The sequence below is a fragment of the Pseudomonas sp. 2024-210 genome (assembly GCF_045062345.1).
Taxonomy (GTDB): Bacteria; Pseudomonadota; Gammaproteobacteria; order Pseudomonadales; family Pseudomonadaceae; genus Aquipseudomonas.
In genome coordinates, this window is the sequence record NZ_JBJGEJ010000017.1 from 1 (window position 1) to 57,671 (window position 57,671).

General features: G+C 57.9%; 44 protein-coding genes (1 of these 44 running past the window's edge). 19 read left to right on the plus strand and 25 right to left on the minus strand.

Going from position 1 to position 57,671, the window contains the following annotated elements; translation table 11 throughout:
• Nucleotides 1–285: 285 nt before the first annotated feature.
• The 7 genes from ACI7MX_RS19285 to cbiE form a co-directional block, all read right to left on the minus strand.
• Nucleotides 286–2,364, minus strand: coding sequence for a TonB-dependent copper receptor (locus ACI7MX_RS19285; protein WP_405590679.1), 2,079 nt, complete (start codon nt 2,362–2,364; stop codon nt 286–288).
• An 88-nt stretch (nt 2,365–2,452) separates the two neighbouring features.
• The gene (locus ACI7MX_RS19290) at nt 2,453–2,854 is read right to left on the minus strand and encodes a DUF2946 domain-containing protein (protein WP_314490155.1); all 402 of its coding nucleotides are present in this window, start codon (nt 2,852–2,854) and stop codon (nt 2,453–2,455) included.
• A 20-nt stretch (nt 2,855–2,874) separates the two neighbouring features.
• A complete protein-coding gene (locus ACI7MX_RS19295; RefSeq protein ID WP_405590683.1) occupies nt 2,875–3,369 on the minus strand; it encodes a copper chaperone PCu(A)C in 495 nt (164 codons plus the stop codon).
• 49 nt (nt 3,370–3,418) lie between these two features.
• Entirely contained in the window at nt 3,419–3,820 is a 402-nt protein-coding gene (locus ACI7MX_RS19300; protein WP_405590686.1) for a DUF2946 domain-containing protein, read from the minus strand.
• A gap of 122 nt (nt 3,821–3,942) precedes the next feature.
• Nucleotides 3,943–4,662 carry a cobalt-precorrin-6A reductase gene (locus tag ACI7MX_RS19305; RefSeq protein WP_405590689.1) on the minus strand — a complete coding sequence of 240 codons (720 nt, stop codon included), beginning with the start codon at nt 4,660–4,662 and terminating at the stop codon, nt 3,943–3,945.
• Complete coding sequence (locus tag ACI7MX_RS19310) at nt 4,659–5,756, minus strand: cobalt-precorrin-5B (C(1))-methyltransferase (protein WP_405590692.1); 1,098 nt, start codon at nt 5,754–5,756, stop codon at nt 4,659–4,661. Before ACI7MX_RS19310 ends, ACI7MX_RS19305 begins: the two co-directional genes overlap by 4 nt.
• A complete protein-coding gene (gene cbiE, locus ACI7MX_RS19315; protein ID WP_405590695.1) occupies nt 5,749–6,960 on the minus strand; it encodes a precorrin-6y C5,15-methyltransferase (decarboxylating) subunit CbiE in 1,212 nt (403 codons plus the stop codon). Before cbiE ends, ACI7MX_RS19310 begins: the two co-directional genes overlap by 8 nt.
• A 193-nt stretch (nt 6,961–7,153) precedes the next feature.
• Between cbiE and ACI7MX_RS19320 the strand changes: the two genes are divergently transcribed.
• The 8 genes from ACI7MX_RS19320 to ACI7MX_RS19355 all read left to right on the plus strand — a co-directional run bounded on the left by ACI7MX_RS19320 (nt 7,154) and on the right by ACI7MX_RS19355 (nt 19,569).
• The gene (locus ACI7MX_RS19320; protein WP_405590698.1) at nt 7,154–12,409 is read left to right on the plus strand and encodes a dermonecrotic toxin domain-containing protein; all 5,256 of its coding nucleotides are present in this window, start codon (nt 7,154–7,156) and stop codon (nt 12,407–12,409) included.
• Between the two features lie 227 nt (nt 12,410–12,636).
• Nucleotides 12,637–13,947, plus strand: coding sequence for a precorrin-3B synthase (gene cobG, locus ACI7MX_RS19325; RefSeq protein ID WP_405590859.1), 1,311 nt, complete (start codon nt 12,637–12,639; stop codon nt 13,945–13,947).
• Entirely contained in the window at nt 13,940–14,566 is a 627-nt protein-coding gene (locus ACI7MX_RS19330; RefSeq protein WP_314490143.1) for a precorrin-8X methylmutase, read from the plus strand. The genes cobG and ACI7MX_RS19330 overlap by 8 nt, the downstream gene beginning before the upstream one ends.
• On the plus strand, nt 14,563–15,297 hold the full coding sequence (locus ACI7MX_RS19335) for a precorrin-2 C(20)-methyltransferase (protein ID WP_314490141.1): 735 nt from the start codon (nt 14,563–14,565) through the stop codon (nt 15,295–15,297). Before ACI7MX_RS19330 ends, ACI7MX_RS19335 begins: the two co-directional genes overlap by 4 nt.
• Nucleotides 15,294–16,970, plus strand: a complete 1,677-nt coding sequence (cobJ, locus tag ACI7MX_RS19340; protein ID WP_405590702.1) for a precorrin-3B C(17)-methyltransferase — start codon at nt 15,294–15,296, stop codon at nt 16,968–16,970. The genes ACI7MX_RS19335 and cobJ overlap by 4 nt, the downstream gene beginning before the upstream one ends.
• A 410-nt stretch (nt 16,971–17,380) precedes the next feature.
• The gene (locus tag ACI7MX_RS19345) at nt 17,381–18,175 is read left to right on the plus strand and encodes a hypothetical protein (protein WP_405590705.1); all 795 of its coding nucleotides are present in this window, start codon (nt 17,381–17,383) and stop codon (nt 18,173–18,175) included.
• A gap of 24 nt (nt 18,176–18,199) precedes the next feature.
• Entirely contained in the window at nt 18,200–18,931 is a 732-nt protein-coding gene (locus ACI7MX_RS19350; protein ID WP_314490135.1) for a hypothetical protein, read from the plus strand.
• Between the two features lie 26 nt (nt 18,932–18,957).
• The gene (locus ACI7MX_RS19355) at nt 18,958–19,569 is read left to right on the plus strand and encodes a hypothetical protein (protein ID WP_405590708.1); all 612 of its coding nucleotides are present in this window, start codon (nt 18,958–18,960) and stop codon (nt 19,567–19,569) included.
• Nucleotides 19,570–19,663: 94 nt separating this feature from the next.
• Here ACI7MX_RS19355 and ACI7MX_RS19360 read toward each other — a convergent pair whose 3' ends face one another.
• The 14 genes from ACI7MX_RS19360 to ACI7MX_RS19425 all read right to left on the minus strand — a co-directional run bounded on the left by ACI7MX_RS19360 (nt 19,664) and on the right by ACI7MX_RS19425 (nt 35,815).
• A complete protein-coding gene (locus ACI7MX_RS19360; protein WP_314490131.1) occupies nt 19,664–20,260 on the minus strand; it encodes a MarC family protein in 597 nt (198 codons plus the stop codon).
• Nucleotides 20,261–20,337: 77 nt separating this feature from the next.
• The gene (locus tag ACI7MX_RS19365) at nt 20,338–23,124 is read right to left on the minus strand and encodes a response regulator (protein ID WP_405590711.1); all 2,787 of its coding nucleotides are present in this window, start codon (nt 23,122–23,124) and stop codon (nt 20,338–20,340) included.
• A gap of 99 nt (nt 23,125–23,223) precedes the next feature.
• Complete coding sequence (gene purD, locus ACI7MX_RS19370; RefSeq protein WP_405590714.1) at nt 23,224–24,522, minus strand: phosphoribosylamine--glycine ligase; 1,299 nt, start codon at nt 24,520–24,522, stop codon at nt 23,224–23,226.
• A gap of 177 nt (nt 24,523–24,699) precedes the next feature.
• Nucleotides 24,700–26,307 (minus strand): bifunctional phosphoribosylaminoimidazolecarboxamide formyltransferase/IMP cyclohydrolase, encoded by a 1,608-nt coding sequence (gene purH, locus ACI7MX_RS19375; RefSeq protein WP_405590717.1) that lies wholly within the window; start codon nt 26,305–26,307, stop codon nt 24,700–24,702.
• A gap of 81 nt (nt 26,308–26,388) precedes the next feature.
• Nucleotides 26,389–26,709 carry a DNA-binding transcriptional regulator Fis gene (gene fis / locus ACI7MX_RS19380; protein WP_003439210.1) on the minus strand — a complete coding sequence of 107 codons (321 nt, stop codon included), beginning with the start codon at nt 26,707–26,709 and terminating at the stop codon, nt 26,389–26,391.
• Entirely contained in the window at nt 26,706–27,719 is a 1,014-nt protein-coding gene (gene dusB / locus ACI7MX_RS19385) for a tRNA dihydrouridine synthase DusB (protein WP_405590722.1), read from the minus strand. The genes fis and dusB overlap by 4 nt, the downstream gene beginning before the upstream one ends.
• Before the next feature lie 195 nt (nt 27,720–27,914).
• On the minus strand, nt 27,915–29,144 hold the full coding sequence (locus ACI7MX_RS19390; protein ID WP_405590725.1) for a DUF3426 domain-containing protein: 1,230 nt from the start codon (nt 29,142–29,144) through the stop codon (nt 27,915–27,917).
• 30 nt (nt 29,145–29,174) lie between these two features.
• Nucleotides 29,175–30,053 carry a 50S ribosomal protein L11 methyltransferase gene (prmA, locus tag ACI7MX_RS19395; protein WP_314493052.1) on the minus strand — a complete coding sequence of 293 codons (879 nt, stop codon included), beginning with the start codon at nt 30,051–30,053 and terminating at the stop codon, nt 29,175–29,177.
• A 278-nt stretch (nt 30,054–30,331) separates the two neighbouring features.
• The gene (accC, locus tag ACI7MX_RS19400) at nt 30,332–31,690 is read right to left on the minus strand and encodes an acetyl-CoA carboxylase biotin carboxylase subunit (RefSeq protein ID WP_405590729.1); all 1,359 of its coding nucleotides are present in this window, start codon (nt 31,688–31,690) and stop codon (nt 30,332–30,334) included.
• A gap of 17 nt (nt 31,691–31,707) precedes the next feature.
• Nucleotides 31,708–32,169 (minus strand): acetyl-CoA carboxylase biotin carboxyl carrier protein, encoded by a 462-nt coding sequence (gene accB / locus ACI7MX_RS19405; protein ID WP_405590732.1) that lies wholly within the window; start codon nt 32,167–32,169, stop codon nt 31,708–31,710.
• Nucleotides 32,170–32,194: 25 nt separating this feature from the next.
• Entirely contained in the window at nt 32,195–32,650 is a 456-nt protein-coding gene (gene aroQ / locus ACI7MX_RS19410) for a type II 3-dehydroquinate dehydratase (protein WP_048360251.1), read from the minus strand.
• Nucleotides 32,651–32,780: 130 nt separating this feature from the next.
• Nucleotides 32,781–34,559, minus strand: coding sequence for a protein-disulfide reductase DsbD (locus ACI7MX_RS19415; RefSeq protein WP_405590736.1), 1,779 nt, complete (start codon nt 34,557–34,559; stop codon nt 32,781–32,783).
• Between the two features lie 82 nt (nt 34,560–34,641).
• Complete coding sequence (locus ACI7MX_RS19420; protein WP_405590739.1) at nt 34,642–35,175, minus strand: hypothetical protein; 534 nt, start codon at nt 35,173–35,175, stop codon at nt 34,642–34,644.
• A gap of 106 nt (nt 35,176–35,281) precedes the next feature.
• Nucleotides 35,282–35,815 (minus strand): hypothetical protein, encoded by a 534-nt coding sequence (locus ACI7MX_RS19425; RefSeq protein WP_314492626.1) that lies wholly within the window; start codon nt 35,813–35,815, stop codon nt 35,282–35,284.
• Nucleotides 35,816–35,894: 79 nt separating this feature from the next.
• On the opposite strand from ACI7MX_RS19425, the gene ACI7MX_RS19430 reads away from it, so the two are divergent.
• The 5 genes from ACI7MX_RS19430 (at nt 35,895) to speA (ending at nt 40,906) form a co-directional block, all read left to right on the plus strand.
• Nucleotides 35,895–36,032, plus strand: a complete 138-nt coding sequence (locus ACI7MX_RS19430) for a hypothetical protein (RefSeq protein WP_405590742.1) — start codon at nt 35,895–35,897, stop codon at nt 36,030–36,032.
• Nucleotides 36,033–36,482: 450 nt separating this feature from the next.
• Nucleotides 36,483–37,550 carry a DUF2333 family protein gene (locus ACI7MX_RS19435; RefSeq protein WP_314492628.1) on the plus strand — a complete coding sequence of 356 codons (1,068 nt, stop codon included), beginning with the start codon at nt 36,483–36,485 and terminating at the stop codon, nt 37,548–37,550.
• Between the two features lie 3 nt (nt 37,551–37,553).
• Nucleotides 37,554–38,144, plus strand: a complete 591-nt coding sequence (locus ACI7MX_RS19440; RefSeq protein WP_405590745.1) for an NUDIX hydrolase — start codon at nt 37,554–37,556, stop codon at nt 38,142–38,144.
• A gap of 263 nt (nt 38,145–38,407) precedes the next feature.
• Nucleotides 38,408–38,779: a translation initiation factor Sui1 gene (locus ACI7MX_RS19445; RefSeq protein ID WP_122784989.1), complete on the plus strand. Its 372-nt coding sequence runs from the start codon at nt 38,408–38,410 to the stop codon at nt 38,777–38,779.
• A 213-nt stretch (nt 38,780–38,992) separates the two neighbouring features.
• On the plus strand, nt 38,993–40,906 hold the full coding sequence (gene speA, locus ACI7MX_RS19450) for an arginine decarboxylase (RefSeq protein ID WP_405590748.1): 1,914 nt from the start codon (nt 38,993–38,995) through the stop codon (nt 40,904–40,906).
• A 205-nt stretch (nt 40,907–41,111) separates the two neighbouring features.
• Here speA and ACI7MX_RS19455 read toward each other — a convergent pair whose 3' ends face one another.
• Entirely contained in the window at nt 41,112–42,458 is a 1,347-nt protein-coding gene (locus ACI7MX_RS19455) for an MATE family efflux transporter (protein WP_405590751.1), read from the minus strand.
• Nucleotides 42,459–42,668: 210 nt separating this feature from the next.
• Between ACI7MX_RS19455 and ACI7MX_RS19460 the strand changes: the two genes are divergently transcribed.
• Nucleotides 42,669–47,546, plus strand: coding sequence for an alpha-2-macroglobulin family protein (locus tag ACI7MX_RS19460; RefSeq protein WP_405590754.1), 4,878 nt, complete (start codon nt 42,669–42,671; stop codon nt 47,544–47,546).
• Between the two features lie 166 nt (nt 47,547–47,712).
• Here the strand turns inward: ACI7MX_RS19460 and ACI7MX_RS19465 are convergent, their stop codons facing one another.
• The gene (locus tag ACI7MX_RS19465) at nt 47,713–48,006 is read right to left on the minus strand and encodes a hypothetical protein (RefSeq protein ID WP_122784985.1); all 294 of its coding nucleotides are present in this window, start codon (nt 48,004–48,006) and stop codon (nt 47,713–47,715) included.
• A gap of 92 nt (nt 48,007–48,098) precedes the next feature.
• On the opposite strand from ACI7MX_RS19465, the gene pbpC reads away from it, so the two are divergent.
• The 3 genes from pbpC (at nt 48,099) to ACI7MX_RS19480 (ending at nt 54,463) form a co-directional block, all read left to right on the plus strand.
• Nucleotides 48,099–50,435 carry a peptidoglycan glycosyltransferase PbpC gene (gene pbpC, locus ACI7MX_RS19470; protein ID WP_405590757.1) on the plus strand — a complete coding sequence of 779 codons (2,337 nt, stop codon included), beginning with the start codon at nt 48,099–48,101 and terminating at the stop codon, nt 50,433–50,435.
• A 283-nt stretch (nt 50,436–50,718) separates the two neighbouring features.
• Nucleotides 50,719–52,593, plus strand: coding sequence for a collagen-like triple helix repeat-containing protein (locus tag ACI7MX_RS19475; RefSeq protein ID WP_405590760.1), 1,875 nt, complete (start codon nt 50,719–50,721; stop codon nt 52,591–52,593).
• 187 nt (nt 52,594–52,780) lie between these two features.
• Entirely contained in the window at nt 52,781–54,463 is a 1,683-nt protein-coding gene (locus ACI7MX_RS19480; protein ID WP_405590763.1) for a ShlB/FhaC/HecB family hemolysin secretion/activation protein, read from the plus strand.
• A 391-nt stretch (nt 54,464–54,854) separates the two neighbouring features.
• Here the strand turns inward: ACI7MX_RS19480 and ACI7MX_RS19485 are convergent, their stop codons facing one another.
• Together ACI7MX_RS19485 and ACI7MX_RS19490 are read right to left on the minus strand one after the other, a co-directional pair.
• A complete protein-coding gene (locus ACI7MX_RS19485) occupies nt 54,855–55,265 on the minus strand; it encodes a response regulator (RefSeq protein ID WP_405590766.1) in 411 nt (136 codons plus the stop codon).
• A 13-nt stretch (nt 55,266–55,278) separates the two neighbouring features.
• On the minus strand, nt 55,279–55,503 hold the full coding sequence (locus tag ACI7MX_RS19490) for a Flp family type IVb pilin (protein ID WP_153381190.1): 225 nt from the start codon (nt 55,501–55,503) through the stop codon (nt 55,279–55,281).
• A gap of 333 nt (nt 55,504–55,836) precedes the next feature.
• Between ACI7MX_RS19490 and cpaB the strand changes: the two genes are divergently transcribed.
• Together cpaB and ACI7MX_RS19500 are read left to right on the plus strand one after the other, a co-directional pair.
• Nucleotides 55,837–56,775 carry a Flp pilus assembly protein CpaB gene (cpaB, locus tag ACI7MX_RS19495; protein WP_314490120.1) on the plus strand — a complete coding sequence of 313 codons (939 nt, stop codon included), beginning with the start codon at nt 55,837–55,839 and terminating at the stop codon, nt 56,773–56,775.
• A 26-nt stretch (nt 56,776–56,801) separates the two neighbouring features.
• Nucleotides 56,802–57,671, plus strand: partial view of a type II and III secretion system protein family protein gene (locus ACI7MX_RS19500; protein ID WP_314490119.1) — the 5' portion only. It continues 357 nt past the right edge of the window; 870 of the gene's 1,227 nt are visible here — the first part of the coding sequence; the start codon lies at nt 56,802–56,804; its stop codon lies off the right edge, out of view.

Below are 57,671 nucleotides of genomic sequence, written 5' to 3' on the forward strand. Positions count from 1 at the left end.
TCCTTCCCACAAAGGGAGAGGGGACTGACCGTGCGCGGTCTGAAGAACAGCGCCAATCAGCTCCTTCCCACAAAGGGAGAGGGGACTGACCGTGCGCGGTCTGAAGAACAGCGCCAATCAGCTCCTTTCCACAAAGGGAGAGGGGACTGACCGTGCGTGGTCTGAAGAACAGCGCCAATCAGCTCCTTCCCACAAAGGGAGAGGAGGCTGATCGGGCGCGGAAGACCATCGCCAATCAGCTCCCTCTCCCTCCGGGAGAGGGTTGGGGTGAGGGCAAGCGGTGGATCAGAAGCTCACATCAACCTTGGTCCATAACGTACGGCCCGGTTCGTTGATGGGCGTCGGGTCGTTGGCCGGGTAGCCGTAACCGGCGTTGCCCGCCATGTTCAAATGCTCGCTGTAATTCTTGTCCAGCAGGTTGTCCACTCCGGCACTGACCTTGAGGTTCTTGGTGATGCGGTAAGCCCCGTTTAACGAAAAAACGCCAAAACCTGCGCTCTTGTCGAAGTCCTTACCCACCACGTTGCCCGCGTTACGGTCGATCCGGTTCTGTTGCGCGACTACGCGCCACAGCGCGCCCGCACTCCAGTTGTCTTCGCTGTAGGTGAGGCCCAGGCGGGTGTCCAACGGGGGCATTTGCGGCAGTGCTTTACCGTCCGTGGTGTTCTTGCCCCACGCATAAGCCAGCGTTGTGTCTGCCTTCCAGTGGGAGGTCAGGGCGTAGGCCGCACCGAACTCACCGCCCATTATCCGCGCGTTGATGTTCTGCGCTTGAGAATAACCGGGGGCATAGTCGAACAATATGTAGTCATGGACTACGCCGATGTAGGCCGATGCCCAAGCTTCCAGGTCGCGGGTTTTGTATTGCAGGCCCATGTCCAGCTGGGTGGTTTTCTCAGGCTTGATTGCATCGAATGCATTGACCGAACCCGCAGGCCCCGACGTCGGTGAAAACAACTCCCAGTAATCCGGGAAACGCTCGGTATGACCCAAACCGGCATACACCGTGGTCGGGCTGTCGGCCATGTCGTGCTCGTATCGCACAAAGCCACTGGGCAGGGTGTCGGCACGGGTTTTGTCGAGGGTCGGGTTGGGTTTGCTCATCATCCCCGAGCCGATACGGGCGCGGTAATCCTTGGCCGCAGCACGGTCCAGTCGTGCCCCCGTGATCACGCGGTCACGGTCGGCGGCGTACCAGGTCAATTCGCCAAAGGCACCGTAATTGTGGAAGTCGGCGTCCTTGCTCCAGTTCTGCTCCTTGTACGTGTCGATGCCCATGCCTGAGCGTTTTCGGTGCTCATTGGTCTGGGCATCAATCCCGCTGATCAACTGGTAATCGGCCCAGCGCCAGGTGGCCTTGATGCGGGCACCCAGCGTGCGGCGATCTACGTTGCTGGCCATAGGCCCCGCCATCATGCCGGTGCCCGACGGGGTGCGCAGGGTGTAGTTGTCCATCACATGGTCAGCGTAGTTGTAGTAGACCTGCGCTTCGATCGTGTCGAGAACGTCGCCCATATTGGATTTTTCAAAGCGCAGGCCCAAGCTTTCACGCTTGTACTGGCTGCCATCCATGCCACGACCCGCTGAGCGCGCTTCGCCATCGCCCTTGCCCGCGGTAAGTTCCAGCAGGGTGTCAGCATCCGGCGTCCAGCCGAGTGCGACATCACCGTTCCATTTGTCATACCGCGACGGCACAGTGTGGCCGTGACCGTCCTTGTAGTCGTTGGAGTGGGCCGTGTTGCCAATCACCCGCACATAGCCCAACGGTCCTCCGGCGGCAGCATCGAGGGTCTTGTCAAAGCGGCCATTGGAGCCCGCCAGCAGACTGGCATTGACCCGGCTGCCCAACTCGCCAAAGTGCTCCGGTTCCCGCTCGAACAGGATGGTGCCGGCCGATGCTCCGGGGCCCCACAGCACGGTTTGCGGGCCTTTGATGACGGTGAGTTTGTCGTAGGTTTCCGGCGAAATATAAGACGTGGGAGCGTCCATACGGCCCGGGCAGGCGCCGAGCATCATGCCGCCATTGGTGAGGATATTGAGGCGCGAGCCAAACATGCCGCGCAACACCGGGTCGCCATTGGTGCCGCCATTACGGATCAGGGCGAAGCCGGGGATGGTCTTCAAGTAGTCACCGCCATCGCTTGCGGGCACCGGTTGGCGCGGGTCTTTGGGGTTAGTGACGATGGTCAGCGGGGAGCTGGGGGCAATGGCCGTAATGACGGTCGGGCTCAGTTCATTGGCATGGCCTGCGTGTTCTTCAGCCAGGGCAACCGGCGCCAGCAGCCCGCAGCAGAGGGCGCTCAAGGTAAAAGGCAGCACCGATTGCGCGCGAGGCAAACGGTGGGCAGCAGTAAAACGGGACATAAACATTCCACTTTTCAAGCGAATACAACTCGACCCTGCATCGGCAGATATCTGCCAATGGGTCAGAGAGCGTTAGTTGTGTCGGTGCTTAGTGCAATGCAGGAGGCGCCCGGGAACGCGCGCCGAGAAACACAGGTTGTCGGGCATGACCCAAGCGTGGATTGGCCGCCAGGTAGCGGCTCAGTTTGGGTGCAGTGTGCAGCGACAGGTTTGGGGTGCCGGGCAGGGCCGGGCAACTGAACAGCAACGTGCAATAGCCGCACTTTTCCCAAAGGGCATGATGTTCAGACGCTGGCTGTTGAGGCCCTGCATGCTCGTGATGCGCAGGCAGGGTCATGCCCATCGGCATGTCCATCTTCATGGACGCGTGATGGTTCATCGGCACCGCTTGGGAAATCAGCGGGCCGATAAAGATCATCAACATGGCAAACAGACCTAACCAACGGCCACGAAGGGCTGGCGGGGTGTGCCTGGCGCGATGGGAGCGCATCTGCGTCAAACGCTGTGCGGTCAGTGCGTGTGGGCGTGTTCCGAGGTGTTGGCGGGCGGTTGCTTCTGCACCTTAACCTCAACGCTTATGTCGCCTGCTTTTTCAAAGTGCAGGGTCATCGGGAAGCGTTCACCGTCTTTGAGCAGGCTGCGGTCTTTGAGGCCGACCAGCATCACGTGGTAGGCCATTGGGGCAAATGTGACGGCGGCGCCAGGTGCCAATTCAACGCTCGGTACCGGTTGCATCTTCATCAGGTCGCCCTGCATGACGTGCTGATGCAACTCGGCTTTTTCGGCAATGGGCGTATCGACGCCAAGCAGACGGTCTGCCGTGTTGCCGGTATTACGAATCACGAAATACGCAGCCACCGTTGGCGCGTTGGGCGGTAGCTCTTGAGACCACGGGTGGGCGATCTCCAGGTCGCCAGCCTTGTATTGATGAGCATTGGCGAAACAGGCAGGCATCAGCAAAGCCGCTACGAGAGCAGCGTGCTTGAACATCGAGAGGTTCAACATGGTCATTCTCCGGAACGATTCAAAGCGCAGAAAAGGTTGCGAGGAGGAATCAGACCAGAGGAGAAGCACGGGGATTGAGACTTGGCCATTGCTGGCGCGGGGTAGGGCGTTTGAGGTGATCAGGGATCTGGCTATGGCCATGCTCTATGGCCGCAAAATACAGCGTGGGCACATGTGCCGGCAACGCCACCACAGGCGCCGAGCCTGAACAGCACCAGCAGTGCTGCATGGTCGAGTGATGATCCTCTTGCGTGTCGCTGGCCTCGAAAGTCCCGAGCGACACGGCGACCATTTTGGTGCCCATTGATGTGCAGAAGCTGCTCATCAAAAATTGTTCGACGGGGCCTTCACGGGTTTGCGCCATCGAGCCGTTCATCATCGACATGGCGAGCATGTTGAACAGCACTGCAAAGCAGGCGATCCAGGCAAATGCAAACCGTTGTCGAGGCATGACGAATTCCGTGAGTGGAGCGATCAAGGGCGCTATTTAGCCTGAATGGTCGATGTAAGTAAAAAGCCCAAATGTGTGGCGAAATGTCGCGCAAGTATAGCGGGTGGTAGTGTCCAGCACGCCTATCGGCTGCTCAGTGCGTTGATCAACGCGTGTGGCGTATAAAACTCCCGGGCCACCTTGGGCAGCTCAGGACGTTTAAGCACCAGTACCGGAATGCCTCGCTCACGGGCCACTTGCAGTTTGGGTTCGGTGGCGCTGCTGCCGCTGTTTTTACTGATCAATACATCGATGTTGCGGTCTGCAAAGAGGCGGCGTTCGTCGTCAAGCACAAAGGGGCCACGGGCGCCTATCACCTCACAGCGGGCATTGCCGGGGTAGACGTCCAATGCGCGAAGGGTCCAGAACTGGCTCTCGGGAATCTCATGGACGTGTGCCAGCGGCTCCCGGCCCAGTGTAAACAGGGGGCGCTGAAAGGGTTTCAGGGCCTCGACCAGTTCAGCCCAGTCGGCCACTTCTCGCCAGTCATCGCCGGCTTGGGGCTGCCAGGCCGGACGGCGTAACGCCCAGCACGGGATAGCGCTGAGTTGCGCCGCCCGTTCGGCGTTCTGGCTGATTTGCGCGGCGTAGGGGTGGGTCGCGTCCACCAGCAGATCAATGCCTTGCTCCTGAATGTACTGCGCCAAACCTTCGGCCCCGCCATACCCGCCAACCCGCACTTCACAGTGCAGATCGGTCGGCACACGGCCCACCCCGGCCAGGCTGTACACATGCTCCGGGCCCAAGGTGCGGGCGATGGCCAGCGCTTCGGTGACGCCGCCGAGCAATAAAATCCGCTTCATTCAAACACTCCGGCATGGCCGACAATCCCGCCTTGGCGGTCGATGGCAAAGACTTCCACCTGCACTGAGGCGGGCACCACGCTGCGGGCGAAATCCAGCGCGTGTTGGCACACAGTATCGCCCAGTGCGATGCCTTGTGCACTGGCCATCGCCAAGGCCTGCTGGCTGGTGTTGGCCTGGCGGATGGCGTCTTGCAGCTCTGCACGTGCGCCAAGGGCGGCTGCCCATTCGGCCAATTGTGGCAAGTCGATGCTGGAATGGCGGCTGTGCAAATCCATATGGCCAGCGGCCAGTTTGCTGATTTTGCCGAAACCGCCACAGAGGCTTAACTTATCCACAGGCACTTTGCGCAGGTGCTTGAGCACTGCGCCGACGAAGTCGCCCATTTCGATCAGGGCAATTTCCGGCAGGTTGTAGACCCGGCGCATTGTGTCCTCACTGGCATTGCCGGTGCAGGCGGCGATATGCAAATACCCGTTGGTCTTGGCGACGTCGATGCCCTGATGGATCGAGGCGATATACGCCGCGCAGGAAAAAGGCCGAACGATGCCACTGGTGCCCAGAATCGACAGTCCGCCCAAAATACCCAGGCGCGGGTTCATGGTTTTCAAGGCCAGTGCTTCACCGTCCTGCACATTGACCGTGACCTCAAATCCCCCGGAGTAATGGTGTTCTTCGGCCAGTTGCAGCAAGTGTTGCGTGATCATTTTACGTGGCACCGGATTGATCGCCGGCTCGCCCACGGCCAGCACCAGCCCCGGCCGTGTGACTGTGCCCACGCCTTGGCCCGCGATAAAACCGATGCCGGGTTCCGGGCGCAACTGCACATGAGAAAAGAGCAATGCACCGTGGGTGACATCCGGGTCGTCGCCCGCGTCCTTGATTGTCCCGGCCTCGGCACCGGCTGCGTGCAGGCGGCAGAACTCCAGGCGCATCTGGACTGTTTTGCCTTTGGGCAGCGTGATTTCAACGGCGTCATGGCACACACCACTGAGTAGCAGGCGCGCCGCGGCCAGGCTGGTGGCCGTGGCGCAGCTGCCAGTGGTCAGGCCGCTGCGAAGGGGCGCGGGTTGTTCAGCGGTTTCTTCACGCATCGAGGGGCTTGGTCACGTCTAAAAGGGTAATCGGCAACGCCTGACGCCAGGTGTCGAACTCGCCCAACGGCTGAGCCTGAGCGATATGCACCCGCGTCAGCTCGCCGCCATGGCGCTCGCGCCAGCTCATCAGCAGCATTTCACTTTGCAGGGTCACAGCATTCGCCACCAGTCGCCCGCCAGGCTTGAGTTGTTGCCAGCACGTCTCGAGTACCCCTTCGCGGGTCACACCGCCGCCGATAAAAATCGCATCCGGACGTTCCAGTCCTTGCAAGGCTTCAGGCGCTTTACCGCGAATCAAGTGCAGGCCGGGTACGCCCAAGGCATCGCGATTGTGCTCGATCAGTTGCTGACGGCCAGGGTCCGCTTCAATGGCCAGCGTGCGGCAGCTAGGGAACGTGCGCATCCACTCGATACCGATTGAGCCCGAACCTGCGCCGACGTCCCACAACAGTTGGCCGGGCAAAGGGGCGAGGCGAGCGAGGGTGATGGCGCGCACATCACGCTTGGTCAATTGGCCGTCGTGGCGGAACGCACTGTCTGGCAGGCCGCCGATGCGCGACAAGGGGTGGGCCGTGGCGTCAGCGCGACAGTCGATGGCCACGAGGTTGAGGTCGGCTATTGAGAAGTCGTCCCAGTCGTTGGCGCTGGTATCGAGGCGCCGCTCGGCCGTACCCCCCAAATGTTCCAGCACCGTCATGCAGCTGGGGCCAAAGCCGCGCTCACGCAGCAGAGCCGCGATGCTGGCCGGGCTGCTGGCGTCATTGCTCAACACCAGCAGGCGTACGCCGTTGTGCATATGTGCATTGAGTGCTGCTATCGGCCGCGCCACCACAGACAGCGTGGTGACCTCCTGCAAGGCCCAGCCCAGTCGCGCAGCGGCCAAGGAAAAGGACGACGGGGAAGGTAAGACATGCATCTCATCTTGGGCCACGACGCGGGCCAAACTGGCGCCCACGCCGAACAGCATCGGGTCACCGCTGGCCAATACGCAGACCGGTTGGCCGCGTAACGCCAGAACGGGGGCCAGCGAAAAGGGGCTGGGCCAGGTCAGGCGGTCGGCGCGGATGCAGGGCGCCAACAGATCGAGCTGGCGCGGGCCGCCAAACACCGTCGTCGCGTTCAGTAGCGCCCGACGAGCGTTTTTACTCAAACCGCTGAAACCGTCTTCACCGATTCCTACAACTGTTAGCCAGGGCGACATGCCATTCCTCGTGCTGAACGTAAACTCATTCGCCCGCGCTGACAGGCAAAAACAGCGGGCATGATAGCGTGCTGCGAGTACCTGCGCAGGCCAGTCATAACTATGTAGCCCCTTAAACGGCAGACGGTGCAGTAGTTTCGTGGTCATTTGCCGGGACCCGACGCGGGGTCCTGTCTCACGTCAGGAACGACTTATGAACGCTATTGCACAGCCCTTTTATGCGGCGCAGTCCCAACGCGACACTTACCTGAGCCGTTTGTCGGCTGCTGAGTTATCAGGTGCCATTACTGTTCAGGAAACAGTCTGGTTAAAAACAGCGATTGGCGAAGACCCAGGGCAATCGGCCTACGCCTTGCTCGTATCGCGTCACGGGTCTCGCCCGATACTGTTGATCGGTGCTTTTATCCTTCGCAAACCCTCCGGGCCTCAGGCTTTTTTATTCACTGCTTGGGGGCGTTTTGAGCGTTTTGATGACGAAGAGGCTTTACGTCATTTCCTTGAACAGCAGCTGGATGACCCGTTCAGTCGTGTCGAATGGCTGCATTTTGTAGCCGTGACAGATCGCCCTGCGTTGGTTGTAGCCGGTGAACTTGTCTTGATGACTCAACGCTTTTCATCCTCGCCATTGATTGAAAGCAGTCGGCTCATCCATCACTTTCTGTTGCAAAGCCAAGAAGCAACGTTGGCCAGTATTTTGGCAGTGCCCACGCTGCGCTCTCGCCTTGATGCTCAATTGAAGATTGAACTTGCGCAGGCATTCGAGGGGCAAGCACTGGATGCGCACAACATACGGGTCCGCAGTTATAAGCCCGCAGCAAACGCACCTGAAGCGACTCATAACGTCACCAGCTTGAGTAGCCTTGCACTCGAATTTATCGTTAAAGGTCAGTTGCCTCCCGACTATCAGCATACGTTTTATGGCCCGTTCATTCGGCAGGAGCAAGACAATGACGAGGCGGTTCGAGACCGCTTCACCCGTGTGTTAAGTGCCGCAACAGGGCAGTTTCCCGCCCGGATGAATGAGGCTTTTGCGGATTTTTGGCGCAATGCACAACCGCCGGGTTTTAGCCCGCACGACTATTGTGTCGGGCGATTAAGCGACCTCTTTTTTCAGGCCATGGTGCAAGCCCGTTTTGAGGGCGATCTGTGCGCAGAACAGTTCACCCATCTACAGCGGCTGGTCTCTGCAACGAGCACCTCCAGTCAAGTGCAGGCCGTTCGACTGCAGGTGTTTGAGCCGGACGCGGGCGAGGTGCGGCTGTGCGCCTTGGTGTGCATTTATTTTCCGGGGCAGGACGCTGAGGTGTTTTTGTTTGGCGCCCCGATCGGGTTGAAAAAAATAATGTCCCGTGCGCATCTAAAAGACTATGTACTGACCGCATTAAGAGATCCCGCCACCTTTGAATTCATTGCACGCCATGCCGCTCTGGATCAGCGTGCGTTGTTGGCTGGCATGCCCGAACCACGGCTCAGCATTGAGGCTGTGCAAGGTGATATTTTTGATCAGTGTGTGCAGGACATACGCCTCAAACAGGCCCGCGACTTTGGTTACATGTATCAGCAATACCTGTCGCGCAGTGAGGTGCTGGCAGCGCTTGACCATGCACTCGATGTACGTGAGCTGATCGACCATGGTTTGCTGTCACTCAACAGTCGAGGGCGATGGGACAGTCGATTTGTGCCCGGCAGCAATGGCTTGCCCCTGAGTCTTGATACCCATGGCTTGAGCGACTTGTTGAGCTTGAAGTTACTCAGCGTTGAAGCGCAACGCGACGCCCTGTTGCTGCGATGGCCCACTCCTCGCAGCTATGCCCACAATCAATTGTCGAATGCTTTGAATCAAGACGGGCAGCGCTTTTTCAATGTGGCGCAGATGCGAGTACAGATTTTCAACACGGATGAGCGCTCCATCGACCGTGAGCCCACCCGCACATTGACGCTGGTCGATGCATTGCTGGAGCGGGTGACGACCTCCAAACCGCTGGCCTATAACCCGGCGTTGATTGAAACGGGGTTCAAATCTGCCCTCAGCGATGAGATAAAACCCCTCAAAACACTGGGCGGAACAAAGCTGCTGACGCTACTTGAGCAACTGGCAGTGGACTTCATTTCGGGTTTCAAACAGCACGTTTCGGTATTTTTTTTTGGCGAAGAATCGGTACGGCCCGATGAGTCGTTGGTCAATCACCTGACGACGCTCAGGCAGGTCATGCTACGCGCTGACATGCGTTTGCCTTTTCGCGGTAACCACCTTGATGCCAACGACAAAGCCGTCATCACCACGGTACTGACCTACCCGCAAAACAACCGACGCCCGGCCATCAATCACTTTATTCCAGACGTCTACGGCGTGTTCCTGGCGCTGAGCCCCTCATTGAGTGCCGTGAGGGTTAATCATTGTGTGTTGATGACGCAACGCGGCGGGCTTGAGTCGGCCAATGCCGGACGAGTGATTCTCTGGACACCCGTATCGGGTTTTGAAAGTTTCGTGTCACTCGACGACTGCACGGCACAGCTTGAAGCGCGACTCTTGAGCAGCGCCTTGCGCTGGGATTTGCTGGCCAATGTCAGTTGCGAGCATCAAGCCCTTGTGTCTGCCTATCTGGATGCCCGTCATGATTGGGCGGTGGCCGGGCAAAACCAATGGCTTTATTTTGATCGGTTCGAGCAGGATTTTGTCTACCAGTGCCAGACCGAGGCCATCAACACAGTGCTGCTTGACGTTGACTACGTCTGCGCGCAAGCGCGTGCCATCAACGTGTCTGCGGCAGGCTTTGAGAACAGCGTCCGTAGTGTGCTGGTGGAGCGGCATGCGGGAATCGACTTCGCACGCCAGCGAGAAAAATCGGACACCCAGCAGTTTGAGAACGCGTTGCCAGACTGGCTAAAAAGCGCCTCCCGGGCAGACCAGCTCACCTATGCCAATCTGTTGCAACGCTATCAAATGGCAGTACAGGACAAAGGTTCTTATCTGCACGGTATTGCGGACATTACCGACTATGCCCGGACTCAGCTGTTAGCTCGTCTAGCGACCGATTTTCCGCTGTATAAACTGCAGCCCGATGCGATTGAAGTGGTGATCGACACCTATGTGGCAGCCCCTGTGGCGTTAGGTAATACACCGTCGTTTTTACCGGCGGCCACGTCTCGTGAAGTTCAGACGCTCACACACTTTGCGTTGAACGGTTTTTACCGCCTGGAGGGGGGGGCGATATTTGTACGCCCAACGACTAACACGGCGCTACCGGTGGCACTGGACGCCCGTTATATACGGGCGCTGGTCAGAAAACTTGATATTGGTCGCAACTACCGGTTGCTTCTGACGACGCATCTGGCTCCGGGCAAAGAAGGCGTCGAGGCGCGTCAGCGGCAGTTTACCGAGCAGGTGACCCTGCAACTGCGGGAACAAGGGCTCAGAGAAAAGCTCGAAGGCTCTCTGACTGCGACGGCCTTTGGATATCTCGAACACCTCCTTGATCGACCGGATGGTTTGGCCCGCGACCCGGTCAATGGCGTTTCAATCATTATCCGGCCGTTGGAATTGGTCGCCGACGCTGGCCGCGATCCCGATCTGGCCACGGGCATTTATATCATCGGACCTGGGGAGCGCGAAGTGGGGCCGCAGCTGCTTTGGGTCATGTACAACGAACGTTTCTCGTTGAAGGAATACCCGAGCGAAGCTCAGTTGTTGGCAGACTTGTATACCAATGAAGCCTTGCAGGCGCTGGTATTGCAGCGACTGCCCGAGTTCGAACGTAAAACTTACGCTAACGGTGGCTTTGTCGAACCGCATTTGCCGCGTTACGTCGACTCCACGCTGCTGGACGTGTTTCAAACCCCTGTGCCGGTGGCATTAACCAGCCGCCCCATACGGGGAAACCTGTTTCTTGCGCTGTACAAAGACAACTATCAACTGTTGCTGGAGATGGCAGCGTTACAGTCGAAAACGACAGCAGAGTCCGACTGGGAGTCTTTCAAGTATTTACTGTCGTTGTTAGCTAACACCGCCATCATGTTTATGCCCGGAAAACTGAGCATACCGTTCGTGGTATGGCAGAGTCTGGGGCTGGTGAGCGAAGGGCTAACGGCTGCGAAAAAGGGCCATTGGGTAGAGTCGGTATGGCAGTTCTCAATGGCACTCTTGATACTGGCCACCCCCCATCAGGACAGGTATCGGGTAAATGAAAATGGGTTGGCAAGTACATCCTCTTCTGTCACCCATCCGCTAGCCGAGCTTCAGCTTCAAGAGCATCAAGGCGCATTGGCACCGTTTCAGGCCAATGATGTCTCGTTGGTGGATCTGGCTCATGATCCTGAAACCCGGATGTACAGCGATAGCCGCACGGGATTGAAATATGTGCAGTTGGGTGCGCAGGTGTTTCGGATTCAAGCGTGGCGCAATCGCTGGCGAATTTTTCTGGATGAACACCGTGACGGGCCATTGATCAGGCTTGACGACCGTCAGCAGTGGCAAGTGGATATTAACGAACCCCTTTTGGGCGGCGGCCCTGTTCACTCTGCCATCGGTTCTTATACAACGTTGGTGTCGAATAGCCTGACCTATGAAATCAAAGCCATTGGAATGAACAGCATTGAGCGACGTTTTCCGGAAAAAGCGCTGATGATCCGTGAGGCTCACGCATGGGCGACCGGCTACCTGGAACGAGCGACTCAGGCACTGCACGCACTCGATGAACCGGGCGCGAAGAGTCAGCAAAACCGGGAGCTGTTGAACACTTTTTTCAATGTTGAACAGCTAGACGCCGTCATGCGCAGCATGTTGAAAGCGCAGTTGGATGCGCTGCTGGCGCGGTTTCTGCACCCCGATTTATCACCCGTGACCTCAAGTAAATATGTGATATGCCGCTCTCGATTCAGCTCGCAGGCAGCGGCTTTTATCAATCGTTGGGATAGGGCAAAGCGCATTTATCTGACCGATATTTTTTTCAATACCCTGTTTGATCGTGACTACGCGGTCAGTCATCCTTACATGCACCCAACAAGTCCTGCTTTTCCAGTCAACCGGCAACTACGGGCCTCTTTTTTACTGCACGAAATGACCCATCAGGTATTGAAGTCCGAAGATATTCATTACCTGAACCCGGGCTTCCCGTATCTCGATTTAATGGACACACGTCAGCCTTTTGGCCGCTACCTTAAATTCCTGACAGAAACTGTTCAGCGATGCCATTCGCCCCGTGTACCCAGAGAAAACCTGTTTCAGGAGCTAGACCCGGATACGCTGCTTTGGGCTGACCTGCCCAGTGGTCCCGCCAAAGCCAAAGTGAAAGAAATTGCTGGCGTGAACACCCTTGAAGAGGCTCGAACAGTCTTTACCGATAACCCGGCCAAACGCGTTGAACTGATGCTGACCAATGCCGATACCCTGGTCATGCTGATATTGCAGTTGGGGCGTAACCAGCCGGTATTGCCGCAGTTGACTCCCTAGGGTCTGTTCCCGTTTCATTGCAGCCGCCCTGCGCTCTGCGCTGTGCTTGGCCAAATGTGACCCCGCGGCGGGGCTTGCAATGAAACGTTACCAGACCCTGGACGGTGTCATTCCGTCCGGCAAGCTTTTCATGCCGCTGCCCAAAGCAGGCATAATGCGCCACCTGCAATAGCTCATTGCCTGCCTTGGATCGACTTTTGACCTTGCCACCTGAAACGCCTGTCACGATGCCCGTGCGCCCCTCGGCTTGCCCGGGGTTACTGCGCATCGTGCAGGCCATGGACGGCGGGATATGTCGGGTCAAGCTGGCAGGTGGCTCAATGACAGCGGCACAGGCGCACGCGGTGGCGGACGCAGCGCTGCGTTATGGCAGCGGTGTGATCGAGGCGACCAACCGGAGTAACCTGCAAATTCGCGGCATCCAGGGCGCCGCTGCTGAGCATGCGGCAATGGTCGCGCCCTTGCTGGCTGCCGGACTTGGCCCGGCCAACGCAGCCAGTGACGATGTGCGTAACTTGATGCTCAGCCCCTCTGCCGGTATTGACTGCGACCAATTGGTCGATACGTGGCCGCTTGCCCGTGAGTTGCTTGCCAGCCTTGAAGGCACTCCGCGTTTTAGCGAGTTGTCGGCCAAGTTCGCGTTGCAACTGGATGGCGGGGAAGCGTTGGCAATGCTCGAGCATCATCACGATCTGTGGCTGTCTGCCATACAACATGATGGTCGATTGCTGTGGGCTTTTGGCCTCGCGGGGTCGCCAGCGCGCGGCCCGGCATTAGGGGCTGTGCCCATTGAGCAGGGGCATGAGCTGGCCCTGACGGTGGTGCTGCTGTTTCTCGACCTGGCGCGTCCCGAACACATTCGCATGCGCCATCTCCTCCAAACCGTGCCCGTTGAGACGTTTGTCGAACAGCTGGCACTGCGTCTGAGCGTATCGATTACGCCCGTCCCACGATGGCGTCGCCCTGCCAACCCACTGGCGCTGCCTATGGGAACCTATCCACAGCGTGAGGCGGGCCTGACCTCTGTCGTTGCAGTTGCCCCTTTGGGGCGGTTGAGCGCAGCGATGCTCAGGGGGCTTGCGCAGATCGCCTGCGATGACGGCGATGGCACCTTGCGTTTTACCCCGTGGCAAAGTGTGTTGTTGCCAAACATACGGGCTGAGAATGCGCCTGCGGTAACGCGCCACTTGCAGACCTTGGGTTGGCTCTGTGATGCCCAAGACCCGTTGGCACATTTGATCGCCTGCACGGGCTCCAGCGCCTGTGCCAAAGGCATGGCGGACACCAAACAGGATGCACGCCAGCTCGCGACCCTGTTGTCGCACCCCCTCGGTGTTCATCTGACCGGCTGCCCGCGTTCTTGCGCCGCAGCCCATGTGGCCCCGGTCACATTGCTGGCCGTAGCGCCCGGTCATTACGACCTTTATTCAAGCACCCCAGAACAGTCCGGTTTCGGCATTCTGCGTGAGCGCAACCTTACTATTGAAGCGGCGGGCGCCTGGCTTGAGGCCCGCCAACGGAGCAACACCGATGATTGATTACATCCGCGATGGTCAAGAGATCTATCGCAACTCGTTCGCCATTATTCGTGCCGAAGCGAACCTTCAGAGCATTCCGGCCGACCTTGAAAAACTTGCGGTGCGAGTGATTCACGCGTGCGGCATGGTGGACGCAATAGAAGACCTGCGCTTTTCGCCGGGCGCAGGCAAGGCAGGGCGTGATGCGCTGGCGGCAGGTGCTGCCATTTTGTGCGATGCGCGGATGGTGAGTGAAGGTGTCACCCGCACACGCTTGCCGGCTAATAACCCGGTGATCTGTACCTTGCGCGAGGAAGGCGTGCCGGCGTTGGCGCTGGAGAAGGGCAATACCCGCTCGGCAGTGGCACTTGAGCTGTGGCGTCCGTATCTGGAAGGCAGTGTCGTGGTGATTGGCAATGCGCCAACGGCCTTGTTCTACCTGCTGGAAATGATCGATGCCGGGGCGCCGAAGCCGGCCTTGATTCTGGGGTTCCCGGTGGGTTTTGTCGGGGCTGCCGAGTCCAAGGCGATGCTGGCGGCAGATAGCCGTGGTGTGCCGTTTGTGATCATGCAAGGCCGTCGTGGCGGCAGCGCCATGGCCGCGGCCGCCGTCAATGCCTTGGCCACGGAGATCGAATGATGACCCCGCCAGGACGTTTGATTGGCTTGGGCGTCGGCCCGGGCGACCCGGAACTGATTACCGTGAAAGCCTTGCGCCTGCTGCGAGAATCCCCCGTGGTGGCGTACTTCGTTGCCAAAGGCAAAAAAGGTAACGCTTTCGGCATCATCGAAGCGCATCTGCAAGACGCCCAACACTTGATGCCACTGGTGTATCCGGTGACCACAGAAGTGCTGCCCGAACCGCTGTCGTACGAACAAATCATTAGCGATTTTTACGATCAGGCGGCTGAGGAGGTGGCGACGCACCTGCTCGCCGGGCGCGATGTGGCAGTGATTTGTGAAGGTGATCCCTTCTTTTACGGCTCTTACATGTACCTGCATGACCGTCTGGCGCAGCGCTTTGAAGCGCAGGTAGTGCCCGGCGTGTGCTCTATGCTGGGCGGCGCTTCAGTGCTGGGTGTGCCCCTGGTCTACCGCAATCAGAGCCTGTCGGTACTTTCGGGGGTTTTGCCACACGATGAGCTCAAGCGCCGTCTGGCCGATGCGGACGCCGCCGTGATCATGAAATTGGGCCGCAACTTTCACAAAGTGCGTGAGGTGCTGACCGAGTTGGGTCTGGCCGAGCGCGCGCTGTATGTGGAACGTGCCACCATGAGCAATCAGAAAATCGTCCCGTTCAACGAGGTTGAACCCATGTCGTCGCCCTATTTCTCGCTGATTATCGTGCCCGGCGAACGGTGGCAAGGATGAGCCGTGCAGCGCTGGCCATTGTCATTCTGGGCAATGGCAGCCTGATCACCGCGCAGCGGATTCAACAGCGTTATCCCGACGCGTTGATCTATGGGCTTGAACACCGTGTTGAGGGAGCTGACAGAACGTACAGCGATTTTGGTGCCACGTTGCGTCAGTTGTATCAGCAAGACACGCCGATCATTGCTTTATGCGCGGCCGGCATTGTGATCCGGACACTGGCGCCTTTACTGCTGGAAAAGGGCGTCGAACCGCCCGTTCTGGCGGTGGCCGAGGACGCTAGCGCAGTGGTGCCGTTGCTCGGTGGCCTGGGCGGGGTCAATGACCTGGCTCGCGAAATTGGCGCAACACTGGGCGTTTCGCCAGCGATCACCACCAGCGGTGAGTTGCGTTTTGGCACCTGTTTGCTTAATCCTCCCAGCGGTTATGCCCTTGGCGACGTGGAAGTGGGCAAGCGTTTTGTTTCAGACCTGCTGGCCGGTGAGTCGGTCCGCATTGAAGGTGATGCTCCCTGGCTGGATCAGGCGCAGTTGCCTGAAAGCCCGCAGGCGCGTTTGACCATTCATGTCGGCCATGTGGCACGACAACCCGCTGCCCATGAGCTGATGATCTATCCGCGTTCGGTTGTGGTGAAGGTCACGCAAGCCGTCGGGGCACAGGTGATTCGTGAAGCCTTGCATCAAGCCACTCTGGCGGGGCAGTCGTTGGCGTGTGTTATTGCCGCCGAAACGCTGACGGCCAGCCCGCAGTTGCACGAAGCGGCGGGCGAGTTGGGTGTGCCATTACGTTTTGTTCGTACCGATGAACAGCCCGAGTGCCTCCAACCTCTGGTCTGGCAGGAGCAGAGCGAACACCTTGCAATCGGTATTGCGCCCGCGCCGGTAGACGTCTTACAGATTGGCCGCGCGCGTGGCCGTTTGGCCGTGATTGGGCTGGGGCCAGGAGCCGCCGAACTGATGGTGCCAGCAGTCAAGGCCGAACTGATCACCGCCAATGACATCCTCGGCTACGAGACCTATGTGCGAATGGCCGGGCCGTTTCGCGATGATCAGGTGATGCATTGCACGGACAACCGCGAAGAGATGCAGCGGGCGCGACATGCCTTCGAACTCGCCGCGCAGGGTCGCTCAGTGGTGGTCGTCTCGTCGGGCGATCCGGGGGTTTTCGCGATGGCGGCCGCCGTGCTCGAAGCCTTGCACGAATCCGACAACCCGCAATGGCACAGTGTCGATCTGCACATGCTGCCGGGCGTCTCAGCTTCGCTGGCGACGGCGGCCCAGGCAGGTGCGCCGTTGGGGCATGACTTTTGTGTCATGTCGCTTTCCGACAACCTGAAGCCCTGGAGCATCATCGAAAAACGCCTGGATCTGGCTGCAGCAGCGGATCTGGCGTTAGCGTTTTACAACCCGATCTCCCGCTCGCGCCCTTGGCAACTGGGGGTTGCTCTGGAAATCGTCGCGCGTCATCGCACGCCGTCTACGCCGGTGGTATTGGGTCGAGATATTGGTCGTCCAGGCCAGACACTGCGTATTACGACCCTCGGCGCATTGACACCGGACCAGGTCGATATGCGCACGATGGTATTGATTGGCTCATCGACGACGTGCACCTTCCCGCGTGCCGATGGCCGAGACTGGGTTTACACGCCGCGTTGGTACGGTGAAAAACCCTGATTGAAAGAAGGGCCCCGCAATGGGGCCTTTTGCTGCTCCTGTAGCCATTGTTCGCGGCATCCTTATTGGAACTTCGTCAGATAAATCTTCCCGGCATTTAGAAATGTAATTTTTTTAGTGGGGTTGCGGTGTAAAGTTTGCCGTGAATCCGCGTTCATGTCCTATATATACATTTGCTTTTATTTTAGATGCGGTATGAGCTTGCCAGTGCAGGATTGATAAGTAACCGTTTTTTTAAAAAGTACGAGTGCAGTGTTCGGTGATTAAATATTAACTGTAACTGTATGTGGTGGTCGTGTGTTCAAAAGAGCGGTGGAAGTTAGCGGTCTGATTATCTAGTGTTTCTGTAAGTCGCCCTCGGCGGGTGGCGGTGGATACTGATATTAATCCGTAAACTTTGGAGTTTTAATATGGCTGTTGAAATGACCGGCACTGACCTCAGTAATGAAGCAAGAATGGCGGCAATCGAAAGTCTGGAACTGTCCGATGTCTCCTCCAGTACGCAATGGCGGATTCAGCCGTTGAGAAGTACAGCTGACACGCTTATAAGCGGGACAGGTGAAAGCGCACTGGTAACCGGTAATAGCGTGCTTTCCTTTGTGGGTGGCCTGACCCCTCAGCAGAAGCAGGACGTGCAGGATTGCGTGTTATTTGCGCAAATGGCAACGGACAAGGCCTTTGCGGATAAAAAGCTTTACCGACAAGAGCGGTTTGACTTTCACAGTGACGTACTGGCTTTGTGTGGATGGATAACGACCAATGAGTCCTTGAAGAAGGTCACTGGGTTAAAACAGAAGTTCACCATGGATCAAGTGGCGCTGGATATTATTTCCGGTGTTATCGGGGTCAATAAAGCGTTGCTTGATATTGTCACAGTGGTCTTCAAGGCGTTGCAAAAAACCCCTAAAGCACTGGCCTTGTTTGAAAACGAGGCGGGGGGCAGCGAGAGTGGCGATTTCCAAATCTTGCCGTGTATTGGTACAGCAGATGGCGAAGTGTTAATGATCAAGTCGTCCTTTCACTTTACTTCGCCCAAACGCGTGACCAAGGTTCTCTTTTGGGAGTGGAGTCACAACAGTGTCGATTTATATGCAGGGGCCAGCAACACCACGCTCAACCAAAAAGTGTATGAAGACATTCGCCAGACCATCCGCGAAAAGTTGGCACTCACAACCAAGAAGCGTATCGAAAAAATCGAAATTTAATTCGGCCTTTCAAGGAACTCATGCATGGCTATTGCTCCTGGAACCATGAGTGTGAATGCCGGAATAATAATGACATCGATACCCGATGTGGCGATTTCGTTGCAGCGCCAAGAAGACGTTGTCAGTTCGTTGTTGTTGGCTCAATTAAGTGCCCGGTTCAAGTTTCCCTTAGCGTCTCAATACGCCGAGCGAGAGGGCGCTTATCAGTCCGTAATGGCAGATTTGTCATGGACGACACTCCATCAACCGTACAGCGAGCAGCAGGGGGCTCAGACGTTGGATGTCGTCAATGTGTTGATGAATGAAAGTGCCCGATTATTTGAATTCCGGATTGGCGTAGCGTTTTCAAATATGGCTTCAACTCTTCAGCTCACTTCACCCACAGACCAGGCCCGTAAGGTATGGCGTGAGCATGTTGTACGTCGTGTTCAGCCGGTGCAGGATTCAACACCCGATGGCTCGGGTGTTGATGAGTCGGTGGTGTGTATCAAGTTGGCGCTGATCGACTCAGGCCTGCGATTGCATACCTTGATGTTGCGCTTTGCAACGCACACAGAGCTGACAGAGGACTTCCTCAACCAGAGTGTGCTGACTGCGCCTGACAGCAGCGTAGAGGTGCAGGGTTACACCTATAGCCTCAATGAGCAGGTGTTCGGCCTACTGCGGGACACCCTAAACGACAAGCTCACGCTGAAACGGACTAACTTGGTCATGCCGTGGAGTTCGCCCTCTTCACCCTCGGTGTATGGGAATTAGATAACGTTTAAAGAGTGGAATATCACATGGACGTAATAAAAGTGGGGGCGACGCGGGTCTCATTTGAGGCAGGCCTTTTGCTCGAAGATAAACAAGACATCCAGGACTGTCTGCTCTATGCCGAGTTACTTGCCAATAGCGGGGGGGCTGAAGGATTCGCGTGGCTTACGCACTATCAAAGTACGTTGCTGACCCTTGGGTTTAACCTGCAATCTTATATTGTTGACCGGCCCCTACTGGTTCTCGATATTCGTCAGGTCGACGAATATGCCGTTGAAGTTTCAGGCGTGCAGAGCACTCAACGCCTCGCACAGTCACTGGGGGAAGTGTTTGATGCAATGCCCATCAGGCAGGACGCGCTGAGCTATCTTCGTCATCCTGTAGAGAGCGCGCAGACGCGTCACTATCAATGCGTGCCTTGTGAGACGACTCAAGAAGGGCAAATAATCGTGTTTGTTTGCGGTTTAGCACTGAGCTGCCAGAGGATGCGGTCTAGAGGACGCACTCACGACGTGTACTTGAACGCTAAAGGCGGAGCTTTTGTGTTTAGCAGCACGATCTATGCGAGGCATCGCGCGCAGGTACGCGAGGCGGTGCGTCAGGCGGCTGTACACATGGTCAGCGTTATCGACATTTAAATGGACAGTTTCAACAATGGCCCGCAAGGGCCATTGGTTTATGGCTAAAAGCCCTGCGCGCGCGGTGTGCCAACTCGACACAGCAAGGCGCGAGTCAAGGCACCATATACCCCCTGATCCCGGTAAAAATAATTTGTGCGGCCAGGGCGCAGACAAACAGGCCCATCAAGCGGCTGACAATTTGTAAGCCTTGCTCGCCCAGAATGCGCTCAATTCGGTTGGACAGGTAAAGCACCACACCCACCGTCAGGCTAGCGAGGGCAATGCTGACAATCGCTATCAGTTTGTCGTCCCAGTGTGGCTGGCTAATGCCCATCACCAGTAGTGCACCAATAGTCCCAGGGCCGACGGTCAGCGGGATCGTCAGCGGGACGATGGTGACATCTTGATTGACGTTGTCGGTTTGTACCGCCGATTTACCTTGAGCCATGCCCAGCGCTGAAATGAACAACACACTGCCAGCGCCAATGCGGAAGGCGTCTACGGTGATGCCAAATACGTTGAAAATGACGCGCCCGAACAGATAGAGCAAGACGCTGGAGACTAACGTTGCCAGCGCTACTTTCCATGCCAGATGCCGACGCTCTTTACGCGAGTAGCCTCTGGTCAGGCTGATAAAACATGAAAGCACGAAGAACGGGCTGTAAAGCACGAGCATCTTCAAGTACACACTGAACAACACATGGAGCATGGTTTGAGCTCACATTGAAGGAAGGCGACGAAAGTCTATCAGGCCAAACGCACTCTGTCGGCCTGATGACAGGCTCACTACAGTCCCCGGGAAGGCGAATCCTGGGGTTGACGCTTCGCGCGTTGGGCCACCCAATACTCGACCAGCTCACGCAGTTGCGACAGCTCTACCGGTTTGGACATGTGCCCATCCATGCCTGCCTGACGAGCGCGTTCCTTATGTTCGGCCAGAATGTGAGCCGTCAGCGCGACCACAGGGGTGCGCACCCGCTGATGGCTGACTTCCCAGGCACGCATTTGCTCAGTGGCCGAAAAACCATCCAGCACGGGCATTTCACAGTCCATCAAAACTAGATCATATCGTTGTGCTTTCATGGCCTTCAGGGCTTCTTCACCATTGCTGGCGGTATCGGGTTGCAGGTTTAACTTGCCCAACATGCCGCGAATGACCTTGGTGGAAATACTGTTGTCTTCGGCCACTAATATCCGGAAGTCATCAGGGACGGTAACAGGTGCGGCCGGGCTATTGGTTACGGTTTGTGCAGCCGAATTGCCCTTGTTGCGTTGAGTCAACTCATCGGCAAGGGTGGTCTTTAGCGTGTAACCCGCCACAGGCTTGGCCAGAATGCGTTTGATGCCGCAATTGCGCGCAATGATCTTGCTGGGTGCATTGCTGATACCTGTCAGCATGATCAGCAAGATATCGTGATTGAGGCTCGGGTCTTCCTTGATCTTGGCTGCCAGTTGCATACCGGTCATGCCAGGCATGTTCTGATCCAGCAGCACAATGTCAAAGTAATCCCGCAGGTGGGCTTTGGTGCGTAATAAGGCCAATGCCTCTTTGCCCGATGCGGCCGCGTTAACATTCAGACCCCATGCCGTGCATTGCTGTACCAGCACTTTACGGCAGGTGTCGTTGTCGTCTACCACCAGTACTCGGGCACCCTTGAGCGGACTGTCCAAATCAGAAGTCGGATGCTCCAGGTGCTGTGGGTCTAACGGCAACGTCAGCCACAGATTGGTGCCTTTGTTCTGCCCGGTCTTAATGCCGAATTCGCCTCCCATCAGCATGATTAGCTGACGGGCAATGACCAGCCCCAAGTGGCCGCCAAGACGAGTAGCGGCCAAGAAGTTCTTGCTGTGCAATTCAGCGTTCAACAGGGCTTCACGTTCCTGCTCATCAATCGGTTGGCCTGAGTCCTGTATCGAGATGCGCAGTCGAGGCGGCCCGGAGCGCTCCTCCAGAGCGACGACGATCAGAATTTCGCCATCCTCGGTCTTCTTCAGGGCGCTTTCGAGCAAACTGAGCAGGGTCTGACGCAAGCGTGTGGGGTCACCGCTAATGACCCGAGGCACTTGGGGCTGGATGAAACTGATGAGCTCGATGTTCTGCTGTTCTGCTTTAGTGCGGAAAATACTCAAGCAGTCTTCGATGAGGGCGTTGAGGTCGAACTGCACATCGTCCAATTCGATTTGCCCGGATTCCAGTTTTGAAATGTCGAGGATTTCGTTGATCAGGGTGAGGAGCTCGTTGCCCGCACTATGGATGGTTTGTACATAGTCGCGCTGTTTAACGGACAGGGGGGTCCCCAACAGGAGTTCGGTCATTCCGAGCACACCGTTCATGGGGGTACGTATTTCGTGGCTGATTTTGGCCAGAAACTCGGCCTTGGCGTTCACTTCAGCATTACTGGCGGCCAAGTCGCGGCTAATGCTGAATTGATCTTCGGCGATGGTGTGATTGCGTTCGCTTAGCGCGATGCTCATTAACAGGCCACTGATACAAACAATCACCAGCAGCACCAGAATCAGTTCCTGCGGGGCAATCAATGTCAGGCCCAGCAAGGCGGGCAGAATCAACAGGGTGCCAATGTTGAAGATGACCATGGCGACTACGAACAGGCGCGCAGGGCGGTATCCCTGATGCCAGTGATAAGCCGATACCAGCAGAATGCTCAAGCTGGTCAGCGCAATCATGCTGTAGGTCACAATGTTCAAGGGCAGGCTGTCGATGAACAGTAAAAGCAGGGACCCGAGGCTGACGATCAAAATGTCCAACAGCAACAGTTTGTTTAGCGCATGTGGGCCTTTTGGCGAGAAAAAGCTATAGGTGTACATCAGCCCGCAAGGCGCAGTCAGGATCAGAGCCAGGTAAGCGCCAGAGGGTTGGGTGCCGAGCCATTCAGGAATCCAGGGCCCCAGCACATTCAAAAACAAGGTGCTGCTGATCAGCAGCAAGGCTTCACAAAGGGCGAGCCACAGGCTGCACATTGAGCGGCTGAACGCAAAGCGAATGAGATTATGCAGCACCAGCATGGCTACGCAGCCAAGCAGCATTCCGTAGATCAGGGACATGCCCTGATTGGCCGCAAGCTCGACAGCGGTATTGAGCGTTATATGCGGACGCAGTTGGTGGTCAGAGATCAAACGCAGGTATATATCCAGAGGTTTGGTACTTTGCGGCAAAGGCAGCAGGTAATCGCTGCTGGATAGCGGTTTTGCGGACAAGGGCAACGTGTTGCCGGTATTAATCTGGCTGATTATCTTCTGATCATCCAGAACGTACAGGTCGAGATGGGAAAGATCAGGTGCAAACACACTCAGGACTTGTTCGTGCTTGTCGGGCTGGAGTTTGAACCTCAGCCATAGGGCCTCGCCAGGCTTGGCGGCCGTGAGGTTTTCGAGCTCAATAGGGCTGAACTGGTTGGCAAAGCGTGTTGAGCGAACGTCGCTCAGCTGCAGATCGCCCGCCGGGTCCGAGAAGACTGCCCAATTACTGGCTTGTGCAGCCTGCAGGGGCATTAAGCAGAGCAAAATAGTCAGAAGACTGACGATTAAACCTATGGCGATCCTTAGCCAGCGCACGGTGAAATCCCTTCGTAGGTTGAGGCTAGGCAGGCACTATGCGCGGCGCTGGAATACTTAGGCAAGGGCTCAACGCCCTTGCCTATCCATATGAGGGGCTTATTTCTCAGCTTCGCCACGTTCGCGTGCAATGGCCCGGTAGCCAATGTCGTTTCGGTAGAAGCAACCATTCCAAGAGAGGGTTTTGGCAAGGTCGTAGGCCTTTTCTTGAGCAGCTTCGACCGTATCGCCCATCGCGGTCGCGCACAAGACACGGCCACCCGAAGTTACAACTTGACCAGCCGAGTTGAGCGAGGTGCCCGCATGGAAGACTTTGCCTTCCAGCTTGGCTGCGGTGTCCAGACCGTGGATCACATCGCCTTTGGCGTAGTCGGCAGGGTAGCCGCCCGCTGCCAGAACGATGCCCAGGCTAGGGCGTGGATCCCATTGTGCTTCGACCTTGTCCAGCGCTTGAGCCAGAGCAGCCTCTACCAGCAACACCAGGCTCGATTGCAGACGCAACATCACCGGTTGGGTTTCCGGATCGCCGAAACGGCAGTTGAACTCGATCACTTTCGGGTTGCCGGCTTTGTCGATCATCAGGCCTGCGTACAGGAAGCCCGTATAGACGTTGCCTTCTTCAGCCATGCCGCGCACGGTTGGCCAAATCACCAGGTCCATCACGCGCTGGTGCACGTCAGCGGTGACCACGGGAGCAGGGGAGTAAGCGCCCATGCCACCGGTGTTCGGGCCGGTATCGCCGTCGCCAACACGTTTGTGGTCTTGGCTGGTGGCCATTGGCAGAACGTTCTTGCCGTCGACCATCACAATGAAGCTGGCTTCTTCACCGTCGAGGAACTCTTCGATGACAACGCGCGAACCGGCTTCGCCAAAGGCGTTGCCAGCGAGCATGTCGCGCACGGCATCTTCGGCTTCTGCCAAGGTCATGGCGACAATTACGCCTTTACCGGCGGCCAGGCCATCAGCCTTGATTACGATTGGGGCGCCGACTTTCTGCAAGTAAGCCAGTGCCGGTTCAATCTCAGTGAAGTTCTGATAGTCAGCGGTCGGGATCTTGTGGCGCGCCAGAAAATCCTTGGTGAAGGCTTTGGAGCCTTCCAGCTGGGCCGCGCCTGCTGTAGGGCCGAAGCAATCCAGGCCGCGTGAGCGGAACAGATCAACCACGCCGGCAACCAGGGGTACTTCCGGCCCAACGATGGTCAGTGACACGTTCTTTTCGGCAAAGTCTGCAAGCTGCTCAAGGGCCAAAACGTCGATGGCGACGTTTTCACACTTGGCTTCAGTCGCCGTGCCGGCGTTGCCAGGGGCCACGAATACTTTTGCGACACGCGGGTCTTGGGCTACTTTCCAGGCCAGTGCGTGTTCACGGCCACCGCTGCCAATGATCAAAACATTCATTTCAAAAACCTCGGATGACGCTGAATTCTGTGGGGCGCACGTCAGGCTCTGTAGTCGCTGCCGCAGGCTGCGATCAACCGCGAAGCGGTTGCAGGATGTTTAGATCGCTGAAGACCCTTCGGGTCTTATCGCAGCCTGCGGCAGCGGCTACAGACTATGCGGCGCCTTCAATAATGATTAATGACGGAAATGACGCATGCCGGTGAACACCATCGCAATACCGGCTTCGTCAGCGGCAGCAATCACTTCGTTGTCACGCATCGAGCCGCCTGGCTGGATCACCGCGGTGATCCCGGCCTTGGCGGCGTTGTCGATGCCGTCGCGGAACGGGAAGAATGCGTCGGATGCCATCACCGCGCCTTGTACTTGCAGGCCAGCGTGTTCAGCTTTGATGGCGGCAATACGGGCCGAGTTTACGCGGCTCATCTGACCGGCGCCGACGCCGATGGTCTGCCGACCTTTGGCGTAGACGATGGCGTTGGACTTCACGTACTTGGCCACTTTCCAAGCGAAGATCAGGTCGTTGATTTCCTGCTCGGTCGGTGCGCGCTGGGTCACGACTTTCAGGTCTTCGCTGCCGATCATCTCGATGTCACGGCTTTGAACCAGCAACCCGCCATTGACGCGTTTGAAGTCCCAGGCCGGAGTGCGCTCTGCGCTCCACTCGCCACAGGCCAGCAGGCGCACATTGGCTTTGGCGGCCACGATAGCGCGGGCTTCTTCGCTGACCGATGGGGCGATGATCACTTCAACGAATTGACGCTCAACGATGGCTTTGGCGGTTTCAGCGTCCAGCTCGCGGTTGAAGGCGATGATGCCGCCAAACGCCGACTCGGTATCAGTGGCGTAAGCCAGTTCGTAAGCCTGGCGAATGCCGCCTTCAGCGTCCGGGCTGACGGCAACGCCGCACGGGTTGGCATGCTTGACGATCACGCAAGCAGGTTTGACGAAGCTCTTTACGCATTCCAGTGCGGCGTCTGTGTCGGCGACGTTGTTGAACGACAGTTCTTTACCTTGCAACTGGGTCGCGGTAGCAATGCTGACTTCGGCAGGTTTGGCTTCAACGTAGAACGCCGCTTTTTGATGCGGGTTCTCGCCGTAGCGCATTTCCTGAGCCTTGATGAACTGGCTGTTGAAGGTGCGCGGGAATTGGCTGCGGTCTTCGGTGCTGAGTGTTTCAGCGGTCTGATTCACGGTGCCCAGATAGTTGGCAATCATGCCGTCATAGGCCGCGGTGTGTTCGAAGGCCTTGAGCATCAGGTCGAAACGCTGTGCGTAGGTCAGGCCGCCGGCCTTGAGGTTTTCCAGCACGTTGGCGTAATCGCTGGCATTGACCACGATGGCCACGTCTTTGTGGTTTTTCGCCGCTGAACGGACCATGGTCGGGCCGCCGATGTCGATGTTTTCGATGGCAGTCGGCAGGTCGCAGCCTGGCTTGCTGATAGTCGCTTCAAATGGGTAGAGGTTAACCGCTACCAGGTCGATGGGCTTGATGCCGTGCTCGTTCATGATGTCGTCGTCGATGCCGCGACGGCCCAGGATGCCACCGTGGATTTTCGGGTGCAGGGTTTTAACCCGACCGTCCATCATTTCGGCAAAGCCTGTGTAATCCGCGACTTCAACTGCGGCCACGCCGTTGTCTTGCAGCAACTTGAACGTGCCACCAGTGGAGAGGATCTCGACGCCGAGGGCTTCCAGTTCACGGGCGAACTCAAGGATTCCGGTTTTGTCGGAAACGCTGATTAAAGCGCGGCGGATCGGCAGGCGGGTAGTCTGATCGGTCATCTCGATTTCCATCAAAAGCAAAGGAGTCAGCAAAAAAGGCGGCCTGTTTTACCAGGACGCCTTTCAGGTTTGATTGAATGCTTACAGCAGATCGTACTGTTTGAGTTTTTTGCGCAAGGTGCCGCGATTAAGACCCAGTAGCTCGGAGGCTTTGGTCTGGTTGCCCTTGACATAGTTCATGACACATTCGAGCAGGGGAGCCTCGACTTCGGAAAGTACCAGGTTGTACACGTCCGTGACTTCAGCGCCCTCCAGGTGGGCGAAATAATTGTGCAGCGCCTTTTCGACACTCCCGCGAAGGGTTTGGCCTTCTTCGCTAGGCGTATTGAGGTGCTGTTTCAAGTTGACGTTGTCGCTCACGGGCGTTGTTCCACTCACTAATGTCTCGGTCATCATCGTCATGCGGCCACCCATCCTTCGTCCCCTGTCCTCAGGCTCTTGTGTCGTTCGGCGAAAAACGCCTGAACGTTGGCGCATTGTGCTTCCGTGTCTTCTAAACGATTGAAGTGGGCGCGAAACTCCTTGGCGCCCGGCAAGGTTGCGAGATACCAGCCAACATGCTTGCGGGCGATGCGAACGCCCAGTACTTCCCCATAGAAGGTATGCAATGCAGTCAGATGCTCTAGCAGAATACGTTCCACTTCGGTCATTTCCGGTGCCGGTAGCAATTGCCCGGTACGCAGAAAGTGATCGACTTCGCGGAAAATCCAGGGCCGCCCTTGAGCCGCCCTGCCAATCAATAGTCCGTCAGCCCCGGTTGTGTTCAACACGTGCAGGGCTTTATGGGCTGAATCGATGTCGCCATTGGCGAAAACCGGTATCGACACGGCCTGCTTGATCGCGGCGATGGTGTCGTACTCAGCTTCTCCGGTGTACAGGTCGGCGCGGGTTCTACCGTGCACGGCCAGCGCTTGAATCCCGGCTTGCTCGGCAATTTTTGCCACCGTCAGGCCATTTTTGTTGTCCCGGTCCCAACCGGTACGGATCTTCAAAGTGACCGGCACATCAACTGCAGCCACCACGGCTAGCAGGATGTCGTTCACCAGTGCTTCGTCTTTCAATAACGCGGAGCCGGCAGCCTTGTTGCAGACTTTTTTGGCCGGGCAACCCATGTTGATATCAATAATCTGTGCGCCCAGTTCCACGTTGGCCCTGGCGGCGTCTGCCAGCATTTGCGCATCACCGCCGGCGATCTGTACCGAACGTGGTTCGGGATCACCCTCGTGAATCATGCGCAGGCGCGATTTACGGCTGTTCCAGAGACTCATGTCGCTGGTAACCATTTCCGAAACAACCAAACCCGCGCCCATCCGTCGGCAAAGCTGACGAAAGGGCTGGTCGGTGACACCTGCCATAGGGGCAAGTATCAAACCGTTGTGCAATGTATATGGGCCGATGCGTACCGCCGACATAGGACTTCCCTGTTGTGGGGCCGAATCTGGAGAGTTCGAAAAAGGGTTGGCATGATACCCGCTCTCGATCACTGGATAAAGGCTGGGTTGGATAAAAAGTGAACAACAGTTGCAAGCTTCAAGCTGCAAGCCACGGTGAATTTACAATTGCTTTTAACTTGCGGCTTGCCGCTTGGCGCTAAAAGCGCAGCGTGTTTACTCGGGCGAGTGAAAACTCAGGCTGTAATTGACGGCTTTAGGGCCCGGGTCGAGGATGTCCAGCGCTATGTGAATAGGCGTTTGCGGGGGCATTTCGGTCTTGGCCATATCACCGCTCAAGTATTCACCGGGTTTGAAGCGGCGGCTCGCAATCATCTTGCCGTTCAGGTCGGCAAAGCGCAGTTCCAGCAGCGGGAAAGGCTGGGAGAAAGGCGCGCGGTTATAGAGGATGGCATCCACCACCAGCGCCCCGGCGAACTCAGGATGGCTGCGCACCACCAGATTGCTGCTTTTGATGCGGTCAATATCCACTTTGGACGGCACTGTGCAGCCGAGCAGAGGGCACAGTTGCTGAAACGTCGGTCGGTACTGATCCTGGCGAGCCAATTCTTCGAAGTGGCTGGCAATGTACTGTCCAGCCAACGCGGCGCCGGCCAGCAGAATCAGCGCGGCCCAGAGGAGTCGCTTGCCCCACGGAGCGCGGCGTTTTTGCCATTGCAGTTGCAAAGGATCGTCGGCCAGGTCCAGGAGCATTTCGTCGCGCACGCCAGGTTCATTGCGTTGACGTCTGTTTTTGCTGAGAGGTGCGGGCTTAAGCGGTTCGTCGTCTTCGTCGTCAATGGCAGACAAGTGATTGCTGGCCCGCTCATCATCAACGGGCAGCTTGAGAGGCGGCGTATCGTCGGGCTCTTCAATGTCCAGTGACAACGAGGGTTCTGAGCGACCCGTACGCGTGGGCTCGACGTCATGTTCAATGGCGCTTATGGCCAGTGCTGATGATTGAGCGCGTTCTGCCGCCGAATCGCTGTACAAACTGTCAGACCATTGGCTTTCTTCGGCGTCCGGCGTGTCGCGACGTGCACTGAGCGAGCTGTCCTTGGTCTTTTTGGGCTGGCCGAAACTTTTGCTCGGCTGGATTTCAAGTTCTTCGAGCTTGGCCAGCTCTTCGTCCAGATCCAGATGGTCGAGGTCCATTTCCGCGGTTTGCCAGTCCACCGGTTTGGCGCTGACAGGAGGCTCGATAAGCTCGGGCTGTGCCACATTAGGCGCCGTCACGGTAGGCTGCTGTTCAGTTTCAGTGCGTTTATTCAGCAGTTGCTGTGCGGCATTGAACACTTGCAGGCAGGAACCACAGCGCACCACGCCGCGTGCCATGCCCAATTGAGCATGGTTTACGCGGAAACTGGTTTGGCAGTGTGGGCACTGGGTAACGAAGCTATCGCTCATGTGACCATCCGGATTGGGCAGGCGTGCATTCTAGCGCCGACGACCGCTGATGCGCACCCAGCCATCGCGAGTGGCGATCGGGTCGAGGTCAAAGTCCTTGGCGTAGGCTGCGGCCACTTCTTCGCCTTGCTCGGCGAGGATGCCGGACAGTGCCAGGCGACCGCCGGGTTTAACCAGGCCCGACAATTGCGGCGCCAGAGAAACCAATGGGCCGGCGAGGATGTTGGCGACCACGACATCGGCCTGCACCTGTGGCATGTCTTCAGGCAGGTACAGCGGGAACAGCGCCGGGTCGATACCGTTACGGTTGGCGTTATCGCGCGAAGCTTCCAGCGCTTGCACATCGATGTCGGTGCCGACGGCTTCCTTGGCGCCCAGCAGCAGGGCGGCAATGGCTAGAATGCCCGAGCCGCAGCCGAAGTCCAGAACGTTGCAGTCCTTAAGGTCCTGGCCGTCCAGCCATTCGAGGCACAGTGCGGTGGTCGGGTGGGTGCCGGTGCCGAACGCCAGGCCCGGGTCGAGCAGCAGATTGACCGCGTCAGGCTCGGGTGCTGCGTGCCAGCTAGGGACGATCCACAGGCGCTGACCGAAGCGCATGGGGTGGAAGTTATCCATCCAGCTGCGTTCCCAGTCTTGATCTTCAATTACTTCGGCGTGATGCTCAGGCAGTGGCAAGCCGGTGAGCAGTTCCAGATGGGACAGCACGAGGTCGGGCTCGGTACCGTCTTCGAACAGTGCCAGCAAATGGGTGTGCGACCACAGCGGGGTGGTGTTGAGTTCAGGTTCGAAGATCGGTTGGTCTTCGGCATCCATGAACGTCACCGATACGGCGCCGACTTCGAGGAACGCGTCTTCGTAGGTTTCGGCTTGTTCTGGGCTGATGGCGAGGCGTACTTGCAGCCAAGGCATGGCGGGCACCTTTGAAAAATAAGAGTGTGCAGCCGGAAGGGCTGCGAGAAACGCGCCAGTTTACGCGAGCGTAGGCATGGGGGGTAATCAAAAAACGATGAAAAGCCAAAGCCCCTCACCCTCCTTTCCCGAAGGAGAGGGGGCTTTGACCGCGCACGGATTCACATTCACCGCAAATCTGCCCCCTCTCCCTCCGGGAGAGAGTTGGGGTGAGGGAAAACTCTGCGCCACACACAACAAAGCCGCTCGAAAGCGGCTTTGTTGATCAGAAAACAAACTTATTTGTTAGCCAGTTTGTGTTCCAGGTAGTGAATGTTGACGCCGCCTTCGCAGAAGCCTTCGTCATTCACCAGATCGCGGTGCAACGGGATGTTGGTTTTGATCCCGTCGACAACGATTTCGTCCAGGGCATTGCGCATGCGGGCCATGGCTTCGTCACGGGTCGAGCCCCAGGTGATCAGCTTGCCGATCAGGGAGTCGTAGTTGGACGGAACCTTGTAGCCGCTGTACAGGTGCGAATCGACGCGAACGCCGTTGCCGCCCGGTGCGTGGAAGTGCTTGACCAGGCCAGGGCTCGGCATGAACGTCGCCGGGTCTTCAGCGTTGATCCGGCACTCCAGCGAGTGGCCGTGGATCTTCACGTCATCCTGAGTAAAGGACAGTGTGTTGCCTGCCGCAATGCTCAACATCTCTTTCAAGATGTCGATGCCGGTGACCATCTCGGAAACCGGGTGCTCTACTTGCACACGAGTGTTCATCTCGATGAAGTAGAAACGACCATTTTCGTACAGGAACTCAAAAGTACCCGCGCCACGGTAGTTGATGTCGATGCAGGCTTTAACACAGCGCGCCAGAACTTCCTGGCGAGCCGTTTCATCGATACCCGGTGCGGGTGCTTCTTCCAGAACCTTTTGGTGACGGCGTTGCAGCGAGCAGTCGCGGTCGCCCAAGTGGATGGCGTGACCTTGACCATCAGAAATGACCTGAACTTCCACGTGACGCGGGTTGGTCAGGTATTTCTCGAGGTAGACCATCGGGTTGCTGAACCAGGCGCCGGCTTCTTCACGGGTCTGCTTGGCTGCTTCGATCAGGTCTTCTTCGCGGTTTACAACGCGCATACCACGACCACCACCGCCGCCAGCGGCTTTGATGATCACGGGGTAGCCAACTTCACGGCCAATGCGCAGCGCGGTTTCAGGGTCTTCCGGCAGCGGGCCGTCAGAGCCTGGAACGGTTGGAACGCCCGCCGCGATCATGGCGTGCTTGGCCGAAACCTTGTCGCCCATCAGGCGAATGGTGTCAGCTTTCGGACCGATGAAGGCAAAGCCGGATTTCTCGACTTGCTCGGCAAAGTCGGCGTTTTCAGCCAAAAAGCCGTAGCCCGGGTGAATCGCCGTGGCGCCTGTCACTTCGGCGGCCGCGATGATCGCCGGAATGTGCAGGTAAGACAGGTTGGCCGGTGCCGGGCCGATGCAGACGGTTTCGTCTGCCAGTCCCAGGTGCATCAGTTCCTTGTCGGCAGTGGAGTACACCGCGACGGTCTTGATGCCCAGTTCCTTACAGGCCCGCAGGATGCGCAAGGCGATCTCGCCGCGGTTTGCGATTAGAACTTTTTCCAGCTTTTTAGGCTTCAGCATCGTGGGTTCCCCGTGGTTCAAACGATGGTGAACAGCGGTTGGTCGAACTCAACCGGCTGACCGTTTTCTACCAGGATGGACTCGATAACACCGGCTTTTTCAGCGGTGATGTGGTTCATCATTTTCATCGCTTCAACGATGCAAATGGTGTCGCCCACTTTGACGCTCTGGCCGACTTCAACGAAGGATGGCGAAGTAGGCGAAGGGGTGCGGTAGAACGTACCGACCATTGGCGACTTGACCACAAAACCGTTCAGTTTTGGTGCAGCAGGCGCTTCGGTCACGGTGGCAACCGGGGCAACAGCCACTGGAGCGGCAGCCGGAGCTTGTTGCATTGGCGCGGGTGCGTAGAACTGTTGTGCTGGAGTCTTGCTGTGACGGCTGATGCGTACGGACTCTTCGCCTTCTTTAATTTCCAGCTCGTCGATGCCGGACTCTTCCAGCAGTTCGATCAGTTTCTTAACTTTACGGATATCCATGAATCGTCAACTCCCAATGGGTCGGTCAGGGGCGTTTAGCTTGTAGTTCAAGCTGTTCCAGGGCGGCCTCCAAGGCCAGTCGATAACCGCTGGCGCCAAGGCCGCAGATCACACCTACCGCAACGTCGGAGAAGTAGGAGTGATGGCGGAAAGGTTCGCGTTTGTGCACGTTGGACAAATGCACTTCGATGAATGGGATGCTCACCGCCAGCAGCGCGTCACGTAATGCCACGCTGGTGTGGGTAAAAGCAGCCGGGTTGATCAGGATAAAGTCCACGCCTTCATTGCGCGCGGCATGTACCCGATCAATCAATTCATACTCGGCATTGCTTTGCAGGTAGAGCAAATGGTGGCCGGCATCGCGGGCCCGCTGCTCCAGATCCTGATTGATTTGCGCCAGGGTAGTAGCGCCGTAGACCCCCGGTTCGCGGGTGCCTAGCAGATTCAGGTTGGGGCCGTGCAGAACCAGAAAAGTCGCCATCTGCTGTTCCTTGTTATGTGTGTGCCGTTAACAGTGACGGGCGACTATGCCGAAAAGTCGATTGGCTGTCCAGTTAACTGCAATAGCCAGCACGATGACCGATGTTCGCGAAAAGTTTGTGACTGAGGCTCTAGGTCTGGTCATTCGCGTTGGCGACACGTTCGGCGAAGTCTGCTGCATTGATCTCGCCAATGACCCGCTGGTCACTTATTTCAGTGCCGTTTTTGTCGAAGAACATCAGCGCTGGCGGACCGAACAATGCATAGCGATCCAGTAAAGCGCGCTGCTCTGCATTACTGGCGGTCATGTCAAAGCGCACGAGTTGATAGCCTTCGAGCAACTTAAGGACATTGGGGGCGTTGAGGACTTCGTGTTCGATCACTTTGCAGCTGATGCACCAGTCGGCGTACCAGTCCAGCAGCACCGGTTTGCCCGCATTTTTAGCCGCCGCCAGTGCGTTATCCAGTTCGTCCGGGGTGCTCACGGTCAGCCATTGGCCTGCTGCTTGCGCGGTATTGGGCGCAGCGGCAGTGGAAGTTTGCATATGGCCGACAGGATTGAGTGGATCTGCTTGACCGCTGAGTGCGCCAAACCAGCAGGCTAGGGCGTAAACCAGCAAAAACAGGCCGAGCAACTGCGCCAGGCGCTGGCGTGGTGCTTTGTAGACGAACTCGAGTGTGCCCAGAAACAGGCTCACACCCGCCGCCAGAGTACCGATCAACAACAGCGTGACGGGCCCGGGTAAGACGCGGCTCAGCAGCCCGATGGCCAACCCTAGCAGCAACACACCAATGGCGTTTTTTACGCTGACCAGCCATGGGCCGCTTTTGGGCAGCCAGGCCGCACCGCCGGTTGCGACCAACAGCAATGGGGCGCCCATGCCCAGGCCGAGGGCGAACAGCTTGAGCCCACCCCCTACGGCATCGCCACTGGCACTGATATACAGCAATGCACCGGCCAGCGGCGCGGAGACGCACGGCGAAACCAGCAGGCTGGAGACTACGCCGAGCACGGCGGCCCCCCAGAGTGAGCCGCCCTGCGTGCGATTCGCGACACGGTCAAGGCGATTGCTGATGGCCTGCGGCAACTTCAGTTCGAAGACACCGAACATAGCCAGCGCGAAAATGGCAAAGAACAGCGCAAACGGCACCAGCACCCACACCGATTGCAGCCGCGCCTGCAGATTGAGTTGAGCGCCGAATAACCCCATCAGTGCGCCCAACAGGGCAAAACAGGCCGCCATGGGCAATACGTAGGCCAGCGACAGGCTGAAACCGCGCAGGCCACCCACCTGGCCGCGCAGCACCACGCCGGACAAAATCGGCAGCATCGGCAATACGCAGGGGGTAAACGTCAGGCCAATCCCCGCGAGGAAAAACAACGCCAGTTCGCGCCAGCTCCAGGTTGTCTCAGCGGGGTTGTTGGTAGTGGCCGGGGTTGCTGCTGCGTTGCCAGCGATGGTGAGGCGTTCGGTTTCAGGTGGGTAACACAGGCCCTTGTCTGCGCAGCCCTGGTAGGTGACTTCCAGGGTAAAGGGGCGTTGATCGTGGCCCGGGCGCGGGATGTCGACATCGACAATGCCGTGATAGACCTCAACATCGCCAAAGTACTCATCATGCTTCTGCTCGCCGGGCGGCAATTGCACAGAGCCCAAGGCTATATCGGCGGGCTCGGTTTTAAACGCAAAGCGATGTCGGTACAGGTAATACCCTTCAGTTGGTACAAAGCGCAGTTTGATTGTTTCAGGGTTGCTATCGATCAGGTTGAGCTTGAACGCCTCGCGTACCGGTAAAAAATCACGGCTGTTATTGATCGCGCCCAATGTGGCGCTTGGGCGGTTGTCCAGCAGTCCCGACGCCATGGCAGGCAGGGTGCAGAGCATAAACAGGAGGCAGAGCAAGCGGCGCATAGGAATCTCGCATATCAAACGTGCTGCCATGATAACGGAGTGGCTTGGCCTGTGCTGACACGCGGATGTCAGAGTAGAAGGGTCACTGGGGTGGCGAGTGTTGACGCGGGTTCCTCACGGTCGGGACGTCAATGAGGATGAACTTTAAAGGGATGTCATTGCGTTTATAGATCCAGGTAATACCGCGGGTGTTAGTGGTGTCACAGGCCACCTGAGTGACTCCCTCCAGAATCAGTTGAATGGTGATGCCTTCATTTGCGGGTGTGGTGCAGGTGAGCTGTTCATATTTCAAAGGGCCCAGAGGGCGATAGGTGAAATTGGCGAAACTCTTGAACGCATATTTATCGAGTGCCTCCCCTGGGGGTGTCTGGGGGGAGGGCATTGAAACAATGTGCAACGTTGCATTGGCCGGCTCATCATCCACCAACTCATGAACAAAGTGGGCGTGTGGAGGGATTAAGCACGGGGGTTCGGTATTAGCGGAGGGTGTACACGGATGACCGCCGATGTTATTCAGCACGACGGCCAGAAAATTCGACTGGTTATCAATATGCAGTATGGCGCCAGGGCCTGGCGGTGAAAAAAAAAGAAGCGCAATGAAAATGATCATTCTCATAACAGTGCCCGCTTGCGATGGTCACGGCAGTTTAGGAGTGAACGTTTCCAAACTTAATCGCGTTTCGCGCAGCTGGCTACTGTCATAAATAACAGGTCGGGGGAAGTTAATTAATGTCTCGAACGGTAATCATCATATCGGAAATTAACCTGTTTTCGACCCATGCCATGAATTCATCATCCGGCGTTTGACAATATTTTTGAGTGTGATTTTTGATGATGATTTCAATGCTGACCGCGGATCGATTCACGGTGTCACATGAAATAAACTGTTCGGTGTCGACAGCGTTTTTATAGCTGTAGCTGCTGCTGCCCTGAACCTCGTAGTGTTCGGTGTCGTCAGCATTATCGCGTGTGAGGTAGATGCGCTTTTTATCAATAAAGATGTTGGGCGTTGCGTGAGTGGCCACTACCGTGAAAATAGCACTGTTATAAGGCTCTTCCTGCAATACAAAAGTAGTTATTGCTGATGGGGCCAACGCGCACTTTCGCGGGAAAGCAGGATGGTGCTGACATACCGGATCGATCCGGTCGTCTGGAATGAAAATCCATGCCCGGGTCGACAGATTGTTGATTGTCAGCGTTGCCGCGCCACAAAACGTTGAACAAGCCAGTAGTGATAATGCAAAAAACACTTTCATAAGCTTGCACGTCCTTGATAAGTAAGGCATGCCGATTAAGGCTAAAGGCCAGCACCCACATATTAAGGATCAGAAACTCATGCCTGCCTACTGTCACATATACCAGTATCGTGAAGCGGAAAACTATGACTGGGTGACGGCGCGGCCACCGCTGGGCGCAAGCGTGAAAGACCTGCACAGCGTTATTGCGCTGCCTGCTCAGCGTTTGAAGATTTAATTGTTAAAGGTCGCGGAGGGTGATTGTCATGTTAGCGTCGCTCGACCCGTCCACCCAACGTATAAAGTTATCGTCTTTGGTTTTGAGGAAAATGCAAGTACTGCTAATGCGATCTTAATTTTCATGGTTATTACTGTATTCAGCGATACCGGGGGTTGGCAGGCTGTAGGTGTATTAGAAGTGGAATATGGGGGTGCTGCCTACTGTCAGAAGTTATAGTTAGCCAGGGTCGTAAGGATCAAAATCAAATAAATCCGCCATTCCAGCCATTCAACGTCGCAGGTTGGTTTCTGACGTTGAAATCAACGTATGGGCACATCATTTACAGGCGATGGCTGTTCTGTGTGTGCAGGTCCGGCCCGCACGGATAGAAAAACGTGCACCTACAGGCTGCACGATGGGGTAGGGTTGTGGTCGAATTGTTGAACCTGATATTGAAAGGATATGGCCATGCTGGACTGGAAGAAACGTGAGGGCAGTGCCCGCGAGTCGGTCAAGGAAAACCACGCGCAGCCGCGTGGCTATTTTAAAAGTATTCTGCTTAGCCGCTCCATTGCCGTTTTGCTCGGCATTTACGTGGTGGTATGCCTGGGTCTGGGGTGGTATTGGAGCCAAGAGCCTGACTTGTTCCCGGTTCAGCAAAATGCGCAATTGGCAGCCGAGAAAGAAGGCAAGCAAATGGTGCCGGGCTTTACCACCGTTGAAACACTCAAAACAGTAGCCGGTACGTTGCTTAATAAGCCGGGGGGCTATTTGTCCAATGACCGTCTGCCGCCGGGTGTGCTGCTCGACAATATTCCCAGCTGGGAATATGGCGTGCTGGTGCAGGTGCGTGACCTGACCCGTGCCCTTCGTAAAGACTTTGCCCGTTCGCAATCACAGTCGGCCGAAGATGCTGACTTGGCCAAGGCTGAACCGCGCTTCAACTTTGACAACAAGAGTTGGATGCTGCCGTCCAGCGAATCGGAATATCAGGAAGGCATCAACTCTCTGAGCCGTTATCAGGCCCGCCTGTCTGATCCTAATCAGAAAAACGCGCTGTTCTATGCCCGCGCCGACAACCTGAACAACTGGCTGGGCGATGTGGGTACCCGTTTGGGCTCGCTGTCGCAGCGTCTGTCGGCGAGCGTGGGGCGTGTAAAGCTCAACAGCGCGCTGAAAACCGAGAGCGTGCAACCGGGGCAAGTCCCGGTGGTTGACGAGGAAATTGTCGAAACTCCGTGGATGCAGATTGATAACGTGTTCTATGAGGCGCGCGGCCAAGCGTGGGCGTTGTCGCACTTGTTGCGGGCCATCGAGGTCGACTTCGCCGATGTGCTGGCCAAGAAGAACGCTACGGTGAGCGTGCGTCAGATCATTCGTGAACTGGAAGCTGCGCAAGAGCCGGTATGGAGCCCGATGATTCTCAATGGCAGTGGCTATGGTGTGCTGGCTAACCACTCGCTGGTCATGGCCAATTACATTTCCCGCGCCAACGCGGCAGTGATGGACCTGCGCCAACTGCTCTCGCAAGGGTAAGCCATGCCTATTTCAGTCATGGAGGCTGCGCACCGTGCAGCCTCTGATGTTGAACAGGTGGTCTGGGTCGATCGCAATGACGGCGTGCTCGGTGCTAAACGGCGTCATGAGTTGCGCGACAAGGGCTTGATCGGGCGCGGCACGTTCATTCTGTTGTTCAATTCTGCTGGCGAGTTGTGCGTGCACCAGCGCACCTTGAGCAAAGCCCTGTATCCGGGCTTTTGGGATGTGGCGGCGGGCGGCATGGTGGGCGTAAATGAAAGTTACGCCGAGTCGGCCGCCCGCGAGTGGGATGAAGAATTGGGGGTCAGAGATGTGCCGCTGACGGCCCATGAGCGTTTCTATTTTGAGGGCCCGCAAAACCACCTATGGTGCGGCGTATTTTCTGCGGTTTGGGATGGCCCGTTGCGGGTTCAACCTGAAGAGGTTCAGCAGGCGTTATTTATGCCGGTGGCCGAGGCATTGCGTTTGAGTGAACAACAGGATTTTTGTCCCGATTCACTGGCTGCCCTGAAGCGGTATCTGGAGCACAAGCCACGCCCTGTAGCCGCTGCCGAAGGCTGCGACGGGTTGCGTAGCATCCCCACCGATTAAATGAAAGCGAAGGTCCTGCGGCCCTTATCGCAGCCTTCGGCAGCGGCTACAGGGTTTGCCGCAGAATTCCGATGATTTTTGCGCCAATTGGCTCTTGGGCCACGGCGATTTTGTCGTTACACTGCGCGACCTTTTTCAGGCTTGGGCGGTTTTCCCGCCCGAGTTGCGCTGCCCCTGCCAGAGTGGGGCTTCGCGGTCGGTATAGCGTGGCGCTCCTGCGTCCTGCACTGGCCAATTTTTTGTCCTCCATATGAGGATTGCCGGTGGCCAAAAAAGCCGCATCCTTCGCCGCCCTCGGTGGCCTGGTATTTTCCACCGACGCAGGTCGTCACTGTCCGGACTGTCGTCAGCCGGTGGACGCCTGTACCTGCAAACAAACCCAGATCCCTGCCGGTGATGGCATTGCTCGCGTGCGCCGTGAAAGCAAGGGCCGTGGTGGCAAGACGGTTACGACGATAACCGGCGTGCCACTGGCTGAAGATGCCCTCAAAGAACTGGCCACGACGTTGAAAAAACGCTGTGGTACGGGTGGTGCATTGAAAGACGGCATTATCGAGATCCAGGGTGATCACGTCGAACTGCTGCTTGGCGAGTTGATCAAGCACGGGTTCAAAGCCAAGAAGTCTGGCGGTTAGCAGCTTCTGTGAAGACCACCGTTGAGCTGTGCCTTTGCCCCAAAGGGCCTCAGGCACGGCTCGCCATGGTTTTCACAGAACCTGTTCTGACGGGTTTCTAAACTCCGCGCTGTTGCAGCGGTCTACCCTGCACAGACGAATCGTCACTTTCACGCTTTAGACTGCGCCAGCCTGCGATCAGGTTGGGCTTTTTGACTTATATAGGGGACTTCGATGTCCGTACGACGCACACGCAAAGACGATGGCAGCCAATGGACAGTTGCGGACAGCCGCAGTGTTTATGGGATTCGCCATTGGGGGGCCGGGTATTTCGCGATCAATGAAGCCGGTCGCGTAGAAGTCCGTCCGAACGGCCCGAACAGCTCGCCCATCGATCTGTACGAGCAAGTCGACGAACTGCGCAAAAGTGGCTTGTCCTTGCCATTGCTGGTGCGTTTTCCCGATATTTTGCAAGACCGTGTACGCCAGCTGACCGGCGCTTTCGATGCCAATATTGAGCGTCTGGAATACCAGAGCCAGTACACAGCGCTGTACCCGATCAAGGTTAACCAGCAAGAAGCGGTGATTGAAAATATCATCGCCACGAAGGACGTGTCGATTGGCCTTGAAGCTGGTTCCAAGCCAGAGCTGCTGGCCGTGCTGGCGCTGGCCCCTAAAGGCGGCACCATTGTCTGCAACGGTTACAAGGACCGTGAGTTCATCCGCCTGGCGCTGATGGGCCAAAAACTCGGTCACAACGTCTTTATCGTGATCGAGAAAGAATCCGAAGTTGACCTGGTGATCGAAGAAGCGGCCTCGCTCAAGGTCAAGCCACAGGTCGGCCTGCGCGTGCGCCTGTCGTCGTTGGCGTCGAGCAAGTGGGCGGACACCGGCGGTGAGAAATCCAAGTTCGGTCTGTCTGCTGCGCAATTGCTGTCAGTGGTCGAGCGCTTCCGCGCGGCCGGTCTGGATCAAGGCATCCGCCTGCTGCACTTCCATATGGGCTCGCAGATCGCCAACCTGGCGGACTACCAGCACGGCTTCAAGGAAGCGATTCGTTATTACGGCGAACTGCGTAACCTCGGCCTGCCCGTTGACCATATCGACGTGGGCGGTGGCCTGGGTGTTGACTACGACGGCACTCACTCGCGCAATGCCAGCTCGATCAACTACGACATGGACGACTACGCCGGTGTTGTGGTCGGCATGCTTAAAGAGTTTTGCGATGCACAAGGCCTGCCGCACCCGCACATTTTCTCTGAAAGCGGCCGTTCGCTGACGGCTCACCACGCCATGTTGGTGGTGCAAGTGACCGACGTCGAGAAGCATAACGACGACGTGCCCGAGATCCAGAACAAGGAAAGCCTGCCCGAAACTGTGCAATGGCTGGTTGACCTGCTGGGCCCGACCGACATTGAGATGGTCACCGAAACCTACTGGCGTGCCACGCACTACATGAGCGACATCGCTGCCCAGTACGCCGACGGCAAGATCAATCTGGCTGAAAAAGCCCTGGCCGAGCAGTGCTACTTTGCGGTGTGCCGTCGCCTGCACAACTCGTTGAAAGCGCGTCAGCGTTCGCACCGTCAGGTGCTGGACGAACTCAACGACAAGCTGGCCGACAAGTACATCTGCAACTTCTCGGTCTTCCAGAGCCTGCCGGACACTTGGGCCATTGGCCAGGTATTGCCGATTCTGCCGTTGCATCGTCTGGATGAAGAGCCGCTGCGTCGCGCCGTACTGCAAGACCTGACCTGCGACTCCGACGGCAAGATCAAACAATACGTTGACGAGCAAAGCATCGAAACCAGCCTGCCGGTGCATGGTCTGAACGAAGGCGAAGACTATCTGCTGGGCATCTTCCTGGTGGGCGCCTATCAGGAAATTCTGGGTGACATGCACAACTTGTTCGGTGATACCGACTCGGTGAACATCTACCAGAACCCGGATGGCAGCGTGTACCACGCCGGTATCGAGACCCACGACACCATCGAAGACATGCTGCGTTACGTGCACTTGTCGCCGGAGGAGCTGATGACTCACTACCGCGACAAAGTGGCCAGCGCCAACATCAGCGTCAAAGAGCGCACCCAGTATCTGGACGCTCTGCGTCTGGGCCTGACGCGCTCCTCGTACCTGTCTTCGTAAGTTTCGCGAAGCTGTAAAAAAACGCCGCTTCCCGTACAGGGGGGCGGCGTTTTTTTTGCAGTGCTAAATCTCCGATTCGTAGCAGCTACCGAAGGCTGCGTCCGATTGCGCAGCGATCGCAAACCCTAAGCCACTTATATACCTGGCAGAGCATGGTCTCAGCGTTTGCGACGACTGCGTCGCCGGACGCAGCCTTCGGCAGCTGCTACGGAGCTGGGAGCCACAGATTTTGACGCTGCATGCGCCACGCATATACACCCAGCGTGGCGCTGCGCAGCACCATAAACAGCAAGAAACTTATCCACAGACCGTGATTGCCATAGCCGTGCAGCGCCCAAGCAACAGGGAAGGCGATCACGGCACTGATGAGCATGGCGTTGCGCATTTCACGGGCGCGGGTCGCACCGATAAACAAGCCATCCAGCAAGTAACTCCACACGGCAATCAACGGCAGCACCGCGAGGTACGGCAAGTACTGGAAGGCGGTTTCTCGCACGCTGGCGATATCGGTTTGCATCTGCACAAACAGATGCCCGCCCAACAGAAACAGCAGTGTAAAGGCCAGACTGGCCAGCAGTGACCAGCCGCACGCAACCACCATCGAGCGGCGCAGCGCTTCGCGGTCTCGAGCGCCGATGGCATGCCCGCATAAAGCTTCTACCGCGTGGGCCAAGCCATCCAGCGCATGGGCGGCCAGCAACAGGCCGTTGAGCAGCAGCGCATTGGCCGCCACGGTGGCGTCACCCAAGCGGGCGCCTTGCAAGGTGATGGAAAAGAACACGGATTGCAGCACCAGACTGCGTATGAAAATGTCGCGATTGACCCCCAGCAATGGCTGCCAGTTGTGCCACACGCGCAATGCGGCCCACAGCACCTTGCCCGGATACACGCGCAATGCACCGCGTGTCAGGTACAGGCCGAGCAGGGCACCGCTCCACTCGGCAATGACCGATGCCCGGGCCGAACCGGCGACTCCCCAGTCCAGTCCGAGCACAAACCAGAGGTTAAGCGCGATATTCACCAGATTGGTCGTCAGCAGAATGGCCAGTGGTGCACGGGCGTTCTGCGTGCCCAGAAACCAGCCGACCAGCGCATAGCTGGCCAGCGCGGCGGGCAAACCCAAGAGCCGGATGTGGAAGAACTCCAGCGTCAGCTCATGCAGCTCGGCTGAGGGTTGCATCAGGTTCAGGGCCACGCCGCTGAACGGGATAGCGATAGCGCCCAGCAGCAGGGAAAGCCCTGCGGCGAGTAACAGGCCTTGCAGCAAGATTTGCCGTAATGCGGTGCCATCGCCACGCCCGGCAGCCTGTGCAGCAAAGCCGGTGGTGCCCATGCGCAGAAAGCCCATCATCCAGGCCAGGAATATATAAAGGCTGGCGCCGACAGCCACCGCGCCCAATTGGTGAGCGTGGGGCAAATGACCAATGACGGTGCTGTCGACCAGAGCGACTAGCGGCACTGAGATATTCGACAGAATCATGGGGGCTGCAAGCGCCCACACTCGGCGATGGGTGGGGCGATCGCGCCAGTCAGCTAAGAGGGAAGAGGGCATGCAGACTCCTTGAGGGAGCGCGATTGTAGCCCAAGCCAGCCCTCACCCTAACCCTCTCCCAGAGGGAGAGGGGACTAAGGGCAAAATCAGATTTGCGCAACACCCCCGGTCAGCTCCCTCTCCTGAGGGAGAGGGTTGGGGTGAGGGGCTGCCGTTCAACACGGGCTGTTATATAGTCGAGCCCTTAACTGCCCAGTCAATGAGTACCCCATGTTTAACAAAGGATTGTTTCTGGCTTGCGCGTTGGCGCTGCTGAGCGCTTGCGATTCCTCATCTTCGGGCAAGTCCGAAACTCCAGCGGCCAAAGCCCAACCGGTTGCGGACGTTAAGGTGCTGGCCGAGCGCTATGCTGGGCGCGAGTTAAATGTGGTGGACGTCTCTGAGGTACAGCTGGACGGTGCCAGTACGTTGTCAGTCAGTTTCTCGGTGCCGTTAAAACCGCAGCAAAACTTCACCGACACATTGCACCTGGTGGACGCCAAAACCGGCAAGGTCGATGGTGCGTGGGAGCTCTCCGATAACCTGATGGAACTGCGCCTGCGCCATCTCGAACCTCTGCGCAAGTTGATCCTGACCGTTGATCCCGGTTTGCGCGCGGTGAACGGCGCCACACTGGCCGCCGAGTACACCGCCCGCCTGGAAACCTGTGACCTGCAACCCACTGTAGGGTTTGCCAGCCGAGGCAGTGTGCTGCCCACGCGGCTGGCAGAAGGCTTGCCGGTCATTGCGCTGAATGTCGACAAGGTCGATGTTGATTTCTTCCGGGTTAAACCCGAGTCACTGCCCGCCTTTCTGAGCCAATGGGGACGCAACAGCAGCCTGCAAAGCTACGAAGCCAAGGACCTGCTGAGCATGGCTGATCTGGTTTACGGTGGCCGTTTTGATCTGAACCCGGCACGTAACACACGCGAAAGCCTGATCCTGCCCACCTCGGGGATCAAAGCGTTACAGCAACCCGGCGTGTATCTGGCGGTGATGAAACCCTCAGGCAGTTACAACTATTCGACACCCGCCACGCTGTTCAGCCTCAGTGATATAGGCCTGTCCGTACACCGTTATCAGAAACGCCTGGACGTGTTCACTCAGGCACTGGAAGGCGGCAAGGTATTGGCCGATGTCGAACTGGAACTGCTCGACGGCAAAGGCAAGCGACTGGCACAAGGTAAAACGGATAAAGCTGGCCACGCGGAGCTCGCGCTGGCGCCCAAGGCAGAAATACTGCTTGCCCGCCAAGGCGACCAGACCAGCTTGTTGCGTCTGAACACCGCGGCGCTGGATCTGGCCGAATTCGACATTGGTGGCCCGACCGCGCACCCGTTGCAATTCTTTGTGTTCGGCCCGCGTGATCTCTATCGCCCCGGCGAAACGGTGTTGCTCAATGCCTTGCTGCGTGACCGCGATGGCAAGCCTGTCACGCCGCAACCGGTCTCGGTTGAGGTGCGCCGCCCCGACGAGCAAGTCAGTCGCAAGTTTGTCTGGTCGCCGGATGCCTCGGGTTTTTATCAATACCCGCTGCAACTGGCTGGCGAGGCGCCAACGGGGCGCTGGCAACTGGTCTTCGATCTGGGTGACGGCAAGCCGCAGCTCTATGAGTTTTTGGTCGAAGACTTTTTGCCTGAACGCATGGCGCTGGAGCTAAAGGGCAGTGATACGCCGTTGAGCCCCGATCAAACCGCTGACATTGAAGTGACAGGTCGTTATCTGTACGGCGCACCGGCAGCCGGTAATCGCCTCAGTGGGCAAGTCTATGTGCGACCGTTGCGTGAAGCGGTCAGCCGTTTGCCGGGTTATCAGTTTGGTTCGGTGACCGAGAGCGAGCTGACTCAGGATCTGGAACTGGACGAGAGCGTGCTCGATGCCGATGGTAAACAAACCCTTCAGCTGCAAAGCCAGTGGAGCCAAGCCAAGTCACCGCTGCAACTGATTGTTCAGGCCAGCCTGCAAGAGTCGGGCGGGCGCCCAATCACTCGGCGACTGGTGCAACCGGTGTGGCCCGCCGAGCGCTTGCCCGGTGTTCGCGGTCTGTTTGAAGGCACCGAAACCGATGGCGATGGACCGGTTGAGTTTGAGCTGCTGGTGGCTGACAAGGACGGCCACAAGCTGGCGGCTGAAAACCTCAAGGTTCGACTGGTGCGCGAGCGCCGCGATTACTACTGGAACTACTCAGAAAGCGATGGCTGGAGCTATCACTACAACGAGAAGTTTCTCAATCTGAACGAAGAAACCGTCAGCCTGAACGTTGGAGAAACCGCCAAGGTCAGCTTCCCGGTGGAGTGGGGCCCTTACCGGGTTGAAGTCGAGGACCCGAGTACCGGTCTGATCAGCAGCCTGCGGTTCTGGGCCGGTTATCGTGCGCAAGACAACGCTGAAGGCGGGGCTGTACGGCCTGATCAGGTCAAACTGGCGCTGAATAAAGCCGCGTATGTGGAGGGTGAAACCGCCCGTGTCACGGTCACGCCGCCGGCACCGGGTAAAGGCTATCTGCTGGTGGAAGGCAGCGATGGCCCGCTGTGGTGGGAGGAAATCGAGGTGCCTGCCGAGGGCAAGACCTTTGACGTCAAACTCGACCCGAGCTGGGCGCGCCACGATTTATACGTCAGCGCGCTGGTGATTCGTCCCGGCGAACGCAAAACCAATGTCACGCCCAAGCGGGCGGTCGGGGTGTTGCATTTGCCGCTGGATCGCAGTCAGCGCAAGTTGTCGTTGACCCTGGATGCCCCCGAGAAAATGCGTCCCAAGCAGCCGTTGACCGTTAAGTTTAAAGTCAAAAATGCAGACGGCAGCATCCCTGAAAGCACTCATGTCTTGCTCGCAGCCGTCGATGCTGGCGTGCTGAATATCACCGACTATCCGACCCCCGACCCGTACGCCAGTCTGTTTGGGCGCAAGGCGTATGGCGCGGATCAGTTGGACATTTATGGGCAATTGATCGAAGCCGGGCAGGGCCGTTTGGCCAGTCTGGCTTTCGGCGGTGATGCGGCGCTGGCCAAAGGCGGCAAACGCCCCGCGACCAGCGTGAACATCGTGGCACTGCAAAGCGCACCGGTGACGCTGAACGAGCACGGCGAAGGCGAGGTCAGCGTGAATATCCCCGACTTCAATGGCGAGTTGCGGCTGATGGCCCAGGCCTGGACGGACGACCGCTACGGCATGGCGCAGGCCAAAACCGTAGTGGCCGCGCCCTTGGTGGCTGAGCTGGCTGCGCCGCGCTTTTTGGCGGGGGGTGACCAGACCCGTCTGGCGCTGGACCTGTCCAACCTGACTGACACCCCGCAAACGCTGGCGGTGCAGCTGAATGCCGAGGGTCAGCTCAGTCTCCTCGGCAATGAGCGGCAGAATGTCACCCTCAGCCCCGGCCAGCGCAGCACCTTGCAGATCCCGGTCATGGCTCAGGGCGGCTTCGGCAGCGGTGTGGTCAAGGTGACAGTCAACGGCCTCAACCTGCCGGGTGAAACCGTGGCGCCGTTCAGCCGCGAATGGACCTTGGGAGTGCGCCCGGCGTATCCGGCCATGCTCAAGCACTACCGCGCTGTGCTCAAGGATCAGCCGTGGAACTTGCCTGAGGGCGAGTTGCAAGCCTTTGAACCCGAGGGGCGCGAGGTATTGCTGAGCCTGTCGAGCCGCCCGCCGTTGAACCTGGGCGAGCAAATACGTGCGCTTAAAGCCTATCCATATGGCTGCTCCGAACAAACCACCAGTGGCTTGTACCCGGCGCTGTACGCCGATGCGACGCTGCTCAAACGGCTGGGGCTTGAAGGTGAACCGGACGCCGAGCGCACACGCAAAATCGAGTTGGGAATTGAGCGTCTTTTAGGCATGCAGCGTTACAACGGTAGCTTCGGCCTGTGGGGCGCGGACGGTCAGGAAGAGTACTGGCTGACCGCATACATCACTGACTTCCTGCTGCGCGCGCGCGATGAAGGGTATGCCGTGCCACGGCAAGCGTTGCAACAGGCCAGCCAACGCCTGCTTCGCTATGTACAGGAACGGAATTTGATTGAGGCGGATTACAGCGACAACCTCGATCACACCCGTTTTGCCGTTCAAGCGTATGCCGCATCGGTGTTGGCTCGCAGCCAACAGGCGCCGCTGGGCGCATTGCGCAGCATTTTTGAGCGACGCAGCGATGCCGTATCCGGTCTGCCGCTGGTGCAACTGTCGATTGCCTTGCAGAAGATGGGCGACCAGCCGCGTGCCGATCAGGCCTTGGCGGCGGGCTTGGCCGTGACCCGCAAAGGCGATCAGTGGTTGGGCGATTACGGCAGCCCACTGCGCGATCAGGCGTTGATTCTGGCGTTGCTGGAAGAGAACGACTTGATGACTGATCAGCGTGAACAGCGTCTGTTTGAATTGTCAGACCAGCTGGCGGCGAGTCCCTGGCTATCAACCCAAGAGCGCAATTCGCTGTTCCTGGCCGGGCGTGACCTGTTGGGCAAGCCAGAAGTCGACTGGTCAGCGCAACTCAACAGTGGCAGTCAAATCCGCGAGCTGAACAATCGCCAGTCGGGTTTGAAGCTCGACGGGCCGCAGTTGAGCACACCGCTGAGCGTGCGTAACGAAGGTGTCGACACGGTTTACCAGCAGCTCACGATTTCGGGTTATCCACTGCAGGCTCCGGCGGCGGGGGGTGAAAACATGAGCATTCGCCGTGATTATCTGGGCATGAATGGCGAGCCGCTTGATCTCAACGCGCTGAAAAGTGGTGATTTGGTGCTGGTTCATGTCGCGGTCACTGCCAAACAGCCGGTGCCGGATGCTTTGGTGGTGGATTTGCTGCCCGCAGGGCTTGAACTGGAAAACCAGAATCTGGGCCAAAGTGCAGCCAGCCTTGAGAACGCCAGTTCTGAGGTCAAGCAATGGCGCGAGGCCATGCAAAACGCCAATGTGGAGCATCAGGAATACCGCGATGATCGTTATGTGGCCGCGTTGAAACTGGAGGGCAGCGGCACTGCGCACCTGCTGTATCTGGCCCGGGCTGTTACGCCGGGCACTTACCGCATCCCCCCGCCGCAGGTGGAGTCCATGTACCGGCCGAACTGGCAGGCCGTGGGCGAAACGCCTGGGGAGATGGTGATAAAAGGCCGGTGAAATGACTTGCTCGTAGCAGCTGCCGAAGGAACGAGGCTGCGTCCGGCGGCGTAGCCGTCGTAAAGCCTGCCACGCGGTGTACCCTGGGAGACCGCATCTTTAGGCTTTGCGACGGCTACGCCGCCGAACGTCGCCTTCGGCAACTGCTACGTTAAGAGCGCCAGGGTTAGCTGATCACCCAGCTCAAGATCCACAAACCCAAGAGCAGCCAGATCACGCCACCGATGATCGAGGCGCGCATAAAGGCGCGCACGGCGTTGTACAGAAACAACAAGCCGATCACCAGCACCGCGATGCTGACAATTGAAGTGTCCATGCCCAGCGCGCGGGCCATGCCGTCAATGAAGTTGCCGCCCGCCTGGGTAATGGCCGTGAACAGACCACTTAAGGATTCAACGATAAAGTGCACAATCTGGCCAAGCCAGAGGCCAAGGTTTCCAGCGAAGCTTTCTACGTACATGGATATATTCCGTTCAATAAGATGGCCACTGTGCCAGAGATGGCCATTGGGCAACCAGTCATGGTTTAAAGTTGCGTTACGAGTGAGTGTGAGTGAGTTCTCGTCTTAAAAACATCGTCGTGTGGAGCGCAGGCAGTCTGCTGTTGGCGTGCGGGTTGCTGTGGCTGGCGGATCGCCTTTGGCCCTTGCCCTTGCCGCAGGATGATATGGCCCGCGTGGTACTGGCTGAAGATGGCACCCCGTTATGGCGTTTTGCTGATGCCCAGGGCGTGTGGCGCTATCCCGTGGAACTCAATGAGGTGTCGCCGTATTACCTGGAGGCTTTGCTGACCTATGAAGACCGTTGGTTTTATCGACATCACGGGGTAAACCCGTTGGCACTGGGGCGTGCCGCCTGGCAGAACCTGAGCGGGGGACGGGTGTTGTCCGGGGGCAGCACGCTGTCGATGCAAGTCGCGCGCTTGCTCGATCCGCATGAGCGCACGTTGACCGGAAAATTGCGCCAGTTGTGGCGCACGGCACAGCTGGAATGGCATTTAAACAAAGCGCAAATCCTCACGCTGTACCTCAATCGCGCACCGTTTGGCGGCACGTTGCAAGGCGTTGCCGCCGCCAGTTGGGCATATCTGGGCAAGTCACCGCTGCACCTCACCCGCTCTGAAGCCGCGTTGTTGGCCGTGCTGCCGCAAGCCCCTAGTCGCCTGCGGCCCGACAGGCACCCGGCGCGTGCGCAGGTGGCGCGCGACAAAGTGCTGCGCCGCCTTGTCGAGTATCAGGTGTGGCCGCAGAGCGCGGTGGGCGAAGCGCTGCAAGAACCTCTGTGGCTGGCGCCGCGTCTGGAACCCAGCCTTGCGCCCTTGCTGGCGCGCCGTTTGAACCGTCCTCATAGCCCGCCGTTGATTCGCACCACCCTCGACGCTGGCTTGCAGCGTCGCCTTGAAGACTTATTGCTGGGCTGGCGAGCCCGATTACCCGATCACACCTCGGCGGCCGTTGTGGTGGTGGAAACCGAGACCATGGCCGTGCGGGCTTATTTAGGGTCGGTGGATATCAATGATGCGCGACGTTTTGGTCATGTCGACATGATCCATGCCCTGCGCTCGCCCGGTTCTACGCTGAAACCGTTTTTATACGGGCTGGCCATGGACGCAGGGCTGATTCACTCCGAATCACTGTTGCAGGACGTGCCGCGCCGCTATGGCGATTACCGACCGGGCAACTTTTCGATGGGCTTCAGTGGCCCGGTGTCTGCCAGTTCGGCGCTGGCGATGTCGCTCAACTTGCCCGCGGTGCAATTGCTCGAAGCCTATGGTCCCAAGCGGTTTGCCGCTGAACTGCGCAATGGCGGTGTGCCACTCAGTCTGCCCGCGTTGGCCGAGCCTAATCTGGCATTGATTCTGGGCGGGGCGGGCAGTCGTCTGGAGGACGTAGTCAGCGGTTACAGTGCGCTGGCGCGGGGTGGCAAAAGTGCCGCGCTGCGATTCCAGCCACAGGACGAATTGCGTGAGCGCCGTCTGTTGTCGCCGGGTTCGGCGTGGATTATCCGGCGCATTCTCAGTGGCCAAGCCCGCCCCGACCGCGATCCAAAGGCCGAACTGACTCAGCGTCCGGCGCTGGCTTGGAAGACCGGCACCAGTTATGGCTTTCGCGATGCCCTGGCGATTGGCGTCGGGCCGCGTTATTTGATCGGGGTGTGGATTGGTCGGCCAGATGGCACACCCGTGCCGGGGCAATTTGGTCTGGCGTCGGCTGCACCGTTGATGTTGCAGGTCCACGATGTGCTGAGTAATCGCGACAGCCAGCGCGGCATTGTCAGTCCCGTGGTGCCGGTGCCCGCTACGGTTGGGGTCGCGGCGATCTGCTGGCCGTTGGGGCAACCCCTGAATCGCACCGACGTGAATTGTCGGCGTCAGCGTTTTGCCTGGACGTTGGACCACACCACGCCGCCGACCTTGCTGGCTGCCGACCAGCCTTTGGGTTCGGGTTTGCGCGAAACCATCTGGGTTGACCCACAGGGGTTGAGAGTGGGGGCGCACTGCCCCGGTGCTACGCCTCGCGCAGTCGCCCTGTGGCCTGCGCCGCTTGAACCCTGGCTGCCCCGTGTTGAGCGGCGCGAAGCGCGTTTGCCGATGGCTTCAGCGCACTGCCCACCGCCCGCGTTGAGTTCAGTCGCCCCGCTGTCCATTGTCGGCGTACGCGAGGGTGATCGCCTGCGCAGCCCGGCGTCCAGCCAAGCGGTGGTACGGCTTTCCCTGTCGGCGTTGGGCGGTGATGGCCGTCGCTGGTGGTTTCTCAATGGCAGGCCACTGGGCGACAGTGGTTTTGCGCAAACCCTGACCACGTCACTGGAGCAGGGGGGCCGTTACGAACTCAGTGTGCTGGATGAAAGTGGGCAAACTGCACGGGTCGAGTTCAGTGTGGTGGAGTAAACAAACAGTCAATTGTGGTTATAACCTAAGGGGGAGTGAATGTGCGTGCTTGTTTGATTGAACAAACACGCTATTGAAAACACAGATTTTTTTATTCACGACTCATTCAAAAGCATTAGTTATTAAGGGTGAGGCTCAGAGCGTTATATAAGGCGTTAATACCAACGGGTGAATTGTCTGCAAGCCCGTACAGGTTTGTTATGTGTACACGGATGAAGTGTATCTCTGGCGTCAGAACAGAGAACTTTCGAACTTAGTCGTTACGTGTGCCAGGACAAAGATCATGAATACTCAACTGTGGTTAAAAACAAGTACAGCCCTACTGTTGGTAATGACTGTGAGCCTTGCAGGATGCAGCAGCGGTGGCGGCGGCTCGAAAAGCCATGTTTCAGAAAGCACCCCTGAGGCCGGTACGGATGGTGGTACCGGTGGCGGAGACGGTGGCGCTGGCGGTGGTGATGGCACAGGTGGCGGCACCGGTGGTGGTACAGACGGTGGCGGAACAGGGGGTGGTACAGACGGTGGCGGAACAGGTGGTGGCACTGGCAGTGGCACAGGTGGTGGCAGCACAGGTGGCGGTAGCGGCAGTGGCGGAACCGACGGCGGCACAGGTGGTGGTACCGGCGGTGGCGGAATCGACGGCGGCACAGGTGGTGGTACCGGCGGTGGCGGAACCGACGGCGGCACAGGTGGTGGTACCGGCGGTGGCGGAACCGACGGCGGCACAGGTGGTGGTACCGGCGGTGGCGGAACCGGAGGCGGCACTGGCGGTGGCACAGGTGGTGGCGGAACCGGAGGCGGCACAGGTGGTGGTACCGGCGGTGGTGGAACCGGTGGCGGCACAGGTGGCGGTGGCACAGGTGCAGGCACCACGCCGTTGGTGACGGGGCAGATAGTCGGGCAAGTGGGTACAGGCGTGCAGGGGGTTGGCAACGTGGTGAGCGGCCTCGGCGATAGCTTGATCGCCGTTCCTGTGGTGGGCACGGTGGGCAGTGGCCTGGTGACGAATACCGGCAATGCCGTGACGTCCGTGGGCACAGGCGTGACCAACGGCCTCGGCTCGCTGGGCACCCATAAAGATTCGCTGGGGCTGACGGTTGCGGGTGCAACCACCGCCGTGTCGGATATCGGCAAAGGAGTGACTTCGGTCGGCACGGGCGTCAGCACTGTGCTCGACAACACGATGATCAGTCAGATCCCAATCGTGGGCGGTGTGACTAACAAAGTGACAGATGTAGCGGGAGGGGTGGTTGGCAAGGTTGGCACGTCAGTCACCATGCTCGGTAACACGCTCACCGGGTCTGCAACCACTGGCCCGCTGAGCACTGTAACGGGCGCCGTAAATGACAAAGTGCTGGTGCCGGTCATTTCCATGGTGGAAACCACCACGGGCAAAGTCGGGACAACCACCGGCCTCGGCGCTCCGGTCGATGGTGTATTGAACAAGGTCAGTACCGCGGTCGGTGGTCTGGGCGATAAAGTGGCGGCAACGGGCAACAACCCTGTGACCACTGTGGTCGGCGGTGTGCTGAACACGGTAGCGGGCGCCACTGACAAGGCCGGCGGCCTGGTTAATCCGGCAGTCGGCACAGGGGGTGGCACAGGAGGCTCGGGTGGCCTGGCTGGCAGCGGCCTGCTGGAAACCGTTGGCGGAGTGGTTAATGGTGTTGGCACCGGCCTGACCGCAGGCAGTACCAGTGGTGTGGTGCAGGCGGGTGGCGGCAATGCAACCGGCGTGGGTAATGTGGTTGCATCAGCGGGTCCGGTTTTGGGCGGCACAGGTGTGGCGAACACCGCGGCAGGCGCTCCGGTAGCCGCTGTCACTGGCACCGTAGCGACGGCGCTGAACCCGGTCACCACTGCGGTGACGACCGTTACTCAGAATGTCGGCGCGGCCACCGGTGTTGGCGCTCCTGTTAGCGGGCTGTTGAATCAGGTGGGCAGTGCCGTCAGCAGTGTGGGGGCCAAAGTCGAAAGCACGACCGCCAGCCCGGTGGGCAATGCGGTAGGTGCACTGGTCGGCACTGTCGGTACGACAGTGGGTTCAGTCGGTGGTCTGGTTCAGGCTGAACCCGCGGCTGCACCGGGGGCTCCTGCGGCGGGTTTGGGGGGTGCGCTTGGCGGCGTTCTGGGCGGCTTGGGCAACGTGGGCAAGTAAAACTAACGAATTGTTCCTGGCCGGTTCGACGGCCTCTCCTACAGCGCCTACGCTTGGTTGAACGAGAGATTGTGCGCAATCTCTCGTTTTTTTTCATCTGGAAGTTGTAGGGCTGATGCCGGGTAGCTTCACGGTCAGATGACGCGCCCCCCTCGTATTGCCGCTGTAGTAGACCATGGAGTGTCTTATGCGAACCTGCATCCCTTTTATGTTGTTGGCGTTGACGCCTTACGTGGGGGCCGAACCTCTTCCGCGTTACCTCAACAGCAACGAAACCTTGCAAACCCTGCCCACGCCCAACTTGCCGGTCGATGCCTATCGCCCGCGAGCGCCTGAGCTTGAGTTGCCCAAACCCAAAGCCGCTCAGCCTGCACCGTTGACGATGAGCACACGGTTAACTATCCGCAAATTGCAAATTGAAGGCGGTACGGTGTACCCCCTCAAGGCGTTGGGTGCTGCCTATCAACCGTTGCTCAATCATGAAATCACCCTGGAGCAATTGATCCAGGCCACGCGCACCATCACCCAGCGTTATCAGGCCGACGGCTACCTGCTGTCCTATGCCTTTTTGCCACCCCAGGACTTTGACCAAGGGTTGGTGCGTGTGGTGTTGGTCGAGGGGTACATCAGCAACTATCGCATTGAAGGCGATGTGGGGCGGGTCAGGGGCATGATTGATGACTTGGCGGACAAGCTAAAGGCTGAGCGCCCGTTGACCCGTAAAACCTTTGATCGCTATGCCACCTTGATGGGCCGGCTGCCGGGCGTGACATTGCAGGCGCAAGTGCCACCACCCACGACCACCGATGGTGCGTCGACGATGCAGATTACTGCCAGTCGAAAGCCCTTCACCACCAGCATGAGCCTGACCGAAGGCAGCCGTAACAGCACTCAGGCGTTGCTTGCCGCGAGCAGCAATTCACAGACGGGCATGGCCGAGCAGTTGACCCTGAGCGGCTTGTTTCCGCCGGGCCACGACAAAGAGCATTACTACCGTGTTGATTACAGCCAATACCTCAATGCCGAAGGCACGCAACTGAGTCTGTACGGTTCGCACTATCGCAGTGACCCGGCTTCCAGTATCGCCACCAGTGACGGCTTTGAGCTTAAGCCCCATCGCAAGAACGACCGGTTTTCGGTGGGCGTGAGTCATCCGCTGATTGCGGCCCCCGATCAATGGCTGAGCGTCGGCACCCGGCTGTACGGCGTCAACGACAACACCGACTACGAAATCGTCGGGTATGACCCGACCATCAGCGAACGCACCAATGTTCGAGCGCTGGCGGTAGAAGGGGATTGGCGCAAGTCCGATGCCAAACAGTTGCGCATCGTCAGTGCCGGCGTGTACCAGGGCATTAATGGGTTGGGTGCCAAAACCGAGACAAACTTGACCGGCAGCCGGTATGACCTGGATTTCTTCCGTTTGCGCCTGTCGGGTGTTCAGAGTGATGGCTTCTTCGACAACTGGCAGGGGGTGATGTCAGGCGCTCTGTACTGGAGCAACGACAGTTTGCCGGACAGTGAAAGGGCAGTGTTTGGCGGGCAAAACTTTGGTCGTGGCTACCCGGATGACCAAGCCTCGGGTGACAAGGGCTGGGGTGTGGCCTATGAGATTAACTACAGTTTTAACCGTGATGGCGAGTGGGTGAAGTTGTTGCAACCTTATGTGGTGCTGGACAAGGCCAAGACCTGGTTCAACGAGCTTCCGTTCAAAGGTTCGGACATGTCTTCGGCGGCGGCAGGGCTGCGCTTTGGCGACAAGCGTTATTACAACTTTGCTTTGGAGGTGGCCAAGCCGATGTCTGACATGGCACTGGACAGCTTCAATCGTAAGCCGCGTTATACCTTGAGTTTTAGTTATCAGCTGTAAAACCCTCACCCTAGCCCTCTCCCAGAGGGAGAGGGGACTGGACTGGGGAAAGTTGAAGCACTCAGGCGGTCTGGCGTTAGTGTGTTGCATCTGAACCCTCACCCTAGCCCTCTCCCAGAGGGAGAGGGGACTGGACGGGGGAAAGTTGGAGCACTCAGGCGGTCTGGCGTTAGTGTGTTGCATCTGAACTCTCACCCTAGCCCTCTCCCAGAGGGAGAGGGGACTGGACTGGGGAAAGTTGGAGCACTCAGGCGGCTTGGCATGAGTGCGTTGCATCTGAACCCGACCGGGGGATGTTGGAATACTCGGCGGTCTGGCGTTAATGCGTTGCACCTGAATCCGGCTCGGTCAGTCCCCTCTCCCTCTGGGAGAGGGTTAGGGTGAGGGGCTTCTAAGGCGCCAGTTTTTGCCAGACAGACTTGGGAAAGAGATGATCCAGCGTACTGAGCAAGCGCACGTGGTAGATGGGTTTGCGAAACAGATCCAGCACCTGCAAGCGCAGCAGATCACTGACATCGTCCATATCGGCATGACCCGAAATGACGATCACCGGCAAATGCTGACGCTGCGTGTGCTCGCGCAAACGCTGTATCAGAGCAATACCGCTTTCCTCCGGCATGCGCAGGTCAGTGATGACCAGCGCAATGTCAGGATGCAGGGTCAGCAGTTGAAGGGCGCTAATGACAGACGTTGCCGTATGGCAACAAAAACCTTCGCCCTCCAACAGCTCGGCCAACTCCAGCACGGCCTCTTCTTCGTCATCCACCAGAAGAAGCGGTGGCCGTGTAGAGGTTAGATACATGCTGGTTACCGAATTAAGTGGGTTTGGCGTCCAGGCCAGCTTTGATGGAGTCAAACATGCCTTTTACGGACGTTTGAATGCCCGGCGATACCGCAATGATAACAATCGCAACCATTGCAACAATCAGCGCGTACTCAATAGCCGAGGCACCTTCAGTCCGTTTTGCAAACTGTTTAACCTGATGCGCGACAAACGTTCGGGTCGGAACATACACGCTAAGAACAGTATTTAAAAACATCTGACTTCTCCTTGGTGCGCCGATCGGAGCACTCTGCACATAAGGTGTCGCTAAGTTGAATCTGCACCCACAGCATTGGCAATAAACCCCTCTGCTACAACTGTAAATAGGAGCTAATGCCAAAGTATTAATACTAAGGTTTTTTGATAAAACGCGTGTTAAATCAAACTTCCAGCAATTTTTTTAAGCTTTTCAATGTCGCTAATGGCATTTTGAAATACCTGCGCTACTTTCAAATAGCGAAATGGTTGCAACCGCTTCCGATGTATTCATCGCTACCTGATCACGAATGTTTTATGGACTGCCGTTTGCAGTGAAAAAGGGAGTTTTCGCATGAATAATCGTCGCAGTTTGATGTTGGCCGCCGTGTTGTTCGTGGGCGCCATTGCTGCCGGTTATTGGGGGTTGGTGATTACCCGGCAACAACCTGTTGAGCAGGTTCCGGTGACTCAAGTCGTCGAGCAGGGTGTGGCGACCGTTGAAGACCAGACCCGTCATCCCGTGGTGGTGCTGGTGCGTGATGTGCCTCCCCATGTCGCCCTGACAGCGGATGATGTGACCCTTGAAAAATTACGCACTGTCCCCGCCGGCAGCCTGACCGCCATTGATCAGGCCGTGGGGCGTACGCCGTGGCGAGCACTCAATGCGGGTACATGGGTGAATGAGCAGAGCTTCGAAATTGGCGGGCCGTTGTCGCGCATGATTCGCCCGGATGAGCGTGCGCTGGCCGTGGCCATCGATGAAGTCAGCGGGGCGGCGGGGCAACTCACGCCCGGCGATTATGTCGACATCCTGCTGTTCCTGCGTCAAGACCCGGCCAATCCCCAGCAGTCTGCGCAAGTGGTATTGCCGGCCGTGCGGGTATTGAGTGTGGGCGAGGAATTGGGCCTGACCAGCGACGGTCAATTGGCCCGTCAACCGGTGACCGCCGAAGAAGCCCTTAAACAAGCCCAGAGCCGTGCAGCAGCGCGCACCGCCGTACTGGCGGTGCCAGAGCCGTTACTTAACCAACTGATGCTCGCGACCCAGGCGGGCACGCTGCGCTTGGCTGTGCGCAGCGCTGAGGAGCAACGCCTGAGCAAATACTGGGCCGGAGAAAAAGACGCTTCCGCCAACCTGGAGACGGCCAAGCGCAGCCTTTATCAGTTCAACCAGTTAGCCATGACCAGCCCGCCCAAAGCACCGGCGGTCAGCACGGCCAATGGTGTGACGCGTGAGCGGGGTATCGAAATCATTCGCGGCAATCAAGCGGCTCAGCAGCCCGCCCAATAAAAATTTGAACTGCAAGGAAGCCCAGCATGAGTCATCGTTTTTCGGTGTTGTACAAACGAGCTGTCTGGACTCTGATTTTAAGCAGCGCGCCATTTGAAATGGCCTTGGCTGTTCCAAGCAATTGCGCAGCCCTCGGCCAATTGCCGTCAGTACTGGAAGTTGCGCAAGGCACCCAACAGGCGATGGATTCCCCGGTCGCGATTTCGCGCATTGCGGTCGGTGACCCGGCCATTGCCGATGTGCACGCCAACGGCAACAATGCGTTCTTGCTCACCGGCGTTGCGCCCGGCACCACCAGTCTGATGATCTGGACCGCGTGTTCCAAATCACCCCGCCAGAGCATGGTGTTCGTCAAGGGTAAAGCCACTGTCGGCTATACCAGCGCTACCGTATCCCCTTCAGAAGACCCGACGCTGCCTGTGCAGGTGCAAACCGACATTCGTTTTGTCGAGGTCAATCGCACCAAGCTTCAAGAAGCCAGTACCTCCATTTTCGGCATGGGCAGCAATTTCCTGTTCGGTTCACCGGGCTCATTTCTCAGCACGGCCGAAGGCATTATCACCGGTGGGCCGGTGGCTGATGGCAGGTACTTCAACATCGGCTTTGGCGGTGGCCGGGTCCGGGCCATGATCAATGCACTGGAAGGCAGCGGCTTTGCTTACACCCTGGCGCGACCGAGTCTGGTGGCCATGAGCGGGCAGAGCGCGACCTTTCTGGCCGGGGGCGAGGTGCCCATTCCGGTGCCCAGTAGCGGCAGCGACAACGTGTCGATTGAGTACAAAGAGTTCGGTATTCGCCTGACGCTGACGCCGACGGTGGTCGGTCGTGACCGTGTCATGCTCAAAGTGGCGCCCGAGGTCAGCGAACTGGATTACACCAATGCTGTGAATATCGCC

What these genes read in the sequence shown, in the direction of transcription:
- ACI7MX_RS19285 (WP_405590679.1), bottom strand. Translation starts at nt 2,364, where the DNA reads ATGTCCCGTTTTACTGCTGCCCACCGTTTGCCTCGCGCGCAATCGGTG.
- ACI7MX_RS19290 (WP_314490155.1), bottom strand. Translation starts at nt 2,854, where the DNA reads ATGCGCTCCCATCGCGCCAGGCACACCCCGCCAGCCCTTCGTGGCCGT.
- ACI7MX_RS19295 (WP_405590683.1), bottom strand. Translation starts at nt 3,369, where the DNA reads ATGTTGAACCTCTCGATGTTCAAGCACGCTGCTCTCGTAGCGGCTTTG.
- ACI7MX_RS19300 (WP_405590686.1), bottom strand. Translation starts at nt 3,820, where the DNA reads ATGCCTCGACAACGGTTTGCATTTGCCTGGATCGCCTGCTTTGCAGTG.
- ACI7MX_RS19305 (WP_405590689.1), bottom strand. Translation starts at nt 4,662, where the DNA reads ATGAAGCGGATTTTATTGCTCGGCGGCGTCACCGAAGCGCTGGCCATC.
- ACI7MX_RS19310 (WP_405590692.1), bottom strand. Translation starts at nt 5,756, where the DNA reads ATGCGTGAAGAAACCGCTGAACAACCCGCGCCCCTTCGCAGCGGCCTG.
- cbiE (WP_405590695.1), bottom strand. Translation starts at nt 6,960, where the DNA reads ATGTCGCCCTGGCTAACAGTTGTAGGAATCGGTGAAGACGGTTTCAGC.
- ACI7MX_RS19320 (WP_405590698.1), top strand. Translation starts at nt 7,154, where the DNA reads ATGAACGCTATTGCACAGCCCTTTTATGCGGCGCAGTCCCAACGCGAC.
- cobG (WP_405590859.1), top strand. Translation starts at nt 12,637, where the DNA reads ATGCCCGTGCGCCCCTCGGCTTGCCCGGGGTTACTGCGCATCGTGCAG.
- ACI7MX_RS19330 (WP_314490143.1), top strand. Translation starts at nt 13,940, where the DNA reads ATGATTGATTACATCCGCGATGGTCAAGAGATCTATCGCAACTCGTTC.
- ACI7MX_RS19335 (WP_314490141.1), top strand. Translation starts at nt 14,563, where the DNA reads ATGATGACCCCGCCAGGACGTTTGATTGGCTTGGGCGTCGGCCCGGGC.
- cobJ (WP_405590702.1), top strand. Translation starts at nt 15,294, where the DNA reads ATGAGCCGTGCAGCGCTGGCCATTGTCATTCTGGGCAATGGCAGCCTG.
- ACI7MX_RS19345 (WP_405590705.1), top strand. Translation starts at nt 17,381, where the DNA reads ATGGCTGTTGAAATGACCGGCACTGACCTCAGTAATGAAGCAAGAATG.
- ACI7MX_RS19350 (WP_314490135.1), top strand. Translation starts at nt 18,200, where the DNA reads ATGGCTATTGCTCCTGGAACCATGAGTGTGAATGCCGGAATAATAATG.
- ACI7MX_RS19355 (WP_405590708.1), top strand. Translation starts at nt 18,958, where the DNA reads ATGGACGTAATAAAAGTGGGGGCGACGCGGGTCTCATTTGAGGCAGGC.
- ACI7MX_RS19360 (WP_314490131.1), bottom strand. Translation starts at nt 20,260, where the DNA reads ATGCTCCATGTGTTGTTCAGTGTGTACTTGAAGATGCTCGTGCTTTAC.
- purD (WP_405590714.1), bottom strand. Translation starts at nt 24,522, where the DNA reads ATGAATGTTTTGATCATTGGCAGCGGTGGCCGTGAACACGCACTGGCC.
- purH (WP_405590717.1), bottom strand. Translation starts at nt 26,307, where the DNA reads ATGACCGATCAGACTACCCGCCTGCCGATCCGCCGCGCTTTAATCAGC.
- fis (WP_003439210.1), bottom strand. Translation starts at nt 26,709, where the DNA reads ATGACGATGATGACCGAGACATTAGTGAGTGGAACAACGCCCGTGAGC.
- dusB (WP_405590722.1), bottom strand. Translation starts at nt 27,719, where the DNA reads ATGTCGGCGGTACGCATCGGCCCATATACATTGCACAACGGTTTGATA.
- ACI7MX_RS19390 (WP_405590725.1), bottom strand. Translation starts at nt 29,144, where the DNA reads ATGAGCGATAGCTTCGTTACCCAGTGCCCACACTGCCAAACCAGTTTC.
- prmA (WP_314493052.1), bottom strand. Translation starts at nt 30,053, where the DNA reads ATGCCTTGGCTGCAAGTACGCCTCGCCATCAGCCCAGAACAAGCCGAA.
- accC (WP_405590729.1), bottom strand. Translation starts at nt 31,690, where the DNA reads ATGCTGAAGCCTAAAAAGCTGGAAAAAGTTCTAATCGCAAACCGCGGC.
- accB (WP_405590732.1), bottom strand. Translation starts at nt 32,169, where the DNA reads ATGGATATCCGTAAAGTTAAGAAACTGATCGAACTGCTGGAAGAGTCC.
- aroQ (WP_048360251.1), bottom strand. Translation starts at nt 32,650, where the DNA reads ATGGCGACTTTTCTGGTTCTGCACGGCCCCAACCTGAATCTGCTAGGC.
- ACI7MX_RS19415 (WP_405590736.1), bottom strand. Translation starts at nt 34,559, where the DNA reads ATGCGCCGCTTGCTCTGCCTCCTGTTTATGCTCTGCACCCTGCCTGCC.
- ACI7MX_RS19420 (WP_405590739.1), bottom strand. Translation starts at nt 35,175, where the DNA reads ATGAGAATGATCATTTTCATTGCGCTTCTTTTTTTTTCACCGCCAGGC.
- ACI7MX_RS19425 (WP_314492626.1), bottom strand. Translation starts at nt 35,815, where the DNA reads ATGAAAGTGTTTTTTGCATTATCACTACTGGCTTGTTCAACGTTTTGT.
- ACI7MX_RS19430 (WP_405590742.1), top strand. Translation starts at nt 35,895, where the DNA reads ATGCCTGCCTACTGTCACATATACCAGTATCGTGAAGCGGAAAACTAT.
- ACI7MX_RS19435 (WP_314492628.1), top strand. Translation starts at nt 36,483, where the DNA reads ATGCTGGACTGGAAGAAACGTGAGGGCAGTGCCCGCGAGTCGGTCAAG.
- ACI7MX_RS19440 (WP_405590745.1), top strand. Translation starts at nt 37,554, where the DNA reads ATGCCTATTTCAGTCATGGAGGCTGCGCACCGTGCAGCCTCTGATGTT.
- speA (WP_405590748.1), top strand. Translation starts at nt 38,993, where the DNA reads ATGTCCGTACGACGCACACGCAAAGACGATGGCAGCCAATGGACAGTT.
- ACI7MX_RS19455 (WP_405590751.1), bottom strand. Translation starts at nt 42,458, where the DNA reads ATGCCCTCTTCCCTCTTAGCTGACTGGCGCGATCGCCCCACCCATCGC.
- ACI7MX_RS19460 (WP_405590754.1), top strand. Translation starts at nt 42,669, where the DNA reads ATGTTTAACAAAGGATTGTTTCTGGCTTGCGCGTTGGCGCTGCTGAGC.
- ACI7MX_RS19465 (WP_122784985.1), bottom strand. Translation starts at nt 48,006, where the DNA reads ATGTACGTAGAAAGCTTCGCTGGAAACCTTGGCCTCTGGCTTGGCCAG.
- ACI7MX_RS19475 (WP_405590760.1), top strand. Translation starts at nt 50,719, where the DNA reads ATGAATACTCAACTGTGGTTAAAAACAAGTACAGCCCTACTGTTGGTA.
- ACI7MX_RS19480 (WP_405590763.1), top strand. Translation starts at nt 52,781, where the DNA reads ATGCGAACCTGCATCCCTTTTATGTTGTTGGCGTTGACGCCTTACGTG.
- ACI7MX_RS19485 (WP_405590766.1), bottom strand. Translation starts at nt 55,265, where the DNA reads ATGTATCTAACCTCTACACGGCCACCGCTTCTTCTGGTGGATGACGAA.
- ACI7MX_RS19490 (WP_153381190.1), bottom strand. Translation starts at nt 55,503, where the DNA reads ATGTTTTTAAATACTGTTCTTAGCGTGTATGTTCCGACCCGAACGTTT.
- cpaB (WP_314490120.1), top strand. Translation starts at nt 55,837, where the DNA reads ATGAATAATCGTCGCAGTTTGATGTTGGCCGCCGTGTTGTTCGTGGGC.